Annotated in this window: 47 protein-coding genes and 3 tRNA genes (1 of these 50 only partly in view); 20 read left to right on the top strand and 30 right to left on the bottom strand. The window is 69.0% G+C overall.

Annotated features, from left to right (window positions below):
- From glcE to ABDJ85_RS19010, 3 genes are all read right to left on the bottom strand, one after another.
- Positions 1 to 709, bottom strand: partial view of a glycolate oxidase subunit GlcE gene (gene glcE, locus ABDJ85_RS19020; protein WP_347706385.1) — the 5' portion only. The gene continues 392 nt to the left of window position 1, outside the view; 709 of the gene's 1,101 nt are visible here — the first part of the coding sequence; it begins with the start codon at positions 707 to 709; the stop codon falls past the left edge of the window.
- Complete coding sequence (locus tag ABDJ85_RS19015; RefSeq protein ID WP_347706384.1) at positions 710 to 2,197, bottom strand: FAD-linked oxidase C-terminal domain-containing protein; 1,488 nt, start codon at positions 2,195 to 2,197, stop codon at positions 710 to 712. It abuts the gene before it with no gap.
- Between the two features lie 206 nt (positions 2,198 to 2,403).
- Complete coding sequence (locus tag ABDJ85_RS19010) at positions 2,404 to 2,835, bottom strand: hypothetical protein (protein WP_347706383.1); 432 nt, start codon at positions 2,833 to 2,835, stop codon at positions 2,404 to 2,406.
- Positions 2,836 to 2,925: 90 nt separating this feature from the next.
- Here ABDJ85_RS19010 and ABDJ85_RS19005 point away from each other — a divergent pair, with 90 nt between their 5' ends.
- On the top strand, positions 2,926 to 5,844 hold the full coding sequence (locus tag ABDJ85_RS19005) for an AAA family ATPase (RefSeq protein WP_347706382.1): 2,919 nt from the start codon (positions 2,926 to 2,928) through the stop codon (positions 5,842 to 5,844).
- On the opposite strand, the gene ABDJ85_RS19000 is transcribed toward ABDJ85_RS19005, so the two are convergent.
- The 6 genes from ABDJ85_RS19000 to ABDJ85_RS18975 form a co-directional block, all read right to left on the bottom strand.
- Positions 5,831 to 7,300: a DUF1593 domain-containing protein gene (locus ABDJ85_RS19000; RefSeq protein ID WP_347706381.1), complete on the bottom strand. Its 1,470-nt coding sequence runs from the start codon at positions 7,298 to 7,300 to the stop codon at positions 5,831 to 5,833. The two genes, ABDJ85_RS19005 and ABDJ85_RS19000, sit on opposite strands and share 14 nt — an antisense overlap.
- A 32-nt stretch (positions 7,301 to 7,332) precedes the next feature.
- Positions 7,333 to 8,649, bottom strand: a complete 1,317-nt coding sequence (locus tag ABDJ85_RS18995) for a glycoside hydrolase family 5 protein (RefSeq protein WP_347706380.1) — start codon at positions 8,647 to 8,649, stop codon at positions 7,333 to 7,335.
- Positions 8,650 to 8,749: 100 nt separating this feature from the next.
- A complete protein-coding gene (locus tag ABDJ85_RS18990; RefSeq protein WP_347706379.1) occupies positions 8,750 to 10,540 on the bottom strand; it encodes an IlvD/Edd family dehydratase in 1,791 nt (596 codons plus the stop codon).
- Positions 10,541 to 10,620: 80 nt separating this feature from the next.
- Complete coding sequence (locus ABDJ85_RS18985; RefSeq protein WP_347706378.1) at positions 10,621 to 11,451, bottom strand: PhaM family polyhydroxyalkanoate granule multifunctional regulatory protein; 831 nt, start codon at positions 11,449 to 11,451, stop codon at positions 10,621 to 10,623.
- On the bottom strand, positions 11,448 to 12,428 hold the full coding sequence (locus tag ABDJ85_RS18980; RefSeq protein ID WP_347706377.1) for a TraB/GumN family protein: 981 nt from the start codon (positions 12,426 to 12,428) through the stop codon (positions 11,448 to 11,450). The genes ABDJ85_RS18985 and ABDJ85_RS18980 overlap by 4 nt, the downstream gene beginning before the upstream one ends.
- Positions 12,425 to 12,910 carry a retropepsin-like aspartic protease family protein gene (locus tag ABDJ85_RS18975; protein WP_347706376.1) on the bottom strand — a complete coding sequence of 162 codons (486 nt, stop codon included), beginning with the start codon at positions 12,908 to 12,910 and terminating at the stop codon, positions 12,425 to 12,427. Before ABDJ85_RS18975 ends, ABDJ85_RS18980 begins: the two co-directional genes overlap by 4 nt.
- Positions 12,911 to 13,034: 124 nt before the next feature.
- Between ABDJ85_RS18975 and ABDJ85_RS18970 the strand changes: the two genes are divergently transcribed.
- The 3 genes from ABDJ85_RS18970 to ABDJ85_RS18960 all read left to right on the top strand — a co-directional run bounded on the left by ABDJ85_RS18970 (position 13,035) and on the right by ABDJ85_RS18960 (position 16,810).
- Positions 13,035 to 14,681, top strand: coding sequence for a DUF1800 domain-containing protein (locus ABDJ85_RS18970; RefSeq protein ID WP_347706375.1), 1,647 nt, complete (start codon positions 13,035 to 13,037; stop codon positions 14,679 to 14,681).
- 1 nt (position 14,682) lies between these two features.
- Positions 14,683 to 16,008: a DUF1501 domain-containing protein gene (locus ABDJ85_RS18965; protein WP_347706374.1), complete on the top strand. Its 1,326-nt coding sequence runs from the start codon at positions 14,683 to 14,685 to the stop codon at positions 16,006 to 16,008.
- Between the two features lie 205 nt (positions 16,009 to 16,213).
- Positions 16,214 to 16,810 (top strand): PEP-CTERM sorting domain-containing protein, encoded by a 597-nt coding sequence (locus tag ABDJ85_RS18960; protein WP_347706373.1) that lies wholly within the window; start codon positions 16,214 to 16,216, stop codon positions 16,808 to 16,810.
- Positions 16,811 to 17,044: 234 nt separating this feature from the next.
- Here ABDJ85_RS18960 and ABDJ85_RS18955 read toward each other — a convergent pair whose 3' ends face one another.
- The 4 genes from ABDJ85_RS18955 to ABDJ85_RS18940 form a co-directional block, all read right to left on the bottom strand.
- Positions 17,045 to 18,304, bottom strand: coding sequence for a DUF1501 domain-containing protein (locus ABDJ85_RS18955; protein ID WP_347706372.1), 1,260 nt, complete (start codon positions 18,302 to 18,304; stop codon positions 17,045 to 17,047).
- Entirely contained in the window at positions 18,301 to 19,836 is a 1,536-nt protein-coding gene (locus tag ABDJ85_RS18950; RefSeq protein ID WP_347706371.1) for a DUF1800 domain-containing protein, read from the bottom strand. The genes ABDJ85_RS18955 and ABDJ85_RS18950 overlap by 4 nt, the downstream gene beginning before the upstream one ends.
- A gap of 88 nt (positions 19,837 to 19,924) precedes the next feature.
- On the bottom strand, positions 19,925 to 20,644 hold the full coding sequence (locus tag ABDJ85_RS18945) for a response regulator (RefSeq protein WP_347706370.1): 720 nt from the start codon (positions 20,642 to 20,644) through the stop codon (positions 19,925 to 19,927).
- On the bottom strand, positions 20,641 to 21,327 hold the full coding sequence (locus ABDJ85_RS18940) for a response regulator (protein WP_347706369.1): 687 nt from the start codon (positions 21,325 to 21,327) through the stop codon (positions 20,641 to 20,643). The genes ABDJ85_RS18945 and ABDJ85_RS18940 overlap by 4 nt, the downstream gene beginning before the upstream one ends.
- A gap of 210 nt (positions 21,328 to 21,537) precedes the next feature.
- Here ABDJ85_RS18940 and ABDJ85_RS18935 point away from each other — a divergent pair, with 210 nt between their 5' ends.
- The 6 genes from ABDJ85_RS18935 (at position 21,538) to ABDJ85_RS18910 (ending at position 28,894) form a co-directional block, all read left to right on the top strand.
- Entirely contained in the window at positions 21,538 to 22,383 is an 846-nt protein-coding gene (locus tag ABDJ85_RS18935; protein WP_347706368.1) for an HD-GYP domain-containing protein, read from the top strand.
- A complete protein-coding gene (locus ABDJ85_RS18930; protein ID WP_430765572.1) occupies positions 22,383 to 23,204 on the top strand; it encodes a substrate-binding periplasmic protein in 822 nt (273 codons plus the stop codon). The genes ABDJ85_RS18935 and ABDJ85_RS18930 overlap by 1 nt, the downstream gene beginning before the upstream one ends.
- Positions 23,204 to 25,372, top strand: coding sequence for an ATP-binding protein (locus tag ABDJ85_RS18925; RefSeq protein ID WP_347706367.1), 2,169 nt, complete (start codon positions 23,204 to 23,206; stop codon positions 25,370 to 25,372). The genes ABDJ85_RS18930 and ABDJ85_RS18925 overlap by 1 nt, the downstream gene beginning before the upstream one ends.
- A 116-nt stretch (positions 25,373 to 25,488) precedes the next feature.
- Complete coding sequence (locus ABDJ85_RS18920; RefSeq protein WP_347706366.1) at positions 25,489 to 26,580, top strand: sensor histidine kinase; 1,092 nt, start codon at positions 25,489 to 25,491, stop codon at positions 26,578 to 26,580.
- Between the two features lie 45 nt (positions 26,581 to 26,625).
- Positions 26,626 to 26,997 carry a response regulator transcription factor gene (locus ABDJ85_RS18915; RefSeq protein ID WP_347706365.1) on the top strand — a complete coding sequence of 124 codons (372 nt, stop codon included), beginning with the start codon at positions 26,626 to 26,628 and terminating at the stop codon, positions 26,995 to 26,997.
- 10 nt (positions 26,998 to 27,007) lie between these two features.
- On the top strand, positions 27,008 to 28,894 hold the full coding sequence (locus ABDJ85_RS18910; RefSeq protein WP_347706364.1) for a PAS domain-containing sensor histidine kinase: 1,887 nt from the start codon (positions 27,008 to 27,010) through the stop codon (positions 28,892 to 28,894).
- An 18-nt stretch (positions 28,895 to 28,912) separates the two neighbouring features.
- Here ABDJ85_RS18910 and ABDJ85_RS18905 read toward each other — a convergent pair whose 3' ends face one another.
- From ABDJ85_RS18905 to ABDJ85_RS18895, 3 genes are all read right to left on the bottom strand, one after another.
- Entirely contained in the window at positions 28,913 to 29,260 is a 348-nt protein-coding gene (locus ABDJ85_RS18905; RefSeq protein ID WP_347706363.1) for a PilZ domain-containing protein, read from the bottom strand.
- 186 nt (positions 29,261 to 29,446) lie between these two features.
- Positions 29,447 to 29,794 (bottom strand): PilZ domain-containing protein, encoded by a 348-nt coding sequence (locus ABDJ85_RS18900; protein WP_347706362.1) that lies wholly within the window; start codon positions 29,792 to 29,794, stop codon positions 29,447 to 29,449.
- A 257-nt stretch (positions 29,795 to 30,051) separates the two neighbouring features.
- The gene (locus ABDJ85_RS18895; protein ID WP_347706361.1) at positions 30,052 to 32,013 is read right to left on the bottom strand and encodes a TonB-dependent receptor plug domain-containing protein; all 1,962 of its coding nucleotides are present in this window, start codon (positions 32,011 to 32,013) and stop codon (positions 30,052 to 30,054) included.
- Between the two features lie 175 nt (positions 32,014 to 32,188).
- On the opposite strand from ABDJ85_RS18895, the gene ABDJ85_RS18890 reads away from it, so the two are divergent.
- On the top strand, positions 32,189 to 33,898 hold the full coding sequence (locus ABDJ85_RS18890; RefSeq protein WP_347706360.1) for a cytochrome D1 domain-containing protein: 1,710 nt from the start codon (positions 32,189 to 32,191) through the stop codon (positions 33,896 to 33,898).
- A gap of 9 nt (positions 33,899 to 33,907) precedes the next feature.
- Positions 33,908 to 34,216, top strand: a complete 309-nt coding sequence (locus ABDJ85_RS18885) for a c-type cytochrome (protein ID WP_347706359.1) — start codon at positions 33,908 to 33,910, stop codon at positions 34,214 to 34,216.
- A gap of 92 nt (positions 34,217 to 34,308) precedes the next feature.
- Here the strand turns inward: ABDJ85_RS18885 and ABDJ85_RS18880 are convergent, their stop codons facing one another.
- Both ABDJ85_RS18880 and ABDJ85_RS18875 read right to left on the bottom strand, forming a co-directional pair.
- Positions 34,309 to 35,001 carry a Crp/Fnr family transcriptional regulator gene (locus ABDJ85_RS18880; RefSeq protein WP_347706358.1) on the bottom strand — a complete coding sequence of 231 codons (693 nt, stop codon included), beginning with the start codon at positions 34,999 to 35,001 and terminating at the stop codon, positions 34,309 to 34,311.
- Between the two features lie 97 nt (positions 35,002 to 35,098).
- The gene (locus ABDJ85_RS18875) at positions 35,099 to 35,776 is read right to left on the bottom strand and encodes an alpha/beta hydrolase family protein (RefSeq protein WP_347706357.1); all 678 of its coding nucleotides are present in this window, start codon (positions 35,774 to 35,776) and stop codon (positions 35,099 to 35,101) included.
- Positions 35,777 to 35,856: 80 nt separating this feature from the next.
- On the opposite strand from ABDJ85_RS18875, the gene ABDJ85_RS18870 reads away from it, so the two are divergent.
- Together ABDJ85_RS18870 and ABDJ85_RS18865 are read left to right on the top strand one after the other, a co-directional pair.
- Entirely contained in the window at positions 35,857 to 36,333 is a 477-nt protein-coding gene (locus tag ABDJ85_RS18870; RefSeq protein WP_347706356.1) for a (2Fe-2S)-binding protein, read from the top strand.
- Positions 36,330 to 38,654, top strand: coding sequence for a xanthine dehydrogenase family protein molybdopterin-binding subunit (locus tag ABDJ85_RS18865; RefSeq protein WP_347706355.1), 2,325 nt, complete (start codon positions 36,330 to 36,332; stop codon positions 38,652 to 38,654). The genes ABDJ85_RS18870 and ABDJ85_RS18865 overlap by 4 nt, the downstream gene beginning before the upstream one ends.
- Here ABDJ85_RS18865 and ABDJ85_RS18860 read toward each other — a convergent pair.
- The 10 genes from ABDJ85_RS18860 to ABDJ85_RS18815 form a co-directional block, all read right to left on the bottom strand.
- On the bottom strand, positions 38,651 to 38,953 hold the full coding sequence (locus ABDJ85_RS18860; RefSeq protein ID WP_347706354.1) for a type II toxin-antitoxin system RelE/ParE family toxin: 303 nt from the start codon (positions 38,951 to 38,953) through the stop codon (positions 38,651 to 38,653). The two genes, ABDJ85_RS18865 and ABDJ85_RS18860, sit on opposite strands and share 4 nt — an antisense overlap.
- Positions 38,950 to 39,180 (bottom strand): addiction module protein, encoded by a 231-nt coding sequence (locus ABDJ85_RS18855; RefSeq protein ID WP_347706353.1) that lies wholly within the window; start codon positions 39,178 to 39,180, stop codon positions 38,950 to 38,952. The genes ABDJ85_RS18860 and ABDJ85_RS18855 overlap by 4 nt, the downstream gene beginning before the upstream one ends.
- 107 nt (positions 39,181 to 39,287) lie before the next feature.
- Positions 39,288 to 39,581: a hypothetical protein gene (locus tag ABDJ85_RS18850; protein WP_347706352.1), complete on the bottom strand. Its 294-nt coding sequence runs from the start codon at positions 39,579 to 39,581 to the stop codon at positions 39,288 to 39,290.
- Between the two features lie 143 nt (positions 39,582 to 39,724).
- Entirely contained in the window at positions 39,725 to 40,336 is a 612-nt protein-coding gene (locus ABDJ85_RS18845) for a hypothetical protein (RefSeq protein WP_347706351.1), read from the bottom strand.
- Between the two features lie 208 nt (positions 40,337 to 40,544).
- Positions 40,545 to 41,261 carry a queuosine precursor transporter gene (locus tag ABDJ85_RS18840; protein WP_347706350.1) on the bottom strand — a complete coding sequence of 239 codons (717 nt, stop codon included), beginning with the start codon at positions 41,259 to 41,261 and terminating at the stop codon, positions 40,545 to 40,547.
- Positions 41,258 to 44,551 carry a PAS domain-containing hybrid sensor histidine kinase/response regulator gene (locus ABDJ85_RS18835; protein ID WP_347706349.1) on the bottom strand — a complete coding sequence of 1,098 codons (3,294 nt, stop codon included), beginning with the start codon at positions 44,549 to 44,551 and terminating at the stop codon, positions 41,258 to 41,260. Before ABDJ85_RS18835 ends, ABDJ85_RS18840 begins: the two co-directional genes overlap by 4 nt.
- A 12-nt stretch (positions 44,552 to 44,563) precedes the next feature.
- On the bottom strand, positions 44,564 to 45,376 hold the full coding sequence (pyrF, locus tag ABDJ85_RS18830; protein ID WP_347706348.1) for an orotidine-5'-phosphate decarboxylase: 813 nt from the start codon (positions 45,374 to 45,376) through the stop codon (positions 44,564 to 44,566).
- 418 nt (positions 45,377 to 45,794) lie between these two features.
- Positions 45,795 to 47,171, bottom strand: a complete 1,377-nt coding sequence (gene purB, locus ABDJ85_RS18825) for an adenylosuccinate lyase (RefSeq protein ID WP_347706347.1) — start codon at positions 47,169 to 47,171, stop codon at positions 45,795 to 45,797.
- Positions 47,172 to 47,206: 35 nt separating this feature from the next.
- Positions 47,207 to 48,244 carry a M48 family metallopeptidase gene (locus tag ABDJ85_RS18820; protein ID WP_347706346.1) on the bottom strand — a complete coding sequence of 346 codons (1,038 nt, stop codon included), beginning with the start codon at positions 48,242 to 48,244 and terminating at the stop codon, positions 47,207 to 47,209.
- A gap of 1 nt (position 48,245) precedes the next feature.
- Positions 48,246 to 49,454, bottom strand: coding sequence for a YjgN family protein (locus tag ABDJ85_RS18815; protein WP_347706345.1), 1,209 nt, complete (start codon positions 49,452 to 49,454; stop codon positions 48,246 to 48,248).
- Between the two features lie 158 nt (positions 49,455 to 49,612).
- Here ABDJ85_RS18815 and ABDJ85_RS18810 point away from each other — a divergent pair, with 158 nt between their 5' ends.
- A complete protein-coding gene (locus ABDJ85_RS18810) occupies positions 49,613 to 50,239 on the top strand; it encodes a glutathione S-transferase family protein (protein WP_347706344.1) in 627 nt (208 codons plus the stop codon).
- Between the two features lie 15 nt (positions 50,240 to 50,254).
- Here ABDJ85_RS18810 and ABDJ85_RS18805 read toward each other — a convergent pair whose 3' ends face one another.
- Entirely contained in the window at positions 50,255 to 50,893 is a 639-nt protein-coding gene (locus ABDJ85_RS18805; protein ID WP_347706343.1) for a response regulator, read from the bottom strand.
- A 106-nt stretch (positions 50,894 to 50,999) separates the two neighbouring features.
- Positions 51,000 to 52,646 (bottom strand): FMN-binding glutamate synthase family protein, encoded by a 1,647-nt coding sequence (locus ABDJ85_RS18800; RefSeq protein ID WP_347706342.1) that lies wholly within the window; start codon positions 52,644 to 52,646, stop codon positions 51,000 to 51,002.
- Positions 52,647 to 52,758: 112 nt separating this feature from the next.
- Here ABDJ85_RS18800 and sppA point away from each other — a divergent pair, with 112 nt between their 5' ends.
- The 5 genes from sppA to ABDJ85_RS18775 form a co-directional block, all read left to right on the top strand.
- Positions 52,759 to 54,612: a signal peptide peptidase SppA gene (gene sppA / locus ABDJ85_RS18795; RefSeq protein WP_347706341.1), complete on the top strand. Its 1,854-nt coding sequence runs from the start codon at positions 52,759 to 52,761 to the stop codon at positions 54,610 to 54,612.
- 79 nt (positions 54,613 to 54,691) lie between these two features.
- A tRNA-Tyr gene (locus ABDJ85_RS18790) sits at positions 54,692 to 54,776 on the top strand.
- A 30-nt stretch (positions 54,777 to 54,806) separates the two neighbouring features.
- Positions 54,807 to 54,880, top strand: a tRNA-Gly gene (locus tag ABDJ85_RS18785).
- 65 nt (positions 54,881 to 54,945) lie between these two features.
- Positions 54,946 to 55,020: transfer RNA gene (locus ABDJ85_RS18780), tRNA-Thr, on the top strand.
- A 54-nt stretch (positions 55,021 to 55,074) separates the two neighbouring features.
- Positions 55,075 to 55,668: GTP-binding protein (locus tag ABDJ85_RS18775; protein WP_347706340.1), on the top strand; the 594-nt coding region annotated here is incomplete at its 3' end.

Genomic DNA, 55,668 nt, shown 5'->3' with positions numbered 1-55,668 from the left:
GCTCTGGGATCTCTTCGCCGCCGAGTTGGGCGGCCGTCATCTTGACGGCATTGCTGGCCCCCGCCAGGCGCAGCAGCAGGGCGCCGTCCCACCAGGCGCTGGCCTCGATGGGCAGGGGCTGGCCGCCCCAGGTGTTCATGAGGCGCAGGGCCTCGGTCTGGTCGGCATCGAAGCGCAGGGTCAGCGTGGCGGCGGGCAGGGGCACGACCTTGAGCGTGGCCTCGACGATCAGGCCCAGCACGCCCATCGAGCCCGCCAGCACGCGGCTGACGTCGTAGCCGGCCACGTTCTTCATCACCGTGCCGCCAAAGGACAGCAGCTCGCCGTTGCCGTTCAAGAGCGTGGCACCCAGCAGGTGGTCACGCACGCTCCCCAAGGCCGCGCGGCCGGGGCCCGAGAGGCCGGCCGCCACCATGCCGCCCACGGTGCCCATGCCACCAAAGCGGGGCGGCTCGAAGGCGAGGCGCTGGCGCTGCTGGGCCAGCAGCGCCTCCAGCCCGGCGATGGGCGTGCCGGCCAGCACGCTGACGAAAAGCTCGCTGGGCTCGTAGGCGGTGACGCCGTTGAGGGCTTGGGTGGACAGCAGCTCGCCTTGGGGCTCACCGCCATAAAAGTCTTTGCTGCCGTGGCCGGTGATGCGCAGCGGCGTACCGGCGCTACTCGCCGCCGCGATGGCGTCCTTCAGGGGCTGCAGGGCTTCAGCCAACATTCAAAACCGCTCCAGCTCCGGGAAGGCCAGCAAGCCGCGCTTCACATGCATGCGCCCGTACTCGGCGCAGCGGTGCAGGGTTGGGATGACCTTGCCGGGGTTGAGCAAGCCGGCCGGGTCGAAGGCGCGTTTGACGGCCTCCATCTGCGTGCGCTCCTGCGGGCTGAACTGCACGCACATGGAGCTGAGCTTTTCAATGCCCACGCCGTGCTCGCCCGTGACGGTGCCTCCCAGCTCGACGCTGCGCTCCAGGATGGCGGCGCCGAAGGCCTCGCAGCGGCGCAGCTGGTCGGGGTCGTTGGCGTCGAAGAGGATCAGCGGGTGCAGGTTGCCGTCACCGGCATGGAAGACGTTGGCGCAGCGCAGGCCGAACTCGCCTTCCATGCGCTGGATGTCGAGCAGGATGGTGGCCAGGTGCTTGCGCGGGAGGGTCGAGTCCATGCACATGTAGTCGGGGCTGATGCGGCCCGACGCCGGGAAGGCGTTTTTGCGCCCGCTCCAGAACTTGAGGCGCTGGGCCTCGGACGTGCTCACCTCGATGGCCGTGGCGCCACTCGCGCGCAGCACGGCCTGCATCTTCTCGATCTCCTCGGCCACCTCCTCGGGCGTGCCGTCGCTCTCGCAGAGCAGGATGGCTTCGGCCGTCAGGTCGTAGCCGGCGTGGACGAAGTCCTCGACCGCGGCGGTCATGGGCTTGTCCATCATCTCCAGGCCGGCCGGGATCAGGCCCGCCGCGATCACGGCGGCCACGGCGTCGCCGGCTTTGCGCACGTCATCAAAGCTGGCCATGATGCAGCGCGCGAGTTTGGGCTTGGGGACGAGCTTGACCGTGACTTCGGTGATCACGGCCAGCATGCCCTCGCTGCCCACCACCAGGGCCAGCAGGTCGAGGCCGGCGGCGTCCAGCGCCTCGGAGCCGAACTCAACGGCCTCGCCCTCGGCGGTGAAGCCCTTCACCCGCAGCACGTTGTGCAGCGTGAGGCCGTACTTGAGGCAATGCACGCCGCCCGAGTTCTCGGCCACGTTGCCGCCGATGGTGCAGGCGATCTGGCTGCTGGGGTCGGGCGCGTAATAGAGGCCATGCGGCGCGGCGGCCTCGGAGATGGCGAGGTTGCGCACGCCGCATTGCACGCGAGCGGTTCGTGCCAAGGGGTCCACCGCCAGGATGCGGTTGAACTTGCCCAGCGCCAGGGTCACGCCCTCGGCATGCGGCATCGCGCCGCCCGACAGCCCCGTACCCGCCCCGCGCGCCACCACGGGCACGCCCAACCGATGGCAGGCGCGCAGCACGGCGGCCACTTGTTCGTCGTTCTCGGGCAAGGCCACGGCCAGCGGCCGCTCGCGGTAGGCGGTCAGGCCGTCGCACTCATAGGGCGTGACGGCCTCGGGTGTCCAAAGCAGATGGCCGGCCCCCAGCAGCGGCGAGAGCGCCGCCACCACCTCGCGCTGGCGCGCGGCGCGGTCTGAAGTGGGCGGGGTGGCGGGCATGGCGGGCTGACTTTAGCGCTGGGCCCTGAGAGCTTGCGAACAAATCCTGCGCACCCGCTCGTCCGCCCCGAAACGCCGCCACTCGGCGTTGCAAATGCGCGCCGTAGCCCGAGCTACGGCTGTGCTTTGCGCCTTGATTGGCGCCATTTGGGCCGCCCGCTCGAGCGCGCCGGATTCATTCACAAGCTCTGAGCGTGAGCTGAAAGCTATTGGCCCAGCGTTGCCAGCTTCTGGCGGTCCAGATACTTGTCGAGCCGGCCCATCGAGGCCGCGACGTCCTTGTCGGTCATCAGCTCCTGCATGGCCAATTGACCGAGGGTTTGGAAACCGACTTGAATGGCCATGGGGCCACCGGCCTTGAGGGCGGCCTTGGCCTCGGTGGCGCAAGCATCGCTGAGCAGGCGGGTAAAGAGCTCGCCGGCCGTCTTGCTCGATGCCTCGGCGACGGGGTCAGAGACCGTGGACAGCGGCTTCATGTCGGGGTGCGCGGCCATGGCGGTGAACAGCCACTTGGCCAGGTCTTTGCGATCCTGCCCGGTGCTCTTGGCGCCGACACAGGCAGAGAGGGCTTGCGCCTCCGCTTGCGCGAACGCGGGCAGGGCGGTGGCGAGCAGGGCGGCGAGGAGGACAGATTTCATGGTGGGCGCTGGTTGATTGAGGCGCAGATGGTAGATGCACCATCGGCGATGAGACGCAGCAGAGACGCCCCTCAGCGACACTCGCCCGCGATGCTCAGATTGCTTGTTCAACCTGGCTGGCATGTGGCCAATGAGCCTGCCCAGTCGCTGCCCCTCACCGTGCCCGCCGCCCTGCTGGTGGTGCTGGCCACCGAGGGCGGCTGGCGCACGCGCGAGCAGTTGGCGGCGGTGTTCTGGCCCGAGGCCACGCCGGAGGATGCCCGGCACCACTTGCGCATCAACCTGCACCGTGCACGCAGCATGCTAGCGGCCTGGGGTGCGCCCGAGGGCCTGGAGGCCGAGCGCCACCGCGTGCGGCTGACGGCGCCTTGCGACCTGGTGCCGCTGGACGACACCACCACCGCGCCCCAGCACCCAGGCCCCTGGCTGCAGGGCTGGCATCTGGGCGGCTACGAGGGCTTCCAGGAGTGGCGTATGGCGGCGCAGCGGCGCTTGCTCGACCGCTGGCAACACGCGGCGGTGCAAGCGCCCAGCGCCGCCTCCAGTGCCGCGTTCGGCCCGGCTCGCGCGGCAGCACCAGCCGCAGCAACGTCCGCCCTGCCGGGGCGCGACGCCGAGCTGGCCGCCCTGCAGCGCGCCGCCCACCCGGCCGTGGTGGTGCTGGGCGAGCCGGGTGCGGGCAAGAGCACGCTGCTGGCGGCGGCCTTCCCGGGCAGCCCGGTGCTGCGCGGCCTGCGCGGGCTGGACCGTCTGCCCTACCGCCCCGTGCTCGACGCGCTGCGCCAGCACACCGCCCAGCTGGAGCGCGCGCTCGCCGACCCCTTCAGCCGACTGCGGCCCTACCGGCTGGACCTGGCGCGCCTGATGCCCGAGCTGGCGCCCGACGAGGCCCTGCCGCCGCTGGACGCACTCACTGCCCGCACCCGGCTGACCGAAGCCCTGGTGCGCGCTTTTGAGCAACTCGCGCCCCTGCTGATCGTGGACGACCTGCAGTGGTGTGACGGCGCCACGCTGGAATGGCTGGCCCTGCTGGCGCATGACGGCCGCTTGCGCTGGCGGGCCGCAGCCCGCAGCACCGAGCTGACCGGCGCGCCGCAGGAGCTGGTGTCCGACCTGGAGCTGGCCGGCCGCTTGCAGACCGTGCGCCTGGGGCCCCTGCCGCGCCAGGCCTTGAGCGCGGTCTGCCTCTGGCAGGGTAGCGAATCTGACTGGCCCGACGAGGCCCTGGACCGCCTGCACGTGCTGGGCGGCGGCAACCCCTTTTTGATTGGCGAGCTGGTGCGCCTGCACCGTGAAGCGCTGCTGGAGCCCGGCGGCGACGCCGGGGTGCAAGCTGGCGTGCAGGTCGAGGTGGCGCAGCTGGTGCAGCGCCGCCTGCAAAGCCTGCCCCAGGCGGCGGCCGAGGCGGTGCGCATGGCCGCGATCTTTCAGCAGGACGCGCCGGCCGTGGGCCTGGTGGACGCCGCGCCCGACGCCGCGCGGCAGGCCTGTGAGGCGGCGGCGCAGGCGGGCCTCCTGCGCCCGCTTGGAAGCGGCTATGTGTGCGCGCATGACTTGATCCGCGACGCCGTGCTGGCCGCGCTGGCGGAGCCCGGCGTGCAGGCCCTGCACCGCCGCGCCGCGCTGTGGCTGGCGGCGCAGGAGCACCCGGCGCCGGATGCCCTCGTCATCGCCCACCACTGGGAGCAGGCCGGCGAGGCGCAGACCTGCTTGGCCTGGCTGCATCGCGGTGCCTTGCAGCTCAAGGCGCGCGGCCGCTTTGACGAGGCGCGCGAGCGCTGGCACCGCGTGGCCCAGGCCTCGCTCGACGCCGCTCAAGGCTTGCGCGCGCGACTGGAGCTGGCGGCCTGCGATTTGTTTGACGACCTGGCCCGTGGCGAGGCCGCGCTGCGCGGTGTGCAGGCCCAGCTGCATGCGGTGGCCGACCTGAGCGCGCGCCGCCTGCTGGAAGGCCAGCTCTGCACAGCCCTGGTGGACAACCGCGTATTTGCCGGCGACATCGCCAGCGCCCGCCAGCACGCGGCGCGGCTGCGCGAGCTGCTGCCCGACCTGGGGCCGGCGGCGCAGGTGGAGGCGCACGAGGTGCTGATCGAGCTGGCCATGCGTGAGCCCGACATCCCCGCCGCTTGGGCCAGCCTCGGTGAGGTGCGGCGCCTGGCGCCCCGGCGCCCGTCGCTGCTGAGCTGGGAGGGGCAGATCCATTGGTTTGGCGGTGAGGTGCAGCCGGCGCACGATGCGCTGAGCCGCCTGCTGGCTCTGCACCCCGAGTACTGCAGCGGCATGACGATTGAGAACGACCTGGCCGTGATGCTGCACGCGCTGGGCCGTGTGGACGAAGCGCTGACCATGATCCGCCGCGCGCTGGTGAGCTGGGCCGGCGTGCCGCATGCCGAGGCGCTGTCCCTGCTGGTGCTGGGCGTGATCCTGATCAGCGCTGGAAGGCATGAGGAGTCGGACGAAGCGCTGCAGCGCTCGCTGGCCCTGGCGCGGGCGCAGAACAGCCCGGGCTTCGAGACCGAGGGCCTTGTGCGCCTCGCGCGGCTGCGCCTGGCCCAAGGCCGGCCCGAGGACGCGCGCCAGCTGCTGCGTGAGGCCGCTGCTTTTGTGGCCGAGAGCCCCGAGCCGCTGCGTGTCAGCCACTGGATCTGGGCCGAGACCCTGTGTGCCGAGCGCCTGGGCGAGGCGCTGTCGCCCGCCAGCCGCAGCCGCTTGCAAGCCATGACCGGGCTTAGCCAGCACCCGCTGGTCCACCTGCGCTGGGCACGTGTGCGCTGGGCCTGGGCGCATGCCGCGCAAGACGCTGTTGCCGCCACGGCTGCTGCCGAAGACATGGCCCGCCTGGCCGAGCGCGGCCCGCTGCCCGAGTCTCAGGCCGAGGCCTGGCGCCTGCTCGCCCTCACGGCGGCGGGTGCGGGTGCGGCCACGTCGTTCGAGGCCCGCGCGCAGGCCTTGGCGCTGAAGTGCGGCTTCGCACTCCCGCGCGTACCCGCCGCCTTCAACGCGGCGTGATGGTCAGCACCACGCGCTGGTAGCGCGTGAGCGCGGGGCTGCCCTTGTCGCTAACCTGCAGGATCACATGCGCCGTGGCCGTGGCGCTGACCTCGGGCACCTGGAAGCGGATGCGCGCGAGGTTCTCGGTGCCGAGGTTGAGGGGCTGCTTGAGGCTGCCGGCCTCGGGGTAGACGAACCACAGGAAGCTGAGGCTGTCGCCGTCGGGGTCGGTGCTGGCACTGGCGTCGAGCGTGACCCAGTCGCCACCGCGCACGCTCAGCTCGTTCGGCTGCGCCAGGCGCACCACGGGCGGGTGGTTGGTCTCGGCGGGGCTGTGGGTGGTCCAGCGGATGCGGGCGGCAAAGTCGTTCTGGATGGCCTCGCGCCAGCGCCAGACGGTGACGGAAAAACCGCTGAACTCGCGCTCGCCGGGCTTGACGGCGCGGCCGTGCGTGGCGGGCACGAAGGGGCGGTAGCGGTCGACGGCATTGCTCCAGATGGGGCGCGTCTCGGGCTCGATGGGCACGCCGCCGGTGAAGCCGTTGGGGTCAGTGTCCTCACGGCGCGGGATATAGCGCTCGTAGCGGCCACCCCAGCCGCCCCAGTCCGGGTGTTCGGGGGCGTTCAGCCCGTTGGGGATGAGGCCGAGGAAGGACGGCGTGTCGCCCTCCATGCCATAGGCCACGTCGGGGTAGCGCGCGCCCAGCGGGCCGTGGCCTTGCTGGATGTGGCGGGCCAGCCAGGCGTTGCTCACCACCTCGTTGTCAATGCCTTCGACGGCCTGGTTGATGCCGCCCCAAGTGGCATTGGCATAGCCGCCAGGACTAACGATGTAGAACAGCTCGGGGAACTCGCGGCGCAGCCAGGCGCCGGTGTCGTCCTGGTCGGAGATGGTGTAGACGCGCAGCCGCTTCACGGCCTGGGCCACGGCCTCGGGGGCTTGAGTGCGGCGCAGCGTGTGCAGGGCCTGCGCCAGGGTGTTGGCGCCGCCCCAGACGGGCACCCACAACGGGCGCGGGTCGGGCCGCAGCAGCTCGCGCAGCAGCAGGGCCGAGCCGGCGCTGTCGCGGCCCTCGCCAATGGCTTGCAGGCCGTAGCCGGGCTGGCCGGCAGCCACAAGGCTTTGCAGCTGTTGGGCGTCGGGGTAGGCGCGGTCGTGCTGGCGCAGCCGGGGCAGCACCTGGCCATAGGCCTCGATCACGCGGCGGATGGACTCGGGGTGCACGCCCGTCTTCATGTGCACCGAGGTGGTGGCAACGAGGCCGCGCAGGTCGAGCTCGTTGGCGTAGAGCATCAGTCGGACGAGGGACTGCGTGTCGTCGGGCTCGTTTTCGACGTCGGTGAGGATGAAGACGCGCGGCTTGATGGCGGGCGCGGTGGGCGCGGCGTGAGCGGCCAGGGCGCTGAGGCCCAGGGTGAGCAGCAAGGCTAGCCGCACGCCAACCGTGCGCAGGGAGAAGGGGCGTGATGGCATGGCGTGGGCGAGGTGATGGGGTGGCTGGTGGGCTACTTGGCGCCGGTGAGCAGCGCGTCGAGGCTCTTGGCGTCCAGCACGGTGTTGTTGGCGCGGTCGAGCAGGCCGCCAGTGTCCCAGTAGAAGGGGTTGAGCCCCAGCGCGCGGGCCTTGGTCGTCACGTATTGCAGGTAGTAGGCGCGGCTCTCCAGGTGGAGCTTGAGGGCGTCGCCTGTGAGATTGCTGCGCGTCTGGGCGCCGTACTCGCCCACGATCAGCGGGATGCCCTTGTCCACGAACTGGGCCTTCATCAGCGCGAGGAACTGGTCCACGGTGTCTTCCTCGCCCCAGGTGGGGTTGTGGGCCGTGTCGGTCGCGGAGCGGTAGTTCTTGCCCCAGTAGTAGAACTGGTTGCCCCAGCTCTCGTCCTTGGTCATGCCGGTGAAGTTCCAGGGCGTGTAGTAGTGGATCTCGGCCATCAGCTTGTTCGGCACCGTGTCGGTGGGCAGGGCCGTCATCAGCTTGTTGGTCAGCTCGACGTCGGTGCTCGGGCCTTGCACCACCAGCACGCGGTGGGCGTTGCGGCCGCCGGTGGCGCGCACGGCGTCCACAAAGGTCTGGTGGTAGCTGGCCAGCACGGCCATCTCTTCCGCCGTCTTGACGTTGGGCTCGTTGGCGCTGGCGAACATCAGGCGGCTGTCGAAGTCTCGCAGCGCGGTGGCAATCTGCTGCCAGAAGGCCTTTTGCTTGGCGTTGTTGGCCGCTTGCTTGGCGGGGGTGACGTTGTTCTCCAGCCAGCCGCCGTCCCAGTGGATGTTGAGCACGATGTAGAGGTCGGCATCGATGCAGTACTGCACCACCTCCTTCACGCGCGCCAGCCAGGCGGCGTCGATCTTGGCGGTGGTGGCGTCGGCGTATTGGTCCCACGAGGCGGGCAGGCGCACGGCGTTGAAGCCCGAGTCCTTCACGAACTTCACGAAGCTGCGCGTGATCTTGGGGTTGCCCCAGGCGGTCTCGCTCTTGCCCGGCGTGGCTTCGAGCGTGTTGCCGATGTTGAGGCCGATGCGGATCTTGGCGGCGATCTGCGTGGCCGTCTCGCCCATGCCATTGGGGTCGGCCACCAGGGCCTGGGTGTTGTAGTCGGGGTAGGGGCTGGCCGGAGCGGGGGCCGGCGCAGGCGCTGGAGCGGGGGCCGGCGCAGGCGCTGGAGCGGGGGCCGGTGCGGGCGCGGGCGCGGGCGCGGGTGCGGGGGCCGGGGCCGGGGCGGGCGCAGGTGCGGCACTGGCGCCTCCGCCTCCGCCACCACCGCCGCAGCCCACATTCAGGGCGAGCAAGGACAGCAGGGCGGAGCGACGGGCGATGCGTTTCATGGACGGCAGGGACGGCAATACAGCGGGGCCGCCATGCTGCCGAAACGGGCCCGGTCGCTGAAGCGAAGCTTCCCTGACTTACGGCGCCGTCGCCGTCACATCAATGGTTGTGGCGCGGTGTGGTCTTGCCGATTTGCCGGTACTTCAAGGCTTCTTCAATCACGGCGCCGCGATTGAGCTGGCCCACGGTCTTGCGGTACAGCTCCTGCCAGGGGCTTTGCGAGGCGGGCACGGGGAAGGGTGGTAGCGCGGCCTTGCGGCGGGCGATCTCGGCCTCGTCAACCAGCGCATCGCAGCGGCCGGTGTTGAGGTCGATGCGGACGCGGTCGCCGGTCTGCAGCCAGGCCAGGCCACCGCCCGCAGCAGCCTCGGGGGCGGCGTTGAGGATGGAGGGGCTGTCGGAGGTGCCGGACTGGCGGCCATCACCCAGCGTGGGCAGGCTCATCACGCCGCGTTGCAGGAGCGCATCGGGCGGCTGCATGTTGACGACCTCAGCCGAGCCGGGCCAGCCCAGCGGGCCGGCGCCGCGCATCACGAGCAGGCAGTCCTCGTCGATGGCGAGCTGCGGGTCGTTGCGGCGGGCGTGGTAGTCGTCGGGGCTCTCGAAGACGATGGCGCGCGACTCGAACACGCCTTCGCGGCCCGGCTGTTCCAGATAGCGGTGGCGGAAGTCGTCGCCGATCACGCTGGTCTTCATGATGGCGAAGTCGAACAGATTGCCCGTCAGCACCATGAAGCCGGCATTGCTGCGCAGCGGCTCGGCCACGGTGGTGATGACCTCGCGGTCCACGCTCACCCGGCCGGCAATCGACTCGGCCACGCTGCGGCCGGTGACGGTCTTGGCACTGCCGTCCAGCATGCTGGCGGCCAGCAGCTCGGCCTGCACGGCCGGCACGCCGCCAGCGCGGTGGAAGCGCTCACCCAGGTATTTGCCGGCGGGCTGGCAGTTGACGATCAAGGGCGTGGGGTAGACGGCGCGCCAGTCGTCGGCCGTGATGTCGAGCCCCGCATGCCGGGCCATGGCCACGAGGTGGGGCTGGGCATTGGTGCTGCCGCCAATCGCGGCGACCACGGCCATCGCATTGCGGAAGGACGCGGGGCTGAGGATGTCGGAGGGCTTCAAGTCCTCATAGGCCATCTCGACGATGCGGCGGCCGGTCTCGTAGGCCATCTGGGCGCGCTCGCGGTAAGGAGCCGGGATGGCCGCACAGCCGGGCAGCGACAGGCCCAGGGCCTCGGCCACGGCGTTCATGGTAGAGGCCGTGCCCATGGTGTTGCAGTGGCCGGCTGAAGGCGCTGACGCGCAGGCCATGTCGTAGAACTGCTCTTCGTTGATCTCGCCGGCCGCGAGCTTGCGGCGGGCCTGCCAGATGATGGTGCCGGAGCCGACGAGCTGGCCTTCATGCCAGCCGTCGAGCATGGGGCCGCCCGAGAGCACGATGGCCGGGATGTCCACGGTGCTGGCGGCCATGATGCCGCTGGGGGTGGTCTTGTCGCAGCCGGTGGTCAGCACCACGGCGTCAATGGGGTAGCCGTGCAGGATCTCGACCAGGCCCAGGTAGGCCAGGTTGCGGTCGATGGCGGCGGTGGGGCGCCGGCAGTTCTCAAAGATCGGGTGCGTGGGGAACTCGATGCAGATGCCGCCCGCGTCGCGGATGCCTTCGCGCGTGCGCTTGGCCAGCTCCAGGTGGATGCGGTTGCAGGGGTTGAGGTCGGAGCCCGACTGGGCGAAACCGATGATGGGCCGCCCGGAGCGCAGCTCCTGGGGCGTGAGCCCATAGTTCATGAACCGTTCGAGGTAAAGCGCGGCGAGGTCGATGTGCTCAGGCGCATCGAACCACTCCTGTGAACGGAAGCGGCCGCGGGCCGGCTTGCGTTGGGAATCAGACACCTAGGTCTCCGGGAGCGAGGGGGCGTGAGTGGGGCTTAAGTGCGCGATTGTGGCGCCACTCGACACATTCTCTGATAGCGCTATCCCGATAACTTCTTTGCCGCAGCCCGTGCCGGCTTCTTGGCGGCGGCCGGGCGGCTGCCTGCGGCCAGGCCTTTGTTCAGGTTGCCCACGACATTGCCCACCACAGCGCCGGGCACGGCGGCAGCCTTGCGCAAGGTGTCGCCCGCCGCGTCCATGCCCTGCTTGACGAGGTTGCCGGCCAGGCTCTTGGCGGCATCGGCGGCACTGTCCTTCATGGCGGAGGCGGCCAGTTGCGCAAACTGCTGGGAGAGCGCCGTCCACCACAGCGTGGGGTCCACGGCAGGGTTGGGGGCGGCTGGGCTGGCGGCGGGCGGCACCACGGCCTTGGCGGCTTTTGGCTTGGGAATCGCCTTGCGCGCCACCTTGGCGGCAGCCTGCTTGGCCACCTTGGCGGCCGCGCCGGTGGCCGCGCTGGCTGCGGCCTTGCCCACCGGCATGGCGGCGGCGGCCATCTGGCTGGCGGCCTGCGTCGCGGCCTGCGTGGCGGCGTTCAGCATCTCGGCCGGCAGGCCTGGCCAGTTGGGCGTCTCGGGCAGCTTGAGCGTGTTCTGCAGCTCGGCCAGCGGCACGTTCATGGTCTTGAGGGTGGACAGCGTCATGCGCTGCACCTCAAGGGCCTGGATGGTGGTGGCCAGCAGGCGGGCGTTTTGCTCCAGCCAGTACTGCACGGTGCGCAGCTCGCTGATGCGCTTTTCAAGCTCTTCGGGGTTGAGTGTGGGTGCGACCCACTGGCCGATGCCGGGCAGGGCCTGCCCCGCGTTCTTGACCAGGCCCTGCAGGAAGTCGAAGCCCGGGACGAACTTGGCGAAGTTGGGCAGTTCGGTCATGGCGCTTTCCTCGGGGCGGATGGAGCTTCAATCCTAGCGGGGACCACTTGTTCGATGTGGAAGCCTTGGGCCCTGAGTAGCCGGGGCAGGGCCTGGGCGCCGGTCATATGCAGGGCGCCCACGGCGATCAGCAGGCGCTGGCCGCTGCCGTGCAGCTTGCTGATGCGCTCGGCCAGGGCGGGGTTGCGCTCGTCGTTGATGCGGCGCAGCCAGGCGCGCTCCTGCGGGGTGTCGGCGCAGCGGCACCAGCGCGGGTAGTCGGCCAGCAGGGCGAGGTCGCTGCGCGCCCAGGCGGCGGCCAGGCGCTGCAGGGGTTCGCGTTGGCGGCCGGACTCCAGATCGCGCAGGCCATCGGCCAGCACGGCGCGGGCCTGGGCGGGGTCGTCGGGTTCGATGGCGTCGAGCTGCTCGCTGACGGTCTCGAGCGCGTGCACGGGGCGGCCCTCCTGGCGTGCGCGGGCCAGCAGCAGCACGTCCTGGCCGTAGCCGGTGTCGAGCCCGACGCGGCGGGCATCCAGCAGGGTCAGCGTGGCCAACTGCATCACGGGCGGCAGGCTTTGCAGCACGCCCTCGGGCAGGCACTGGCGCTGCGCCTGTGCGGCCAGGCGGCGGCTGAGGGCGGGGTCGGGGGCGGACGGTGCGGGCTTGGCGGTCTCGGCCAGCGCGGGCATCACGTCCTGTGGGTCCAGCTCCACAGCGAGGGCCTCGGTCTCGGCCCAGGCGGCTTGCAGGCGTGGCCCGGGCGCGCTCCACTCGGGGCGGCCCACGTGCAGGCTGCCATAGAGGTAGGAGCTGCGGCCGTCGCGCGTCAGGCGCCACAGGGGGCCGCGGTCGGTGGCGTTGCTGGCCCAGGCCTGCTGCTGTTCAGCCGTGGGGACGACGCTCGCGGGTGGGCAGTCGGGCGGTGCGGCGGCCGCCACCAGCGGGGCGGCCAGCATCAGCCAACTGGTGAGCGTGCAAAGCAGGAGTCGGGTCATCGAGGGTCGAGGCGCAGTTCGCCGTCGCGTTGGCTGAAGTTGAGGCGGCCCAGCACGTCCATGCCCAGCAGCGGGGCGCCAAGCTGGGGCAACAGCATCACCGGCCAGCGCTCCACGTGGGGGCCGCCGTCGAGGCGGATGTCGGCCACCGCCGCCTGGCCGGCGGCCACACCGCCGGCGGTGTGGGTGCGCAGCTCGCCGCGCGCTTGCACTCCGGCGCGTTCGGCCAGCGCCGTGGGCAGCGCGGTGTTGCTGGCGCCGGTGTCGACAAGGAAGTCCACCGCCACGCCGTTGACGCGACCAGGCCAGTGGAAGTGGCCGTCAGGCGCGCGCTTGAGCACCACGCTGCGGCCCTCAAAGCGGAATCGGCTGGCGCTCTGGGCCTGCTCCCAGGCCTGGAAGGCGAGGAAGACGGCGCCGCCGATCAGCAACCAAATGGTGAGCAGCTTGAGCGAGCGCGGCAGTTCGGACGGGGCAGCCATGGGCTGACGATAACCGCCCGCCATCGTCACCATTCCTTACCAAGCAGCACGGCCCGGTCACCCCTGAGAAATGTTCCGCAGCGAACAATGAACACCCCGCCCGCTGCCCTCGCCGGAGCCTGTCATGTTGACTCGCCGATTGAGCTTTCTTCCCTTGCTGCTGGCCCTGGCCGGCGGCGCCCAGGCCCAGGCCGTCGCTCAGGCCCAGGGCCTGACCGATGGTGATGCGCGCCGCTTCCTGGCCCAGGCCAGCTTCGGGCCGACGGCTGCCGATGTCACGGCCCTGACCCAGATGGGCCGCCAGGGCTGGGTGCAAAAGCAGTTCACGCTCAGTGGCTCCGACTACGTGGCGCCCTATGTGGACCCGGACTCCAGCAAGGGCTGCCCGACCGGATCGCCCGAGACCTGCAAGCGCGACAACTACTCGCTCTTCCCCGTCCAGCTGCAGTTCTTCCAGAACGCACTTTCCCAGCCCGACCAGCTGCGCCAACGCACGGCCCTGGCGCTGAGCCAGATCCTGGTCGTCTCGGGCAACACCATCAAGCTGCCCAATGCGATGGCCAACTACCAGCGCATCTTCTTGCGCAACGCCTTCGGCAACTACCGCGACATCCTCAAGGAGGTGACGCTCAGCCCGGCGATGGGCCGCTACCTCAACATGGCCAACAACGCCAAGGCCAACCCGGCCAAGGGCATCGAGCCCAACGAGAACTACGCCCGCGAGGTGCTGCAGCTGTTCTCCATCGGCCTGTGGGAGCTGAGCCTCGATGGCACGACAAAGACATCCACAAGGATGACCACCACGGGGCTTATCACGGGCCCCATCCCGGCCTACGACCAGGACACCGTCGAAGGCTTTGCTCACGCCTTCACCGGCTGGACCTACGCGCCCCGCCCGGGCGCCACCAAGAGCCGCTTCGGCAACCCGTCCTACTACGACGCGCCAATGATCGCCTTCGAGGAGCAGCACGACACGGGCACCAAGAAGCTGCTCTCCGGCGTGGTCCTGCCGGGCGGGCAGCGGGCGGCGGCCGACCTGGATGCCGCCATCACCAACATCTTCAACCACCCCAATGTCGGCCCTTTCATCGGCCGCCAGCTGATCCAGCAGCTTGTCACCGCCAACCCCAGCCCGGCCTATGTGGCGCGCGTGGCCTCTGCCTTCAATGCCAGCCCGCGCGGCGACATGAAGCGCGTGCTGATGGCCATCCTCACCGACCCGGAGGCCAGCACCCCCACCGACCCGAGCCGCTTTGGCAAGCTGCGCGAGCCCATCGTCCAGATGACCCACCTGCTGCGCAGCATGGGCGCCAAGAGCGACGGCCTGTGGCCGATGAAGCAGATGAGCAGCCTCTCGCAGCCCGTCTTCAGCCCGCCGAGCGTGTTCAGCTTCTTCCCGCCCGACTACGACCTGCCGGTGGACCCGAGCCTCGATGGCCCGGCCTTCGGCGTGTTCAACGCCAGCAGCGCCTTCAAGCTCAGCAGCGTGTTCTCGACCGCGCTCAGCGGCAAGCCCATCGCGCCCGACACCAGCATCCCCAACGCCATTGGCACCAGCATCGACCTCACCCCCTGGGTCACGCTTGCGGTCCAGCCGGCCAGCCTGGTGGCCGAGATCAAGCGGGTGATGTTTGGTGGCCGCATGAGCGTCGCGCTCGAGTCCGCGCTGCTGCGCGCCGCGCAGATCTCGCCGGTCAGCAAACCCCTGGAGCGCGCCAAGGCGGCGCTCTTCCTGGCCGCGATGTCGCCCGAATACCTGGTGGAGAACTGAAATGCTGAATCGACGTCATCTGCTTGCACATGCCGCCGGTCTGGCTGGCACCGGGCTGCTGCCTGCACACGCCCTGGCGGCGCCGCTCTCGGGCAGCGACTACCGGGCCCTGGTCTGCGTTTTCTTCTACGGTGGCAACGACGGCAACAACATGGTCGTGCCCATGGACGCAGCCGGCTATGCCGCCTATGCCAAGGCACGTGGCACCGCCGGCACTGGCGGCCTCACGCTGGACCAAGGCACGCTGGCTCCGCTGGGCAGCAGCCAGCTCGGGCTGCATGCGGCGCTGGCCCCGCTGGCCGACGTGTTCAACCAAGGCCACCTCGCCGTGCAGCTGAACGTGGGCACCTTGGTCAAGCCCATCACCAAGGCGGCGATGCAGACCACGCCCAGCAACCTCTTCTCACACAGCGACCAGCAGGAGCAATGGCAGCGCGGCCAGTCCTTCCCCGGCAACAGCATGCCCTCGGTCACCGGCTGGGGCGGGCGCGTGGCCGACCTGCAGCCCGGCGGCGTCGTGCCCATGGCGCTCTCGGTTGCGGGCAACAACGTCTTCATGTCCGGTGTGGCCTCGCAGGGCCTGTCGGTCGGCACCGGCAACAGCTTTGCCATCAAGGGCTTTGGCAACACCTCCACCAGTCCGCTGTACTCGCTCTACCAAAGCCTGCTCACGCAGCCCTATGCCAACGCCGAGGAGCGCGCAGCCGCCAGCGTGATGAACCAGGCCATCAAGGCCAGCACCGCGCTCAACACCGCGCTGTCGATGAACAGCAGCCTCTCGGGGCTGTTCAGCGGCTTGAACGGCAGCCTCGCGCAGCAGCTCTTCACCGTGGCCAAGCTGATCGAGGGGCGCGGCAACATCGGCGTGCAGCGCCAGCTCTTCTTCGTCAGCATGGGCGGCTTTGACACCCACAACGACCAGCTCAACCAGCAGAACCAGCTCTTCGGCGAGATCGGCCCAGCCTTCAAGGCCTTCCACGATGCGATGCAGCAGCTCGGTGTTGGCAATGCGGTCACCACCTTCACCGCCAGCGACTTTGCTCGCACGCTGCAGCCCGCATCCGGTGGCGGCACCGACCACGCCTGGGGCAACCATCAGTTCGTGATGGGCGGTGCGGTCAAGGGCGGCGTCTATGGCCGCATGCCGCAGCTGGTGCTGGGGGGGCCTGACGATGCCTCGTCCGAAGGCCGCTGGATCCCGACCACCTCGGTCGACCAGATGAGCGCCACCTTGGCCAGTTGGTTTGGGGTGGGCGCAGGGGATCTGGGCGCGATGTTCCCGAACCTGGCGAACTTCAGCGTGAAGAACGTGGGTTACTTTGGCTAGACCGAACGCTTGGAGTCGGTGACCGTGGCCGCGAACCGGTCACGGCGACCCGGTGGCGGACACCTGTTCGCGGGAGTCGGAAAACCTGCCACACCCCCAAGGACTGCTGAGCGCGTTGCGGTGTCGGTCCTTTTAAATCAACGACTTAAGTTGTTGGCCCGATCTTTGCTGAGAGTGCGCCGTCATTCTTACGGAGATAGCTCCAATGTCGATCTCAAAAAAACTAGTCACGCTGTGCGCATCGCTGGTTGTTGCAGCCGCAGCGCAAGCCGCCCCGGTCATTGATCAGAACGCGTCTACGCACAACACCTACATGGCGGGCTTTGCCCAGACAGATCTGGCTCAATCGTTCAAGCAGACGGCCTCCGACATTTCCGGTGCCGGCATCCTGCTGCAGGCTGGGATTGGCTCCTCGGACAACGTCACGATCAGCCTTTACGACAAGCTGCCGACTGATGGCGGCCAACTCCTTGCCTCGGGCAGCGCCGCCGGCACCGCCGGTAGCTGGGTCGATGTTTTCTGGGCGGACGTGGCCATCTCCGCCAACACCACCTACTACTTGGTGTTCTCTGGAAATCGCACTCTCGGTATTGCAGGCGATACCAACAATCCGTACAGCCAAGGGCAGGTGTATGCCAACCAGGGCTACCAGTCGTTCCCGGGTTTTGACTACACCTTCCGCACCTACTCGGATGACGGTGCTGACAACGGGCATGTGCCGGAGCCGGCAAGCCTGGCCCTTGTCAGCGGTGCCTTGATGGGTGCCGGCTTCGCCGCTCGCAAGCGCAAGCAAGCCAAGTAAGCTCACCTGAACGCTTCGATCCCTGGCGGATCGTTCGAAACCGGCCCTGGAGGCCGGTTTCGTTCTTTTGGGGCAGCCGCTGAGGAAAGCCGCAGGTCTCGCCACCCAAGCATTTCTTCAAATCAACTGCCTCGTGCTGCTAAAGCAGCACCAGCAACACAAACCCCAGCACCCCGCCCACAGCAGCCACCAAGGCCGGCAAGTCAGCACGCGCGAGATGGGGCATGGCGAGCCTCATGCCTTCAGCAACTGCTGCCCCAGCCCGCCGCCTGACGGCAGGCCAGGGAAGACGGCCGCCAACCCCGCGTCGCTCAGCCCCAGATGGCGCTGCAGCACGGGAGCCAGCACATGGCGGAAGTCGGTCACCACGGCCAGGTCGCGGCCATCGGCGAGCGCAGCGGGGTCGAGCCCCGGCCATTCGCCGTAGACCTTTCGGCCGGCCACCGGGCCGCCCAGCAGCCACATCACGTTGCCGCGGCCATGGTCGGTGCCGCCGGTGCCGTTCTGGCGCACGGTGCGGCCAAACTCGCTGGCCACGACGATGACCGTGTCGCGCAGGCTATCGCCCAGGCCATCGGCCAGTGCGGCCAGGCCTTGGCCCAACGCGCCGAGCTTGTTGGCCAACTGGCCCTGCGCGGCGCCTTGGTTGACGTGGGTGTCCCAGCCGCCCACGGCGGTGAAGGCGAGCTGGGTGTGCGGGTCGTGCTGGATCAGCTGGCCCAGGCGCCGGGCGTCGGCAGCAAAGCTGCGCGCCGAAGGCGCACCGGCGTCGGCCGTGGGGTCGCCCATACCGCGCGCCATGGCGCTTTGGTGCTCGGCACTGGCCATGCTGCGTGACATCTCGCGGCGGCCTTCGACGGTCTCGCGGTAGGTGCCCGCCAGCTGCGCGTCGCCTTCGTAGAGCTTGGCCAGCGCGCCTTGCACGCGCGGCTCGTCGATGGCGCGGCGCTGCGCGGCCTGGGGCCCGAGGCCGAGCGACGCGACGCTGGCGGGGCCGGCAAAGATGCGGGGCGGCGTGTTGCCTTGGCTGATGGCGCGGGTGGGGCTGGGCTCGCCGGGCAGTGCGGTCAGCAGGCGGTTCATCCAGCCATCGGGCGTGGACTTGCGGCCCGGCGTGCCGGACTCGAAGTAATCCTGCGCGTCAAAGTGCGAGCGCGTTGGGTCGGGCGAGCCGCTGGCGTGCACGAAGGCGAGTTGCCCGCCTTCGTAGTGCCGGTGCAGGGGCGCGAGCGCCGGGTGCAGGCCAAAGAGGCTGTCGAGCTGGAGCAGGGCGTCGTCCGCCGTGCCCGGCGCCTTGAGCGCCAGCTGCGGGCGGCTGGCGGCGTAGCGCGCGTCGCCATAGGGTGCGACGACGGAGAGGCCGTCCACCGCGCCGCGCAGCATCACGACGACGAGCTTGCGCGCAGGCTGCTCGGGGGCGGCGCGCAGCGACAAGGGCAGGCCCGCCAGTGTGGTGGCCCCGAAGTGCAGGATGTGGCGGCGTAGCAGGCTCATCGCTTCATGAAGTCAGGGCTGGCCAGCAGCAGCGCGGCTTGGGCTGCGGGGGCCTCGGTGCGCACGGCATCGCGCGTGCGTTCGCTGATCAAGGGGCCGAGCGTGGCCAGCAGGGCATCGCTTGATCGGCCTTGTGCCAGGCGGGTGGCCCACTGCACGCGCTGGGTCAGGGCCTCGGGGTTGCGCCAGGCGGCGGCGGTGTTCTTGTAGCCGTCGGGTGTGACGGCACCGTAGAGCGGTTGGCCAGCCTGTTGCAGCAGATTGAGGGCTTGCTGCGTCGGGAGCATCGGGGCGCCAACGGCACGCAGGCTGGAGAGCAGGTGCTGGTAGGGCGTCTTGAACTTGGCCTGGAAGGCCTCGGGGCTCCAGAACTCGGGGCTTTGGATCAAGCTGCGGGTCACGGCGCGCAGGTCGCCGTCGGTGGCGAGGAAGCGTTCGGCCAGGCGTTGCACGAGGGCGGGGGGCGGTTCGTCGGCCACAAAGGCCTGGGCCAGCTTGAAGCTGACGAAGCGTGCGGTGGACGGGTGGCGCGCGAGCACGTCGAGCGCGTGTTCGCCTTCTTGCTGGCCCCGGCCGCGCAATGTTTCGCCCAGCCAGGTCTTGGGGCCGTGGTCGTGGCGGCGCGAGTCGAAATCAAAGAGTTCGTCGCCGTGGCTGCGTGGCTTGAGGCCCCAGCCGGTCAGGATGCGGGCCAGCTCGGTCACGTCGCGCTGGGTGTAGCCGCCTTCGACGCCGAGCGTGTGCAGCTCCATCAGCTCGCGGGCGTAGTTTTCATTGAGGCCGCGCGGGGCGCCGTCCCCGCCACGCGGCTTGAAACCCGGCGCCACGCTCTGCGCGTTGTCCAGGTAGAGCAGCATGGCCGGGTGTTTGGCCGTGGCGCCCAGCAGGTCGCGGAAGCGCCCAAGCACGTGCGGGCGGATGGCGCGGGCTTCGTAGTCGGCCACCAGCACGCCCACCGGCCCTTTGCCGGCGAAGACATTGAAGTGGTTGAACCAGAACTCCACCAGCACCTCTTCGAGCTGGTTGGGCGAGCCGTGGGCGCGCAGCAAGCGTGCGGTGGCGGCTTGCAGCTCCAGGGGGCGAATCTGTTCGCGCACCGGGTTCATGGCAGGCCGGGCGGCGGAGCTGCTCGCTGGGTTTTGTGCCATCTCGCGCTGGGTCTCGCGGCGCTGGCGCGTGGCCTCGCGGTAGCGGGTCAGCAGTTCGCCCTGGCTGAGTCTCAGCACCTCCAGGTCCGACAGTTGTTGGCTGAAGGTGGCGGGCAGCGGGGCAGGCTCGGGCTGAAGCTGGGCCTTGAGCCAGCGGGCCAACCAGGCGTCGGGGCCCAGCTCGTGGAGGGCGGCGGCGTCCTGCGGCGTGGGGCCATAGGCCAGGCGTTGCAGCGCGTGGTGGGCGCGCTGGTCGGCAGTAAGTTCGGCAGTAAGTTCGGCGTTGAGGGGAGCGGGCGAGGCGGCGCGCGCAGACCGCAGCCCCTTGGCTGCACAGGCAGCCATCACCGTGGCGGTCAGCAGGTGGCGTCGGTCGAGGGGCATGGGTGGCGCGTCAGGACGAGCCACCAGCATGCCAAGCGCGCCGTCGCGTGATGTGGCGGCGGTGCAAAGTTTTGTAGGTTGGGGGGCGTCAGCGGCCTTCCCGGCGCAGGGCATCCAGCCCTTGGGCGAGCGGCGGCCAGTGGTGCGCGGCTTCGGCCGGCTGGCTGGCGGCGCAGGCGTCTTCCAGGGCGCGGGCGTGCTGGGCCAGCGCGGGCTCGCCGATCAGGCTGAGCACGGCCTTGAGCCCGTGGCTGACGTGGCGCAGCGTCGCCAGGTCCTGGCTGGCCAGGGCGGCGTGGCCGCGCTGCAGGTCGTCGGCGAAGCGCGCGAGGCAGCCGGCGAGGAAGGCATCGAACATGGCCGCATCGCCGCCGAAGTGCTCGTCCACGGCGGCAGCGCGGCGGGCCGGGGGCGGTACTTCGGACGCGGGTGCGGCGCTGGTGGGCTCGCTCGCCTGCAGGGCGCTGCTGACGGCGTCCAGCAAGGCGGCCAGCGAGACCGGTTTGCGCAGCGTCTGCTGCACGCCCAGCTCGTGCAGCGACGCGAGGCGCTCCGGCGTGAGGCCGGCGCTGAAGGCGATCCAGGGTGTGCCCTGTCGTGCATGGCCGGCTTCCATCAGTTCGATGGAGGAGCCGTCGGGCAGCATCAGGTCGGTGATGACGGCGTCAAAGCGCTGCTGGGCCAGTTGCTGCCGGGCCTCGGCCAAGGTGCCGGCGGTGCTCAGATCGACTGTCAGCTCCTCCAGCGCCAGGGCCACGAAGCGCGCGATGGACGCGTCGTCTTCGATCAGCAGCACGCGGGCGCTCATTGGGGTGGCTTGAACGGGGCCAGCAGCGGCGGCAGTTCGCGCACCAACTGCGGCTTGTGCACGACGGGCACGCCATCGAGTGCAAAGGCATAAGGCGCGCGCTGGGACTCGTCGAGCGAGGTGACCACGATCAGCCGGCTGCGCGCGAACTGTGGATCGGAGCGCAGGCCGGTGATCAAGGTGGCGCCATCGATGCCGGGCAGCAGGATGTCCACCAGCAGCAAGTCGGGGTCGAGGCGGCCAGCCAGCCCCAAGCCCCCGATGCCGTCGGAGGCAACGTGCAGCTCGGCATCAGGCAGCTCGCGCTTGACGATCAGGCTGACCAGGTTCTGGAAGTGGGCGGAGTCCTCGATCAGCAGGATGCGCAGTGGCGCCGGGCGGCTGGCCGGGGCGGCGCCCAGATCGGCCGGGCGCGTGGCGCCAAAGCTGCGCGTGGCGGCGGGGCCCAAGGCACCGGGCTGGGTGGCAGGCCCGCCCGCGCCACGCTGCGCCAGCCAGGCACGGATGGAAGCGCGCGAGATGCGTCGGTGGCCGCCGGGCGTCTTCCAGGCCTGCAGGTCGCCGCGGTCCACCATCAGCTGCACCGAGCGCACGGCCATGCCCAGCCACTGGGCGGCTTCGGTGGTGGAGCAGGTGTCGTCTCCCACGGCGGGGGCGAGCGCTTCAGGAGAGGGCGTTGGCATGGCAGCGGCCTTGACAAGGGACGCGAGACATTTTGCCGAATTTATCGATGCTGCGGTCAAGATTGGAGATGATGCAAACTGCCAAATTGATATATTTGATCCAGGCGACGGCAATACGTCGCAACTCAGTCTCAGGAGTCGAGGATGAAATCCCTGCCGCCCCCGCCCCTTCCCAGCCTTGTGGTGTCGGAGCGTTTCCCAGAACCGCCCATGGTGGAAGCACCGGCGGCGTCCGATGCGGCCTTTGCCTTTGCTGCCAGCGCCACGGCGCAGATGGAGCGTCTGCTGGCCGACCTGGGGCGTGTCTACCGTGAGCGCAACACCGCGCTGCATGACCTGGAGCAGTCCCACCTGGAGACCCTGATGCGCCTGGCCGTGGCCGCCGAGCTGCGCGACGGCGACACCGGCGTGCACATCCTGCGCCTGGGCTATCTGGCCGAGGCCCTGGCGCGCGACCTGGGGGTGCCGGCCCCGGTGGCCCGCCACCTGCGCCTGGCCGCGCCCATGCACGACATCGGCAAGATCGGCATCGCCGACGACGTGCTCAAGAAGCCGGGGCAGCTCACCCCCGAGGAGCGCCAGTTGATGTGCGCCCACCCGCAGATGGGCGCCGACATCCTGGGCCACTCCAACATCCCGCTCTTCGAGCTGGCCGCCGAGGTGGCCCTGCACCACCACGAGCGCTGGGATGGCGGCGGCTACCCGGCCGGGCTCAAGGGCGCCGAGATCCCGCTGTCGGGCCGCATCGTGGCCGTCGTGGACTTCTTCGACGCGCTGACCATGGACCGCTGCTACCGCCCGGCCTATGACGACGAGGTGGCTCTGGAGATGCTCGCGGCCGAGGCTGGCCGGCTCTTCGACCCCGAGATCGTGGCCACCTTCCTGGCCAATGCCCCGGGGCTGATCGCGCTGCGCGACTGGGTCAACCTGACCCAGCCCAGCTTTGCCCAGATGGCCGACCGCGAGACCGTGCCGCCAACACCCGCCGCTGAACGCTGCAAACCGACGCGCGACCTGCTGCGCGAGCCCGATTACTTCCGCCAAGGAGACCTGTGATGAGCACGCTGATGTCGCCGTTTCGTTCCCTTTTCGCGATGGCCGCTCTCGGCCTGGGCTTGGCCAGCCAAACCGCCACCTCCAGCGCCATCGCCGGCCCGGTGGCCGACCGCGTGCAGCGTGCGCAGGAGATGCGCTTTTGCATCTGGACCGACTACTACGGCATCAGCGCTCGCAATGCGCGCACCGGCCAGCTCTCGGGCATCGACATCGACCTCTCGGCCGCACTGGCTTCCGACCTCAAGGTGGGGCTGAAGTACGTCGAATCCTCGTTCGCCAGCTTGATCGACGACCTGCGCAACGACAAGTGCGATGTGGCCATGTTCGCCGTGGGCATGACACCGCAGCGCGTGGCGGTGCTGCGCTTCTCGCGGCCTTATCTGGCCAGCGACATCTATGCCGTGACGACCAAGAGCAGCCGTGCCATCACCCGCTGGGAGGACATCGACCGCCCCGGCGTGCGCGTGGCCGTGCAGGCCGGAACCTTCATGGAGCCCGTGATGGCCGCTGCGCTCAAGCAGGCCACGATGGTCGTGATCCGCCCGCCCGACACGCGGGAGCGCGAGCTGGAGGCCGGGCGGGTCGATGTGTTCATGACCGACTATCCCTACAGCCGCCGCCTGCTCGACAACGCCGACTGGGCCCGCCTCGTGGCGCCGCCCACGCCCTTCCATGTGCTGCCCTATGCCTATGCCGTGAAGCCGGGTGACGATGCCTGGGCGCAGCAGGTGGACGACTTCGTCGCGCGCATTCAGCAAGACGGGCGCTTGCAGTGGGCCGCCAAGCGGCACGGCCTGTCTGAGATCGTGCGGGCTCGCTGATGGACACCGCAGTGGGCGCCCCCGCCGCCGAGCCACTGGCCCCACTGTGGCGGCTGCCCGCCAGCCGCGCGCTGGGCTTGCTGAGCTGGCTGGTGCCGGCCCTGGTGTTGCTGGCCGGCGGCCTGCTGCTGGCGCGTGAGTACCGCGTGATGCGAGGCCAGCAGGCCGAGCGCCAAGCCCTGCTGGCCCGCGTGCTGGAGGACCACGCCACGCGCAGCCTTGATTCGGTGGCACTTGCCCTTAGTGGCTTGGCCGACGCTGCGGCGCGCGGCGTGCCGCCCGAGGGCTTGCGTCCGCTGATGCAGCAAAGCTTGACCGCCTTGACGACGCTGCGCGGTGTGGCCCTGCTGGATGGGCGAGGCCATGTGCTGGCCGCCTCGGATGCTGCCGATGTCGGTGTCTTCGTGGACCTCGTGCGCCTGGGTATCAGCGGCGCCGCAGCGGCCGAAGGGCGTGGCGAGGTGGTGGGGCGCTTCGTGGCAGCGCGGCAGCTCTCAAGCCTGGACCAGCAGGTGCCCCAGGGCGTGGGCTTCGTGCCCTTTGCGCGGCCGGTGCGCCTGCCCGGCGGCGAGCCGGGCTGGGCGCTGGCCTTGCTCAACCCCGATGCCTTTGCCAACTTCCAGCAGGTCGCGCTGGCCGACTCAGCCAGCGCCGGCGCGCTGATGCGCCTGGATGGCGAGTTTGTGGCGGCGACGCTGGAGAGCGGCGTCGAGGTCGGCATGCGCCAGCCCCAGCTGCCAGCGCTGGCGCGCGTGAACGCCGGGGAGGAATTTGGCGCCTGGGAGGGTGAGGGCCTGAGCCCCGGCACCCACCTGGCGGCCTTCCGGGCCTTGCGCCTGCGGCCACTGCTGGTCGTGGTCGAGACCGAGGTCGACGAGATCCACGACCGCTGGTGGGCACGGGCGCGCAGCCCCCTGCTGCTGACGCTGACCACCGCGCTGGCGCTGGGCCTGCTGGCACGCGCCGCAGCGGCCAGCCTGCGCTCGCGCGAGCGGGCCCGTGAGGCGCTCGACGTGGCCCGCCAACGCGTGGAGGCCAGCGAGCAGGAGCTGCGCGCTCAGCTCGGCTTTGCGCGCAGCCTGCTGGCCAGCAACCCCCTGCCCATGGCCGTGCTGGACGGCGAGCGCCGCTACCTGGACGTCAACCCCGCGTGGGAGCAGTTCACCGGCCAGCGGCGTGAGGCAGTCCTGGGCCAGCCCGCGCGCAACGAGTGCTCGGCCGAAGCCTCGGCCCTGCATGCGCAGATGGACGCCCAGCTGATGGCCGAGGGCGGCGAGCGCCACTACGAGGCGGTCTGGTGCAACGCCAACGGCCGCCAGCGCGACCTCTTCATCAGCAAGGCCAGCTTTCCCGGCACCGATGGCCGGCCCGGCGGCATCGTCGTCGCCTTCATGGACATCTCGGAGTTCCGTGAGGCCGAGCGCACCACGCGTGCGGCGCGCGACGCGGCACTGGAGACCTCCCGCGCCAAGTCCGAGTTCATCGCCAACGTCAGCCACGAGCTGCGCACCCCGCTGCAGTCCATCCTCGGCTTCTCGGAGCTGGGCCAGGTGCGGGCGCGCGCGCATCCCCGGCTGGCCGACATGTTTGCCGACGTGCACAACGCCGGCCGCCGCATGCTGGCCCTGGTGAACGACTTGCTCGACCTCTCCAAGATCGAGCAGGCGCAGGAGCAGCTCCACCCCGAGCGGCAAGACCTGCGGCCGCTGCTGCGCGAGCTGGCCGCCGAGCTGCAGCCGCTGCTGGCCGACAAGCAGCTCGGCCTCAGCGTGCGCGGCGGCGACCAGGAGCTCGTGGCCCTGGTGGATGCCCCGCGCCTGCAGCAGGTGCTGCGCAACCTGCTGGCCAATGCCATCAAGTTCTCGCCTTCAGGCGCTGCAGTCGAGCTGCTGGCAGGCGTGGACGGCCAGCGCCTGCGCATCGACGTGCTGGACCGCGGCCCCGGCATCCCACCGGCTGAGTTGGAGCAGATCTTCGAGGCCTTCGTGCAATCCACCGCCACCAAGGACGGCTCGGGCGGCACGGGCTTAGGGCTGGCCATCGCCCGGCGCCTCGTCGTGGCCCACGGCGGCGAGCTGCGTGCCGCCAACCGCGCGGGCGGCGGGGCGGTCTTCAGCGTGTGGCTACCCGCCACGCGCTTTGGCGACACCACGCCGGCCGCGCTGTGAGCGAGGCCGACAGGATTCTGCCAATTCGTTCACAGACAGTAGATTCGATTGTAAATATCATTTGTATCAAATGAATTGAATCGAGCCCGATTCGCAGCCTGACCGAGGAGGTCACCATGCACGCCACGCTTGCCGAAATCCTGGAGAACCAGAAATCCGGTCTCCTTTGGGTGACGCACGACGGCATCGTGCGCTACGCCAACGGCGACGCCTGCTCCCGCACCGGCCTGGCCGGTGGCAGCAAGCTCTACGACCCGGACCTCGTTCAAGCCGTGGAGCGCTCGGCGCTGCAGCGCGTCAGCGCGTTGCTCACGGTCCCTGGTCGCCCCACGGCGCTGGGCGAGGTCATCCCCGAGCTGCGCTGCCGCGTGGTGCCTGGGCTGGCCAAGGACGATGCCTTCGTCTTCCTGCGGGACGAGAGCTCGTCCGACCCTGGCATCGCCTACGAGAACCTGATGGAGATCATCCGCACCGACCTGCGCGAGCCGCTGAAGGAAGCGCATGGGGCCCTGACGATGCTGCACCCCGACGTGGCGCACCTGGCCGACCACGCGGTGTCCCAGATCCAGGAGGTCTTGCAGGCCCTGGACAAGCTGCTCGACCTGGCCGGCCTGTGGCACAGCGGCGCATTGCTGGCCACCGACCGCATCGAGCTGTGGCCGCTGCTGCAATCGGTCTGGGGGGAGTTGCAGCCCCAGGCCATCCAGCGCGGCGTCAAGGTGCGCTTCCAGTCGCAGGACGAGACGGCCAACCTCGCCACGCTCTACGGCAGCGAGACCTGGCTGCGCCGCGTCTTCCTGGAATGCCTGGAGGTGGCGCTGCGCACTGCGCCGCGTGGCAGCAACCTGGTGATCGAACACCGCCAGCTCGGGCCGCGCGCGCTGATCGTGTTCCGCGACAGCGGCGTGTTCTCGGCCCACATCGGGGGCATCGAAATCGAGGCCAAGCCCAGCGCCGAGGGCAACAAGCCCAATGTGAAGGCAGCCCGCGAGCGCCTGGGCTTCCAGCTCTGCCGCCACGTGCTCTCGCTGCACGGTGGCCAGCTGCGCGAGGAGGTCGAGGACGGCAGCCGCCACTTCCTGATCGACCTGCCCACCGGCGCCCCGGCCCGCAGCACCGACCCGCAGATCGACATTGCCCAAGCCCAGCGTTACGCGAGTGACCTGGCTGCACTGATGGCGCGGGCTCGCCGCAAGACCACCGCCTGACCCCCGTCGCCCACCCGCTCTACTGTTTGCACCTGGAGGCCCACCATGAAGCGCGTACTCATCGTTGAAGACCAGCCCGACATCCGCAAGCTCATCCACATGACGCTGGAGTTCGAGGCCTACGAGATCCACGAGGCCGCTGACGGCGTGTCCGGCCTGCGCATGGCCCAGGCCCTGCAGCCCGACCTGATGCTGCTCGACGTGATGATGCCTGGCGAGCTGGATGGCCTGCAGGTCTGTCAGCGCGTCAAGCACGACCCGGCGCTCGCGCACGTCAAGGTGGTGCTGCTGACGGCACGCGGCCAGGCGCGGGACCGCGAGGCCGGCGGCAAGGCCGGGGCCGACGAATACCTCGTCAAGCCCTTCAGCCCGCTGCAGCTGATCGACACCATCGAGAAGCTCACTGCCGAAGCATGAGGAGCCCGCCATGCACACCGTGTCCGCTGCAGAGCGCACGGCGCAGGGCCTGATCAATGCCGTCCCGGACGCCATCCTGGGCGTCGATGGCCAGGGCCTGATCCGCAGCGCCTCCCATGCCGTGGCCAGCATCTTTGGCCGTGAGCCCGCTGACCTGTGCGGCCAGCCGCTGACCGCCTTGCTACCCGGCCTCACCGCCGAGGACGCCGAGCGCCGCACCTTGGCCGGCCTCTTCATGCGGGCCAGCCAGACGCATGTGGCCCGCTTCGAGGGCACCGCGCTGCGCCACGGGGGCACCAGCTTCCCGGCTGAAGTCTCCCTGGCGCGCCTCGACCCCGGCGCCGACGAGGCGGACGCAGAGGCCGTGCGCTACGCCTGCGTCGTGCGCGACGTGACCGACCAGAAGCTGCTCGACGAGATGCTGCTGCTCTACACCAGCGCGCTGGCCTGCTGCAGCAATGGCGTGGTGATCTGGGACATGAGCCTGCGCGGCCGCCCCATCATCTACGTCAATGCCGCCTACAGCCGCATCACCGGCTATGAAGCCCATCAGGCCATCGGCCGCAATGGTGACTTCCTGCTGGGCAGCGACACGGCCCAGCCCGAGCTCGACACCCTGCGCCGCGCCGTGCTGACCGGCGAGAGCTGTACCGCCGTGCTGCGCAACTACCGCGCCGACGGCAGCCTCTTCTTCAACGAGCTGTCCATCGCCCCCGTCAAGCTGGGCGACGGCCCGCCGCGCCACTACGTGGGCATCCTCAACGACGTGACCGAGCGCGAGCGGGCGCGCCTGGCCATTGCCGAGCGCAACGCCCGGCTGTCCACGGTGTTCGACCTCAGCCCGGACGGATTCCTCGTCTTTGACCGCGAGGGCCAGCTGGTCTACGTCAACAACGCCTTCCTGCAGATGATGGAGTGGGAGCCCGGCATCATCGAAAGCGGCCTGCACTTGCTGGAGCTGGACCGCCGCATCCGCGCCATGGCCGACCCGGCGTACAGCTTCCCGCCGCTCAGCATGCAGGCCGATGCCGATGGCGGTTTCGACACCATGGACCTGCTGCACCTCTCGCAGCCGCGCACCCGGGTGCTGACGCGCCTGGCGCGCCACAACGCGGGGGGGCAGGGTGAGTCCATCCTCTACTTCCGCGACGTGACGCACGAGAGCGAGGTGGACCGCATGAAGAGCGAGTTCCTGACCACCGCCGCGCACGAGCTGCGCACGCCCATGGTCAGCGTGTTCGGCTTCACCGAGCTGCTGCTGCGCCGCCCAGTGCCCGAGCCGCGCAAGCGCGACGTGCTGGAGACCATCCACCGCCAAGCTTCGCTTCTCATCACCATGATCAACGACCTGCTGGACCTGGCGCGCATCGAGTCCCGCCAGGGCAGTGACCTGAAGTTCAGCCATGTCCGTGTTGGCGAGCTGGTGCAGGACACCGTGGACCGCATGGCCGGCGCCTTGGCCGGGCACGAGCTGCGCGTTGAGCTGCCTGCTGCGCATGGCGCCCTGCACCTGTGGGCCGACGGCGCCAAGGCCTCGCAGGCGCTGACGAACGTGATCTCCAACGCCATCAAGTACTCCAAGCCCGGTACTCGGGTGACCGTGGCTTGCCGGCTGGACGACGCCAACCGGCGCCTGGGCCTGGTGGTGCAGGACCAGGGCATTGGCATGTCGCAGGCCCAGCTCGACCGCGTGTTCGAGCGCTTCTACCGCGCCGACCCCAGCGGCAACATCCCGGGCACCGGCCTGGGCATGAGCCTCGTCAAGGAGCTGCTTGAGCAGCAGGGCGGGGACGTGCAGCTCAGCAGTGAGCCGGGGGTGGGCACGGAGGTGATGCTCTGGCTGCCGCTGGCGACTCATGAGCAGGCTTCGCCCGGCTCCGCCGCAGTGGCGCAGTAGTGCCGCCGCAGTGCTGTCTCAGCGCTGCAGGAACTGATCAATCGCCGACAACGTGCCGGCGTCCGCATTGAGGAACTGCAGGCCAAGCCGGAAGCCGCCGACCGAGCCCGCCAGCGTCACATTGACCACCCGCGCCCGCACCACCATTTGGCAGGCGCCCGTGCGGGTCGGCAGGCCGAGACGCACCACCAGGTCGGTGCCGAAGGAGAGGTTCCAGTCGCAGACCACCCCCATGCCCCCCTTGCCGATATCGAGGGTGCGGCCCTCTATCCGTTGGTTGTCGCCCACCACAAGCAGCACTTTCGTACGCAAGGGAAAGCGATCCGTGGCGCGTCGGTTCTCGACGCTGGCTCCAGGCAGGCTCATGGTGTTCTCCCCGTGTTGGACTTGCTGGAAGCCAGCGAGCCGCACAGCCGAACGTGCCGCTGCCGCGTGACGCATCGGGCCATGGCGCGACCATAGCGCGTCTGGCCTGACTTGTCAGTCGAGCGAACAGTCGGGCAAAGTTTGCGAGGCCTGCCCTCAGGCTAGGGTGTCGAAGCCGCTTGAGCGTCAGCGCTGAACGAACTGCTCAAGGGCCTGCGTCGCCTGCGGGCTCACGCCGCGGAACTGCAAACCCACCCGGAAGCCTCCGAGGGAGCCCGCCAGGGCGCCGTTGACGACGACCGCGTTCAGGATCAAGGGCACGGACGTGTGCTTGACGGGCAGGTTGAACTTGACCACGACCTGGGTGCCCACGGGCAGGTTCCAGTCGGACACGATGCCCATGCCACCCTTGCCCACGTCGAGCGAGCGCACGTCCAGGCGATGCTGATCCCCAATGACCACCAACACCTTGGTGCGCAAGGGGTAGCGCTCGACGGCGCGTCGATTGTCGGCAGCAACGGCGGGCAAAGACATCACGAGGCTCCCTCTGTGGCGGCGACTTTGGCCGCAAACCACTGCGACCACGCCGACACCTGCCCCACCCTCGGCCCTGCAGCAGGCGGCAGTGCGGGGAGGTCTGCGCAAGATAGACGGGAACGCCCCTCTGTGCCGCCACGCGAGCACGTCAAGCGTGCAGAGTCTGACACTTTGAGCGCCTGCTGCGCCCGGGGGTCTGAATGTGACGTTGCAGAGGTGTCACGTCATGCGCAGATCACATCAGCCACTCTCACTTATTGCCGGGCCTCCAGGCTCACGCGCAGGGTGCGCGGCTGCTCTTCGTAGCTGAACAGCGGGGACTTGCTGGCCAGGCGCAGGTTGGTGGCGTTGTCCAGCCCCACGCGAAGCGTGAAGCCGTCGGCAAGCTGTCGCTTCAGGTGCAGGTTGAGCTGGGTCACCGTGGGCACGGTCTGCGGCGGCTGGCCGGCGGTGGCGGAGGCCAGGTGCAGGCCCGATTGCACATCCAGCGTGCCGCCGGCGGCCCAGGGGCCGTCGCGCCAGTCGCCGCGCAGAGCCCAGGTGCGGGTGGCGCGCTTTTCAAGGGGCAGGCCCTGGCCGTCGTGGGCGCTCAGCCAGGTGCCCGAGACCCGCCATTGCCAGGCGCCGGCGCGCCAGCCTGCGCTGGCCTCGGCGCCGCGCAGCACGGCTCGGTCCACGTTGCGGAACTGGTAGGTGCCGCTGGCCGGCGTGCCGCTGAGCAGCACCGGCGTGATCAGGTCGTGGATGCGGTTCTGGAACAGCATCAGGCTGGCCCCGGTGTTGGCACGGTCCCAGGCCAGGCCGGCTTCCAGGCTGCGGTTCAGCTCGGGCCGCAGGCCGGCCTGGCCGAGGTAGGTGCTGGGGCCCTCGTCCTCACGGTAGGCGGGGTTGACCTGCTTGAGATTGGGCGCCTTGAAGCCGCTGCCCGCGCCGCCCTTCAACACCAAATCCGGCACCCATTCGGGCGCCAGGTTCCACACGGCATAGACGCGTGGGCTCCACTGCGAGGCATAGCCCTGGGTGTTGTCGTGGCGCAGGCCGCCGGTGAGCAGCAGGCTGCGCCCGAAGCGCGCTTCGTCCTGCACGTACAGGCCGGTGTGCCGGGCCTGGGCGTGGCCGCCGGGCAGGGCGGCGTTGTCCAGCCACTCGGTGCGGTGCTCGAAGCCGGCGGTCAGCTGCTGGCCGCCGGGCAAGGGCTGGGCAAACTGACCTTCCAACACTTGGTCGCCGAGGATGTTGGGGCGCAGCGGCGCGACGCCGTTGCTGCGGTAGTTGCGGGTGTCTAGCCGGTTTTCGTAGACGCGCAGCAGGCTCTCGCGGCCACCGCCCCAGTCGGCCTCCCAGGCCAGCAGGTGGTGATCGCGCACCAGCGGGGTTTCGCTTTGGTAGAGCCGCTTTTTGCCGCTGCGCTCGCGGGCGTCAAACCAGCGCAGCTCGTCGGCGTGGCGGGCGTCGAGCTTGACGATGTGGCCCTCCACCGGCAGCCAGGCCAGGTGCACGGCGGCCTCACGGGGGCGCCGGCCCTCCACGGCGGTCAGCGTCGCGTCTGTGGCCTGCGGCGTGGACTGGCGGCGCCCATCCGCCAGGCTGATGCCGAAGCGCAGCTGCGGGCTGAAGCTGCCGCGCAGCGCGGCCTGCAGGCGGTGGCCGTCGCCGCCATCCTGGCCGAAGCGGGCCTCGGCAAAGGCGCGCGCCTCCAGCTCGCCGCTCAGCGGCTGGGTGATGACGTTGATGACGCCGCCGAGGGCCTCGGCGCCATAGAGCACCGACATCGGGCCGCGCACCACCTCGACCCGCGCGATGTCCATCGCGCCGGTCCAATCGAGCTGGTAGTCGGACGAGCCCACCAGGCCATCGCTGGCGCTGATGCGGGCGCCGTCCACCAGCACCAGCACGTGGCGCGGGTCCATGCCGCGCAGCGACAGCGCCTTGCGCCCGCCCGTGGGTCGGCCAAAGGTGCTGACGCTGGGCTCGGTGCGCAGGGCCTGCAGCAGGTTCTCGGTGCCGCGCTCGGCCAGCTCTTCCTGGCTGACGACGGTGAGGGCCGCCGGCGCGTCCTGCAGCGGCAGCGCATGGCGCGTGGCCGTGACCACCACCTGGGGCAGGCTGTTCGCCTGGGCCAGGGCGGCGTTGGTTGACAGGGCCAGCAGTGCCGCAAGACCGAGACGGCTCAGGGTGTGGCTGGGACGGAGAGCAGGAGTGTTTGTGTTTTTCATGCGCCAAAGCTTCGGCCCGATGGGGCGGGCTTGTCAGCCGCGATCTGCACACGGCTTGACGCATCACAAGCGGGAATCGCCGACTGTTGCAGCGCACAAATTTCTTAAGACGGTTCAAGGACGCGCGGCGCCGTGCTTCCGACGATGCCCAGGCACTCAACGAAAAGGACCCACCATGAAGCTCTTCAAAGTCGCTCCGGTGCTGACCCTGATGGCAGCCGCACTGTGCGTGCAGGCCCAGAACAAGGAGCACTCCGACACCCAGATCAAGTACCACGCCGGCCCTTCGCCGCTGGCTGACGTGCCCATGTACCAGGCCACCAACCCCAAGGCCCCGCCGATGACGCAGGCCGAGTTCGACAAGGCCCGCCAGATCTACTTCGAGCGCTGCGCCGGCTGCCACGGCGTGCTGCGCAAGGGCGCCACCGGCAAGCCCCTGACGCCCGACATCACCCTGGCCAAGGGCACCGACTACCTCAAGGTCTTCATCGCCTACGGCAGCCCGGCCGGCATGCCCAACTGGCAGACCAGCGGCGAGATGAGCGAGCAGGACGTGGACATCATGGCCCGCTACGTCCAGCACGACCCACCCACCCCGCCCGAGTTCGGCATGGCCGACATGAAGGCCACCTGGAAGGTGATCGTGCCGCCCGAAAAGCGGCCCACCAAGAAGCTCAACAACTACAACATCACCAACATCTTCTCGACGACGCTGCGTGACACCGGCGAGGTGGCCCTGATCGACGGCGACACCAAGCAGATCATCAACATCGTCAAGACCGGCTACGCGGTGCACATCTCGCGGCTGTCGGCCTCGGGGCGCTATCTGTTCGTGATCGGGCGTGACGCCAAGATCAACATGATCGACCTCTGGATGGAGAAGCCCGACAACGTGGCCGAGGTGCGCGTGGGCCTGGAAGCCCGCTCGGTGGACACCAGCAAGTTCAAGGGCTTTGAAGACAAGGTGGCCATTGCCGGCAGCTACTGGCCGCCGCAGTACACCCTGATGAAGGGCGACACCCTGGAGCCGCTCAAGATCGTCTCCACCCGCGGCAACACCGTGGACAAGCAGGAGTACCACCCCGAGCCGCGCGTGGCCTCCATCGTGGCCAGCCACTTCAAGCCCGAGTTCGTCGTCAACGTGAAGGAAACCGGCAAGACCCTGCTGGTGGACTACAGCAATGTCGACGCGCTCAAGATCACCGAGATCGGCACCGCCCGCTTCCTGCATGACGGTGGCCTGGACTCGACGCACCGCTACTTCCTGGTGGCCGCCAACCAAAGCAACAAGATTGCTGCGGTGGACCTGAAGGAAGGCAAGCTGGTCAAGCTGATCGACGTGGGCAAGATCCCCCACCCGGGCCGTGGCGCCAACTTCATCCACCCCACCTATGGGCCCGTCTGGAGCACTGGCCACCTGGGCGACGAGAGCATCAGCCTGATCGGGACCGACCCGGTCAAGCACCCGCAGTACGCCTTCAAGAAGGTGGCCGAGCTCAAGGGCCAAGGCGGCGGGGCGCTCTTCATCAAGAGCCACCCCAAGAGCAACCACCTCTACAGCGACACGCCGCTCAACCCCGACTCGGCCATCTCGCAGTCCGTCGCGGTCTACGACATCAACCACCTCGACAAGGGCTTCACCGTGCTGCCGATCGCGCAGTGGGCTGACCTCAAGGACGACGGTGCCAAGCGCGTGGTTCAGCCTGAGTACAACAAGGCGGGCGACGAGGTGTGGTTCTCGGTCTGGAGCGCCAAGAACAAGCAGTCGGCCCTGGTCGTCGTTGACGACAAGACCCTGAAGCTCAAGGCCGTCATCAAGGACCCGCGCCTGATCACCCCAACGGGCCACTTCAACGTGCACAACACGCAGCACGACATCTACTAGGAGATCACCATGAAAGCCCTCGCAATCATGCTGGCCGCTGCCCTGGTGGGCGGCCCCGCCCTGGCCAACCCCGAGGAAGCCATCACCAAGGCTGGCTGCATGGCCTGCCATGCCAAGGACAAGAAGATCCTCGGCCCCGCGTTCAAGGACGTGGCCGCCAAGTACAAGGGCAACAAGGACGCCGCCGCGCTACTGGCCGACAAGGTGCGCAAGGGCGGCAAGGGCGTGTGGGGGCCCATCCCCATGTCGCCCAACGGCCCCGACAAGATCAGCGATGCCGACTTGAAGGCCGCGATCGACTGGATCCTGGCGCAGTAAAGCGCAGTCAAAGAGCAGGAGCTCGGTGGTCAATGACGATCACCGATTTGGCCCGGGGGCCTATGGCCCCTCGGGCCGTTTTTGCTTTGGCTTCAGTTTGCCAAGTGGCGGGACAAGCCTTCGGCGTCGAGGATGTGGATGTCGCGCCGGTCGATCTCGATCAGGCCGGTGCTCTCCAGCTCGTGCAGCACGCGCGAGAAGTACTCGGGCGTGAGGCTCAGGCGCGAGGCCACGGTGGCCTTGCTGACCGGCAGCGACACGGTGACCGGGCGCCCGTCGTCGCGGCCATCGGCGATGTCGCGCAGCAGATAGCCCACCACGCGCTGCACACCCGACTGCAGCGCATAGGCCTGCACGTCATGCACGAGGCCGTGCAGGCGGCGTGACAGGCCGGCCAGCATCTTCAGCGCCAGGCGCCCGTCGGATGCCAGCTCGGTCATCAGCGCCGCGCGCGGCACCTCCACCAGCAGGCAGTCGGCCAGGGCCTGCGCGTTCACGAGGCAGGGCTTGCCCAGGAACATCAGCGCCTCGGCAAAGCTCTGGCCCGGGCCGCACAGCTCGATGACCTTCTCATTGCCATTGGGCGCGATCACGAACAGCCGCACCTGCCCGCCCGCCACCACGAAGAAGGACTCGCAGGGGTCGCCCATGCGGAACACCATCTCGCCACGCTCAAAGCGCCGCAGCTTGCAGGCCGGGCCCAGGCGGCGCAGCGCGTCGTCATCGATGTCGGTGAACAGCGGCAGGCGCCGCAGGAAGGCGCAGGTGTCAAAAGGGGCAAGCATGGGCGGCATGCTCGCCGCTGCCCAGCCCAAAGGGCTTGACGTTGATCAATCCGCGAGCAACGCCGGATCAGCGTTGCCCCTAGTGCCCCTACTGCGCCTATTGCCGCGCAGCCCGCTCTTCTTCCTGCGCCGCCAGCACCGCCTCGCGCCACAGCTTGGCCGGGATGAAGTTGCGCAGCTGGCCCATGGCCTTCTCGATCAAGGCCGGGTGCAGGCCGTGGTCCAGGTGGGGCAGCAGGTCGGCCGTCACATCGGCCCCCAGGCTGACCAGCGCCTGCGCCGCGTCCACCACCCGGCGGTAGGGGAAGCGCGCGTCCGCCAGGCCATGCATCAGGTGGATGCACACGTCCTGCGGCGCATGCGTGGGCCGGGCCAGGTAACCGCCAGCAAAGCCCATCACGCGGCCGGCCAGCGCGGGCTCGGCTTGCACCGCCTCCAGCGCCATCAGCGCGCCATCGCCCAGGCCCGCCAGCGCCACACGCTGCCAGGGCAGGTCCAGCAGCGCCGCCTCGGCACGCACCCGCTGGATCAAGCCAGGCAGCGCGGCCTCCAGGCCTTCAGGGCTGGGCTCTGGGCTCGGCCACCAGACGCAGCGGCCGGTGGCGTCGCGCAGCGGGGCGTGCAGCGCCATCTGGGCGGCATTGGGGTAGTGGTGGCGCAGCGCGTCGGACAGCGGGGCCAGCAGGTCCGGCCCATCGGGCGCCAGGCCGCCGTCGTGCACCAGCACAAAAAGCAGATCGGGGGGCGTGGTGCCGGTAGAGGAAGACATCGACATGCCCCGATTGTTGCGCGGCGCCCCGGCGCTATGCTGGCCCGAACCGCTTTAGGCGCGCCTTCGCGCCGCCGTCGTCGCCCATGGAACTCGAAGTCAACGGCCAGTTGCACACCCTGCCCGAGGTCGCCCGCGACCCCGAGATGCCGCTGCTGTGGGTGCTGCGTGATGGCCTCAACCTCACAGGCACCAAGTACGGCTGTGGCGTGGCCGCCTGCGGGGCCTGCACCGTGCATGTGGACGGCGAGCCGCGCCGCAGCTGCGTGACGCCGCTGGGCGTGGTGCTCGGCCATGCCGTGCGCACCATCGAGGGCCTGGGCCAGGCCGAGCCCCACCCGCTGCAGCTGGCCTGGCTGGCCGACCAGGTGCCCCAGTGCGGCTACTGCCAGAGCGGCATGCTGATGGCCGCCGCTGCGCTGCTGGCGCACAACGCCGCACCCACCGATGACGACATCGACGCTGCGATGACCAACCTGTGCCGCTGTGGCACCTATCCCCGCGTGCGCTCGGCCATCAAGCAGGCAGCGCGGTTGTGGCCGCGGACATTGCCCAAAAAGTGAAGCGGCGAACGCTGATCGTCTCGGGCCTGGGTGCCGCCGGTGCGCTCGTGGTCGGCATGTGCGCCGCGCCGCCGCGCAGCCGGCTCGGGCGGCCGAACACACTGCCAACCTTGGACGGCCAGGTCGGCCTCAATGCCTGGCTCAAGATCGCCGCCGATGGCCATGTGCTGCTGGCCTCGCCGCGCAGCGAGATGGGGCAGGGCGCGCACACGGGCCTGGCGCAGCTGGTGGCCGAGGAGCTGGATGTACCGCTCGCGCGCATCGAGCTGACCGAGGCCGGGCACGACACCATTTACGGCAATGTGGCCGCCAGCATCGGCAACCTGCCCTTTGGCCCGCGCGACGAAGGCCGGCTCAACGTGCGCCTGGCCACCTGGTTTGGCGCCAAGCTCGGGCGCGAGCTGGGGCTCAATGTCACCGGCGGCTCCACCAGCCTGCCCGATGCCTGGGAGCCCCTGCGCCTGGCCGCCGCCACCGCGCGCGCCCAGCTGCTGGCGGCTGCGGCCGAGCAGCAGGGCGTCAAGGTGGAGCAGCTCAGCATCCAGGCCGGCCACATCCGCCACGGCACGCAGGACCTCGGCCACTTCGGCAGCTTCGCCGCCAGCGCCGCCGGCCGACGCGTGGGAAGTGTCAGCCTCAAACCTCGCAGCGAATGGCGCGTCATCGGCCAAGCCACGCCGCGCGTGGACCTCGCCGGCAAGGTCAATGGCCAGGCCCGCTTTGGCATGGACGTGCGCGAGCCCGGCCAGCTCTATGCCGCCGTGCAGCACTGCCCCTGGCTGGGCGGTGCCATGGGCCCGGCGCAGGTGGACGCGGTGCGCGCCTTGCCCGGCGTGGTGCGCGTGGTCGCGGTGCCGCCGATGGCGGGCTCGCAGCCGGCCTATGCCGTGGTGGCCCGCACGACCTGGCATGCGCTGCGCGCCGCACGCGCGCTGCAGGTGGCCTGGCAGCCACCGGCCAATGGTGGCGTTGACTCGGCCGCCATCACCCGCGAGCTGGCCCGGCAGGCACAAGAGGCACACGCGAGCCAAGGCGGCTTTGCCTTTGCTGAGGCGGGCGATGCCAAGGCGGCGCTGGCCACCAGCGGCAAGCGCATCCAGGCCGTCTACACCGCGCCCTACCTCGCCCATGCCACGCTCGAACCCCAGACCTGCACGGCCCAGGTGCGCGACGGTCAGGTCACCGTCTGGGCGCCCACCCAGCTGCCCAGTCACGCCCGCGCGGCGGCGGCCCGCGCGGCGGGTGTCAAACCCGAGGCGGTGACGGTGCATGTGACGTATCTGGGCGGCGGCTTTGGGCGGCGGCTCGATGTGGACTTCGTCGCCCAGGCCACGCGCGTGGCCGCGGAGTGCGGTGGCGCGCCCGTGCAGCTGGTGTGGTCCCGCGAGGAGGACACGACACACGACTTCTATCGCCCGGCCTCCGCCGCCGTGATGGAAGCGGGCCTCGATGCCAACGGCCGCCCCACGGCCCTGGCCATCACCCACGCCGAGGACGCGCTCTACGCCCGTTGGCTGGAGCGCATCGAACCCGAGCGCGCGGGCGCCCTGGAGCTGATCAATCGCACGGCCTTTCTCGACAGCCGCCTGCTGGCTGCCCTGCGCCACCCGCAGGACGCGCCCGACAAGGCCGCCTCCGAGGGCCTCTTCACCCACCCCTACGCCTTCGCGGCCCAGCGTTTGGCGCATGTGGCCACGCGCTCGGGCGTGCCCATCGGGCCGTGGCGTGCGGTCGGGCATTCGCAGCATGCCTTCTTCATCGAGAGCTTCATCGACGAACTCGCCCACGCCGCCCAGGCCGACCCGGTCGCCTTCCGCTTGAGCCTGCTGGGTGGACTGCCCCGCCACGCCGCCGTGCTGCGCCGCGCCGCCGAGGCCGCCGGCTGGGGCCAGCCCCTGCCCGCCGGCCGCGCACGCGGCGTGGCCCTGCACGAAAGCGTCGGCAGCATCGTGGCCCAGGTGGCCGAGGTCGAGAAAGGCGAGACCGGCCCGCGCGTGCGCCGCGTCGTCTGCGCCATCGACTGTGGCACCGTCATCAACCCCGGCCAGGTGGCGCGCCAGATGGAGAGCGCCGTCATCTTTGGCCTCACCGCCGCGCTCTACGGCCGCATCGACATCCGCGCCGGCCGCGTCCAGCAGCAGAACTTCCCCGACTACCCACTGCTCACCCTGGCCGACACGCCGGTGATCGACACCTACTTCATCGACAGCGAAGCACCCCCCGGCGGCGTGGGCGAGGCCGGCCTGCCGCCGATCGCGCCGGCGGTGGGTAATGCGTGGTTTGCGTTGACGGGGGAGCGGAAGCGGGAGCTGCCGCTCTAGGGTTCGTCGCTGCGCGGCTGCGCGTCGGGGTCGCGATGCTGATGGAAGCAGGACAGCACGCTGATGACCTCGCCATCCACCACGTAGAACAGCGAGTAGGGAAAGAGGCGAAGGTTGGCCCGGTGGATGGCCGGATCCACCTCGGGGTAGAGCAGTGGGTTGAGCCGGATGAAGCGCTCGACGCGTTCCAGTTCAGCGAAGAAGGCTTCACCCTGACGGATGGTCGGCTGGTCGTACCAGGCGAAGGCCTCGGCAAGCTCTGCCGCCGCCCGAGGCTTGAACACCAAGCGGAAACTCATGCGCGCGCGCCGAGCAACCTGATCTTCAGTTCTTGCAGGCTGACTCCAGGCTCGCTGGGGTCTGCACGGTGGTGAGCGAGCCGCGCGCGCAGCTCGGTGCGCTGTGTGTCCGAGAGCTGGCGCGGGCCATCGGCTTCGGCCTCGGCGCTGGCGATCAGCGCTTCACCCAGCTCGCGCTTTTCAGCAGGGCTCAGGTGGATCAGCTCGTCGGCCAGTTGTGCACGCATGAGCGAATGGTAGCGCCGCAGGCCTTGTTCAGAGGCACGGCTCGATGGATGGCAGCAGCACGCTCAACCGCCGCCCAGCCTCTCGCTCAACGTCTACTCAACAGGTCTTATGCGCCGTACGACTTGCGCCAGGCTTCTGCATCCAGTCGCTCGATCGCCGCATTGACGTGAGCCTGCAGGCTCCCGACGTCGGTGTCCTGCGGTTGGCGTAGCGCCATGAACATGAACTCAGCCACGACCGAACCAATCGCGTGAATGGCGTCGTGCCGCGACAGGCCTTGGCCCTGAAGGCGCGCCATGGCACGGACCGTTGGGCCAAAGACCGAAGCGATCTGGTTCTCGACGATCACATGCATCGCCGCGTGAGCCTTGGCATTGCCCGACTTCAGTCGATGGACCATGTGAAACGTTGAGACCACCCGACTCCGCTCCTGCTCTCGCTCCGCGAGCCAAGCGGCTGGGTCTGGAGGGCATTCGGGGTTGTAGGAAGTTTGGCGACGCATTGATCAGATGCCCTTTGCGTGCGAACGCGCGCTAGCGCTGCTCAACGTTTGAGTTGTGCCGCGCTGTGCGCAGATTCATACACACTCTTTGCAAGCGCCGAGATCGCTTGCGTGATTCTGGTTCTGGGCGTGTACCGCTGGTGCTTGCGAGTCGCGAAGACACTCAGGACTTGATCGGACCAGGTAGCAAGTTCGGTTCGGATTCCTGGGAAAGGCTCGTGAGCAAGCTTGTTGCGCAGCCAATTCAGCTGCTCCAAGAACTTCAATGCTTTGGCCAGAGCTTGGTCTGTCTCAGTCAAGGGGGCAAGTGCTTTGAGTTTCTCGCGGAAGGAAAGTTTCCTGATCTGTGTCTCGGTGCGCGACAGACGTGCACGCAGGCTCTCTGAAAGCATGACTTCGAGTAGCAGGTGACCCTTCAGCAGAATCAACTCGGTATCTCGATAGCGATCAAGATTTGCCCAAACGGCCCAGTCGATGAGTGGGGGCGGAATCAAGCGCAGCTGCTGTGTGTTTGTGAGGCCGAACGTATTGCCGGGCGATGTTAACGATCCGCACAGCATCTGCGCATACCGGCCCCTCGCTTCCTTCGTCACATTGGCTGCGCTGATACCCACCGAGTGCAGCGGCGCTTTGCCTCTGCTAGCAAACCCCATAGGCGTGAGGCGACCGCAGAGCCGCGAGCCCAACCGCGCGACCAGCGACAGGCGTGTGAGTAGCGCTTTTCCTGCGGCGGTGTGAGGTGCCTACCGAGACGGTGAACCCTGGATGTGCGCATGTCTGACGAGCGATGCCGAAGGAAATGAGCCCGATACCGGGGCGCTGCCATTGGCGGTGACGGGCCCCCGGGGCTCGGGATCTAGCTCACACCCTCACCTTGAACGGATTGAAGTCCGTCCCCCGGTCGTAGTAGTCCTCGTTCTCGATGCGCTTCAGGAAGCCGACGACCTTGGCGGTGACGGGGTACATCACGGCTTCCCACAGCGTCTTGAACAGGTACTGGGCGACGAGCACGGCCATGAGTTGCTCGTGCGGCCAGATGCCCCAGAAGGCGATGGTGAGGAAGAGGCTGGTGTCCACGGCCTGGCCGATGATGGTGGAGCCAATGACGCGGGCCCAGAGGTGGCGGCCTTGCATGGCGACCTTCATCTTGGCCAGCACGAAGCTGTTGGCAAAGCTGCCGGCGGCGAAGGCGATCATGCTGCCGGCCACGATGCGCCAGGTGTTGCCGAAGACGGCTTCGACGTGCTGCTGGTACTCGGCCATGAAGGCGTTGTCGGCCGGCGGCAGGTGCACGACGACGAAGGCCATGAAGGCGGCGAAGGCGAGTGCCCCGAAGCCGGCCCAGACCACGCGGCGGTCACGCCCGTAGCCGTAGACCTCGGTGAGGATGTCGCCAAAGATGTAGCTGATGGGGAAGAAGAACAGGTCGGCCCCGAAGGTGACGGTGCCGAGCACCGGCAGGTTGAGCTGCGCGGCCTTGGCCGGGCCGATGAGGTTGGAGCACAGCAGCACGCAGACGAAGGCCGCCATGATCAGGTCGTAGTAGCGGTAGGTCTTTTGCGCGGGGGTGGTACTCATGGCGTGGGTGCTTCCGTGGGGCTGAGCAGGCGCAGCAGGGATTGGCGCAGCTTGGGCGGGTCGAGCGGCTTGGTGAGGAAGTCGTTCATGCCGGCGGCGAGGGCATCGTCGCGCTCGGAGACGAGGGCGGCGGCGGTGAGGGCAATGATGGGCAGTTGCGCGGCGGGGAAGTCGCGCCGCAGCTCGCGCGTGGCCTCATGGCCACCCATGACGGGCATGTGCACGTCCATCAGGATGATGTCGAAGGGGCGGCCGGTGCTGGCGGCGGCGCGCACGGCCTCGATGGCCTGGGCGCCGTCGCTGGCCTGGGCCACTTCCAGCCCCCATTGCTCCAGCTGCGCGGCGGCGATCAGCATGTTGACGGCGTGGTCCTCGACCATGAGCACGCGGCGGCCCTTGAGGATGTCGTCGTCGGCGCGGTCTCGCGGGGGGGCGAGTGAGGGGCTGGGCGCGGTGGGGAAGGGCAGGTCGGCCCAGAAGGTGGCGCCTTCACCGGCGTTGCTGCTGAGGCCGACGTCGCCGCCCATCAGCTGGGCCAGCTCGCGGCAGATGGACAAGCCCAGCCCGGTGCCACCGTAGCGGCGGGTGATGGACTCGTCGAGCTGGGTGAAGGGCTGGAAGAGCCGGGCATGCTGCTCGGCGGGGATGCCTGGGCCGGTGTCCTGCACGCTGATGCGCAGGTATTCGGTTTCGCCACGCTGCGGCAGGCGTTCGGCGCGGAGGCGGATGCAGCCCTCGTGCGTGAACTTGAGGGCGTTGCTGAGGAAGTTGGCCAGGATCTGGCGGGTGCGCAGTGGGTCGCCAAAGACCCAGGCGGGCACGTCCTCGTCGACCCGCAGCTCCAGCAGCAGGCTGCGGTTTTGCGCCAGCGGGAGGTAGGCCGTCTGCATGGCGGCGAGCAGCTCGCGCAGCGAGAAGGGCTGGGACTCCAGCGTGAGGCGGCCGGCCTCGATCTTGGACAGGTCGAGGATGTCGGAGATGAGGCCCGAGAGGCTCTCGGCGCTGGCGACCATCTGGTCGAGGTACTCGCGGCGCTGGGGCTCGGCGATGTCGGCGCGCTGGGCCAGGCGCCCCAGACCGAGCAGGCCGTTGAGCGGGGTGCGGATCTCGTGGCTGGTGTTGGCCAGGAAGGCGCTCTTGGCGCGGCTGGCGGCCTGGGCGTCGTCTTTGGCCTGAGCGAGGGCTTGCTCGGTGCGGCGGCGCTCGGTGATGTCCTCCATGATCCAGATGGTGCCGCCACGGCTGGCGTGGTTGGGGTCCAGCGCGCGGGCCATCAGCCGGGCCAGGAAGGTGGAGCCGTCACGGCGGCGCATCTCGAACTCGGCGTCCACCAGCTCGCCGGCCTTGAGCTGGGGGCCGATGACGGTGGTGGAGGCCTTCCAGGCATCGAGGCTGGGCCAGACGACGCTGGAGTGCTGGCCGATGAGCGTGCCGGCCGGCCAGCCGAACATGCGCTCGGCGTGCGGGTTGGCGAGGCGGAACTGATGCTCGCGTGTGAGGCTGATGGCGACGGAGGCGTTCTCCAGCACGGCGGCGTGGACGAGGCGGTCCAGCTCGTTCTGCGTGACGTCGCGCGCGAACAGCACCAGGTAATGCGTGCCGTCCATGGTGAAGGGGGCGAGCGAGATCTGCATGGTCATCAGCTCGCCGGACTTGCGCTTGAAGATGACGGCCCGGCTGCGCACATGGCCGGCAGCGCGCAGCTCGGCCATCAGGGCGTCACGCTCGGCAGGGTTGTGCCAGATGCCGATGTCGAGCGCGGTGCGCCCGACGATCTCGCTGGCCGTGTAGCCGCTGAAGTCCTCGAAGGCCTTGTTGACGAGGGTGTAGCGGCCGCTGTCCAGCTCGGTCAGGGTGATGGGGTCGGGGCTGGTCTCGAAGAGGTGAGACAGCAGGCCCTCGGAGCGGCGCAGCGCCTCTTGGGCGCGCGCGGCCTCGGTCTGGTCGGTGAAGAAGGTGAGCGTGGCCGGCCCGGATGCGACCTCGACGCGCACGCTGGTGGCCTGCACCAGCCGGCGCCGGCGCGACAGCGTGAGCAGGCGGAACTCCTGCATGGGCTGCATGGCGCCGGGGGGCTGGCTCTCCAGGCGATCGGCCTGGCGGCGGGCGGTTTCGTCGTCGCCGGGCTCGTAGTGGCTGAAGAGGTCCTGCCCCTCCATGCCCGAGCGCTGGGTGTAGCCAAACATGGCCATGGCGGCGGGGTTGGCATCGAGCACGCGGCCCCAGCGGTGCACGACCAGGGGCGAGGGGCTGCGGCGGAACAGCTCGCGGTAGCGCGCCTCGGTGGCTTGCACCGACTGCTCGGCCGCCACCTCGCGGGTTACGTCGCGCCCGGTGCCCCAGTAGCCGCGGAAGTTGCCCTGCGCATCAAAGCGCGGCTCGCCGCTGATCGAGACCCAGCGCGGCTGGCCGGCTTCGTCGCTGCGGCGCGCCAGCAGGCCGCGGAAAGGACGGTGCGACTCCAGGTCGGCGCGGTGGGCGTCGAGGTCTTCATCGGAAAGGCCGATGTCGATCTGCCAGGGTGTGCGGCCGATGCGCTCGCTGCCCCCCAGGCCGCTGATGCCGGCCGTCATCTCGACGATGTGGGTGAAGCGGAAGTGCTGGTCCATCTCCCAGTACCAGTCCACCGCCATCTGCAAGAGGCCCTGGAACTGGGCCATGCGCTCATGCCCGTCGGCCAGGGCCTTGCGCAGGATGCGGTGCAGCCCCAGCCCAACGATCAGGCCCAGGCCCAGCATGCACAGGTGAATGACGAGGCGCACACCGAGGCTCTCGCCGGTGCCGGTGGAGGGCGTCCAGCCCGAAAGGCGCTCGACGACCGACAGCCCCAGCAGCGCCAGCGTGCCGCCGAGCGCAAACACCAGCCCGGTACGCCGCCCCAGCATGCCGGTGGTGAAGGCCACCACCAGGCTCATCAGTGCCAGGTGGCTGCCGCGCAGGCCGAGGTGGCGCGAGCCGCTGACGACGACGGGCAGCATCATCATCAGCACCAGCAGCGCGACGGTGAGCCACGGGGCCCGGCTCCGCAGCACACGGCTGGGCTGGGCCAGCGCCAGCAGGGCACCCAGTGCGATCAGGCCGGCCAGCAGTGGCGGTAGCCAGCCGCCCCAGGGCTCACCCGGCTGGCGGTCCAGCGCCAGCAGGCCGGTCAGCAGCGCGAAGACACCGACACAGCCCGCCAGGAACACGGCCAGCGCGCGGCCCTGAGTGATGCGGGCCAGCGGGTCGGCCTCCGGCGCTGGCGAGCCCTGGCCGATCAGGGTGGAGATGGGGTCGGCCAGGGTGGTCATGGTGGGTAGGCGTCAGCCCCGCAGGGCGTCGCGCGTGGCTTGCGCCACCCGCCTCGCGGCGGCGGCGAAGCCGGGGCCGTTGTCGGCGTAGAGGATGGCGCGCGAGGAATTGACCATCAGCGGCGCGGCCGTGCCCGCCGCCTTGACGGTGGCCGCCGCGTCGCCACCCTGGGCGCCAACACCAGGCACCAGCAGGGGCAGGTCGGGCGCAAGCGCGCGCACGCGGGCCAGCTCCTCGGGGTAGGTGGCGCCGACGACGAGGCCGAGCTGGCCGTTCTTGTTCCACTGCGTCTGCGCCAGGTGGGCCAGGTGCTCAAAGAGGCGCGGCTGGCCGGGCACGTCCGCCAGGCGCTGCATCTGCCAGTCGTCGCCGCCCTTGTTGGAGGTGCGGCACAGCAGGATGGCACCCTTGCCCTCGTGCTTGAGATAGGGCTCGACGCTGTCAAAACCCATGAAGGGCGAGAGCGTGACCGCATCGGCCTGGTAGCGCTCGAAGGCCTCGACCGCGTACTGCTCGGCGGTGGCGCCGATGTCGCCGCGCTTGGCGTCGAGGATCACAGGCACCTGGGGCGCGACGCGCTTGATGTGCTGGATCAGGCGCTCAAGCTGGTCCTCGGCGCGCTGCGCGGCGAAGTAGGCGATCTGCGGCTTGAAGGCGATGGCCAGGTCATGCGTGGCGTCGACGATGGCGGCGCAGAAGTCGAAGATCTTGCTGGCGTCACCCTTCCAGGCGCCGGGAAACTTGGCGGGATCGGGGTCCAGGCCGACGCAGAGGTGCGAGTCGTTCAGCGCGCGGGCGGCGCGCAGTTGTTCGATGAAAGTCATGGCCCCGATTGTCGGGGCTGGGGGGCGGGTGGGTATCGGCGTAGTCCCGGGCGTCGGGTGGTTGTCGGCGGCGGTGTCGGTGGCGGAGGGCTGGTGCGACAACGGGTTGCCGGGGTTGCGCCCGGCGCGCGACAGAAGCGGCCTGCGGCTGCTCTGCGGTGCTCTGGCATTTGGCCCGCCGCATAACTCGCTTCGTTCGCGTTGCTCACTGCGCTCAAACAAGATGCGGCAAGTCAGAGCTTGAGGCGTGCGGGTACGCACGCGGGCCAAACGCCCTCCGCTCCTCGACGCTTCTTCCACGCTTGCCGGGCGCAGCCCCGACACCCCGTTGCGAGCGGGCTATTGGCGCGGCTGAGGAATCCCGCTCAGGCCCCGGCCGACGCCTTGCTTCAACCCACCCGCGCCACCAGCGGAAAACTCAAACCCGCTTCGCCAACTCCGCCGCCTTGCCCGTGTAGCCGCCGGGCGTCAGCTTCAACAGCCGCGCCTTCTCAGCCTTGGGCAGGTCCAGCCCCTCGATGAAGCCGCGCAGCGACTCCTGGGTGATGGCCTTGCCACGGGTCAGCTCCTTGAGCTGCTCGTAGGGGTTGGGCAGGCCGTAGCGGCGCATCACGGTCTGGATGGGTTCGGCCAGCACTTCCCAGGCGGCATCGAGGTCAGCTGCCAGCGCTGCCTCGTTCACTTCCAGCTTGCCCAGGCCCTTGGCCAGGGAGTCGTAGCCGAGCAAGCTGTAGCCCAGGGCCACGCCCATGTTGCGCAGCACCGTGGAGTCGGTCAGGTCGCGCTGCCAGCGGCTGATGGGCAGCTTCTGGGCCAGGTGGGTCAGCACGGCACTGGCGAGCCCGAAGTTGCCCTCGGCGTTCTCGAAGTCGATGGGGTTGACCTTGTGCGGCATGGTCGAGCTGCCGATCTCGCCCGCCTTGGTGCGCTGCTTGAAGTAGCCCAGCGAGATGTAGCCCCACACGTCGCGCGACCAGTCCACCAGGATGGTGTTGGCGCGGGTGAAGGCGTCGAACAGCTCGGCCATGTAGTCGTGCGGCTCGATCTGGATGGTGTAGGGGTTGAAGCTCAGCTTGAGCTGCTTCTCGATCACGCGCTTGGAGAAGGCCTCCCAGTCGTGCTTGGGCCAGGCCGACAGGTGAGCGTTGTAGTTGCCCACGGCGCCGTTCATCTTGGCCAGCAGCTTCACGCCGGCAATGCGCTCGCGCGCACCCAGCAGGCGGGCCACGACGTTGGCGATCTCCTTGCCCACGGTGGTGGGGCTGGCCGTCTGGCCGTGGGTGCGGCTGAGCATCGGCAGGCCGGCCAGCTGGTGGGCCATGCCGCGCAGCTTCTCGATGATGGCGTCCAGCGCCGGCAGCATCACCTCGTCACGCGCGGCCTTCAGCATCAGCGCGTGGCTGGTGTTGTTGATGTCCTCGCTGGTGCACGCAAAGTGCACGAACTCGCTCGCGGCCTCCAGCTCAGGAACGCCGGTAAAGCTCTGCTTGATCCAGTACTCCACGGCCTTGACGTCGTGGTTGGTGGTGCGCTCGATGGCCTTGATGGCCTCGGCGTCCGCCGGACTGAACTTCTTCACCAGCTTGCGCAAGCGCGTGCGCGCGGCGGAGGACAGCGGCTTGAACTCCTTGAAGCCCGCGTCCGACAGCGCGATGAACCACTCCACCTCGACCTGCACGCGGCGGTGCATCAGGCCGTACTCCGACAACAGCGGCCGCAGCGCAGCCACCTTGGCGGCATAGCGGCCGTCCAGCGGCGAGAGGGCGGTGACAGGCGAGAAGTCAGGAGCGGACATGAGGCAGGCCGACGGATCGTGGAAAACCCGGAATTCTAGTTTTTAGGCGTCGGCGCGGCTTCGGCCTTGAAGAAGGCAATGCGTTCGGTGTCGGCAGGGTGGGTGCTGAAGGAAATAGCCAGCTTGTTGCCGGAGCTGTCGCCGTACTGTTCACGCAGGCGTTTGAAGAAGACGGCGATACGGGCGGGGTCGGCGCCGCCGGCGCGGGCGAGGTCGCGGGCGTAGCGATCGGCCTCGGATTCGAAGCCGCGTGAATAGCCCCGGGTGGCAAGCAGGATGGGCAGGCCGTTCAGCAGGCTTGAGTAGTCGCCTAGCCAGAGGGCTGCCATGGCTGTCACCGCCATGGCTCGGAGGCCGCCGCGCAGGCCATGGTGGTGGCGCACGTGGCCGGCCTCGTGCGCAAGGATGGTGAGCACAGCGTCGGGCTCGTCCTTGACCAGGGTAAGCAGTTCGTCAGTGACGCAGATCTGCCCGCCAGGCAGGGCGAAGGCATTGGGGCCGATATCGCCCCCGGCACGGAAGTTCAACTTCAACAGCGGGGGCAGGTCTGGCCGCCCGGCGGTGCGGGCCGTGGCCAGCAGCCGGTCGAAGCGTTGCTGCCACCCAGTCTGCTCGCTCGGTGGCAGTGCGGAGGGCTTCACCCAGCGCTTGTCGACATAGGCCATGAAGTCTTCGCCGAGCTTCTGCTCCGTGGCTTGGGGTACGCGTTCAGCTAACCGGTCGCTGGCCCAGGGCAGGCCCCAGAGATACGTGGCGACGAAGGCCGCGCTGATCAAGGCCAGGGACATCAGGGCCAGCCGCCAACTGAGCTGCAGCCGCTCTATCAAACCAGGCAGTCGGCCACTCGCATCGGCCCAGGCGTCGAAGGCGCTGGCATCGGGGAAGCTCAACACCCCTGCTCCTTGCAGCAGGATCTTGCGTTGACCGTGGCGCCAGCGCTCGGGCCAAAGAACCTGCTGCAACGGCAGCTGTTGCGCACCAAAGTGCAGGCACTCGTCCTGCAGCCAGACCTCAACTGCCTGGCCGGCACCCGTGCGTCCGTCGTACCACTGGGCTTGCAAAGTGTTGGTCATGTCAGAGCCCCACGTCGACGCCAAAGAAGTCACCCGCCACTTCGCCGCTGGCGTCCTGCATGGCGGTGGTGGGTTGGGCCTGCCAGGATTCAGGGTCCGTTCGGGTCTCGATACGCACCGAGTGCAGTCGCAACCGCACGGTGGCCACTACGGCGAAGGGGCGGTACAGCCCCAAGGTCAAGACGATGAGCACCCAGTTCTTAAGGGTGAGCCAGGGCAGGCCGGTGAGCGTGCTCTCGAAGCTCAGCGAAGCGCTCTTCGTGTTGGTCCAGACAAGGTTCTGTACCCGAGATGCGTGATAGGCCAGCACCACGCTGCCGCCAAGCAGGTAAGTCAGGCCCAACCAAATCAGCCCATAGAGCTGACCATTCCCCGGCGCGTCAATCTTTCCGCTTGTCGCTAAGGCCAAGAGGCCGCCGAGGACGAAGGTCAGCATGAGCGTCACGATGAAAAGCCCCACGGTCAGCCACAGGGTCTTCCACCCGATGAAGTAAATCGCGCGGGTGTTCAGCGATAGACCGGAGCGCTCGCCCGCCAGGCTGAAGTTCTGATGCTGATACCGGCGCATCAGGGCCGTGGCCCACGGCAGCATGAGGATGCTGGCGGCCATGGCTAGGTAGTACAGGCCGGTCTGCCAGGAGAGGGGTGCCTTCGGGTCGTCGGGTGTCAGCGCCGTCACCAGCAGAGCTGGAACGTAAATGGGCAGGAAGGCACGGTAGGCCCCCGCCAACGAGCCATGAAACCCGAAACGCAAGCCGCGCCAGCTGGTGTTGCCGAGCCGGAACTGCATGGCGGCTCGCCACATTGCAGGCCAGACGGCGCAGAGCAGCAGGAAGGCCGGAATGGCGACGGCTGGCGAGAAGTTGCTCGTGAGAGAGTAGACGGCCATGAGCGCGACCACGATCACGAAGCCGCGAAACATCCGCCATGAGTCGCCATGAAAGGCCAGCGCCTCTCCCTCGATCAGCGTATTGGCATAGAAGTAGCGAATGCGCCGCTGCTTGGCGAAGGGTAAGTAGAGCCCGCCACTCATCAAGATGAGTAGCAGGTTGACTGCCCAGATGCGGAAGTACTCGCTGCCGGAGGCAGTGAAGACGATCGGCAGCTCACGAAGGCGTGGGGCAGGTGAAGCGGAGAGCGCCATCTCAGCGGCTGCTGCGGCGCTCTCCGTGGTGCTCTCGATGGAGCTGCGTGCAGCACTTTTTTCCATTCGTTCTCCCAAGGGTGCTGACTGGACTCGGGGCGCGACTGTGTCGTAGCACTCGGGAGGTGGCAAGGTGGAATCTGCCAGTTCGGGGCGGTGAATCTTGCCCTGGCCCGCTGGCTAGAATCAATTCGACCCTGTAGCCCGCCGTATCCATGACCGCGATGAAGTTGATCGGATCCCTCACCAGCCCCTTCGTCCGGAAGGTGCGGATCGTGATGGCCGAGAAGAAACTGGAGTGCCAGTTGGTGCTGGAAGACGTCTGGGCCAATGACGAGGTGCAGAAGTTCAACCCGCTGGGGCAGGTGCCCTGCCTGGTGATGGAGGGGCAGGACTCGATCTCGGGTGCGGTGTTCGATTCGCGCACCATCGTCGAGTACCTGGACACGCTGTCGCCCGTGGGCAAGCTGATCCCGGGCTCAGGCCGCGAGCGTTGCGAGGTGCGCACCTGGGAGGCGTTGGCCGATGGCGTGCTGGACGCCGCCGTGCTGGTGCGCATGGAACGCGTCTGGGTGCACCGCAAGGACGGTGAGCGCAGCCAGGCCTGGATCGACCGCCAGATGGGCAAGGTGCACGCGGGCCTGCAGGCAATGGAGCAGGGCTTGGGCGACAAGCCCTGGTGCTCGGGCAGCCACTTCTCGCTGGCGGACATCGCCGTGGGCTGCTGCCTGGGGTGGCTGAGCTTCCGCTTCCCGGAGCTGGACTGGCGCACGCCGTGCCCGCAACTGGCGCGGCACTTTGAGAAGCTCAGCGGCCGGCCGAGTTTTCAGGACACGGTGCCGCAGGGCTGAACGCCCCGAGCCGACTCAGACGATCTGCAGCTCGCGGCTGCGCACATGCAGCAGGCGCACGATGCGCCAGATGCGCTGCTCGACTTCCATTTGCGTGATCTGCCAGGCCTGGGCCACTTCGCTGGTCAGCAGGCCGTGGGCCAGCAGGCTGAGCAAGTGGCGGGCGGCCTGGTCGATCTGGCGGCCAGCGGCGCTTTGGTCCTTGGCGGCGGCCATCTGGCTGGCCAGTGCCAGGGGGCTGCGTTCCACGCCAAAGGCGGCCAGGGCCTGGCGGGCCATCAGGGGGCTCAAGTTGGCGCGGCGCTGGTGCAGGGCGGTCAGGGCGTCGGTCAGGCCCGTGCCCACGTCGACGTGATAAGCGTTGGCGCCCGCGCACAGAGCGGCAAAGAGCTGCAGGTCATCGACATTGGGGGAGAGCAGCAGCAACTGCGGCCGCACCGGCAACTGGCCCAGCTCGTGCGCAACGAGCATGGCGTGGCCGTCGTTCAGGCGCAGGTCGCAGGCAACGATGTCGGGCATGCGCACCGCGATCTCGGCCAGGGCGTCTTGCAAGGACTCGCTGCAGCCGCCCAGTTGCCAGTCCGCCTCCTCCAGCGTGGTGCGGGTCTTTTCGATGGAAGCGGTGTTGCGGCGGAGGAGATAGACGACGGGCATGGCGGGGACAACTTCTGACCCGCGAATTGTGCGCTATTGAATAGTCAATCCCAAGTTTGTCGGGATGCGGTTGCCTAGGGGTTGGCCCCTGGGCGCCCCCCGCGCCTCAGGGGGTGGTCGTGCGGCGTAGGTTGGGGCTGAAGCTGTCGGCCGAGGCGGCCGGCCAGTAGGTTTTGAAGACGCTGTGCACCTCCAGGTCATCGCGCAGCAGCGCGCCGCGCGGCACGAAGGGCAGCAGGTTGCTGAGCAGGCGCACTTCGTGGTCGCGGGTGCGCCGCACGATGTGGCTGGCGGTGATCTCGCCCGGGTGCTGCAGCCCGGCGGCCTGCACCAACTCCTTGAGCGCGTGCAGGGTGTTTTGGTGGAAGTGATAAACGCGCTCGGCCTTGTCGGGCACGACGAGGGCTTCCTGCCGAACCGGGTCCTGCGTGGCGACGCCGGTGGGACAGTTGCCGGTGTGGCAGGTCTGGGCCTGGATGCAGCCCAGCGCGAACATGAAACCGCGCGCGGAGTTGCACCAGTCGGCGCCCATGGCCATCGCGCGTGCGATGTCGAAGGCGCTGATGATCTTGCCGGCGCAACCGATGCGGATCTGGTCGCGCAGGTCCAGCCCAACCAGGGTGTTGTGGACGAGCAGCAGCCCCTCTTGCAGCGGGGCGCCGACGTGGTCGGTGAACTCCAGCGGCGCGGCGCCGGTGCCGCCTTCGCCGCCGTCCACCACGATGAAGTCGGGCGTGATGCCGGTTTCCACCATGGCCTTGCAGATGGCGAACCACTCCCAGGGGTGGCCGATGCAGAGCTTGAAGCCGGTGGGCTTGCCGCCCGAGAGGTTGCGCAGCCGGTCAACAAACTGCATCAGCTCGATGGGCGTGGAAAACGCGCTGTGCGCCGCCGGCGAGACGCAGTCCACGCCCTCGGCAACGCCGCGTGCCTGGGCGATCTCGATGGTGACCTTGGGGCCGGGCAGCACGCCGCCGTGGCCGGGTTTAGCGCCCTGGCTGAGCTTGATCTCGATGAGCTTGACTTGCGGGTCGCTTGCTGCCGCCTGGAACTTGTCGGGGCTGAAGCGCCCGGCCTCGTCGCGGCAGCCAAAGTAGCCGGAGCCTATCTCCCAGATCAGATCGCCGCCGTGCACGCGGTGGTGGACGCTGATCGAGCCTTCGCCGGTGTCGTGCGCAAAGCCGCCACGCCGGGCGCCGGCATTCAGGGCCAGTATGGCGTTGGCGGACAGCGCCCCGAAGCTCATGGCCGAGATGTTGAAGACGCTGGCTGAATAGGGCTTGGCGCGGTTGCCGCCGATGGTGACGCGGAAGTCCTTGGACTCGATGTGGCTGGGCGCCAGCGAGTGATTGATCCACTCGTAGCCCGGGGCCAGCACATCCTTCTGGGTGCCGAAGGGGCGCTTGTCGGGATCGCCCTTGGCGCGCTGGTAGACCAGTGAGCGCTGCTGGCGCGAGAAGGGCGCGGCGTCGCTGTCGCTCTCTAAAAAGTACTGCCGGATCTCGGGGCGGATGTACTCCAGCAGGTAGCGCAGATGCCCGATGACCGGGTAGTTGCGCAGCACCGAGCGCTTGGCCTGGAAGCGGTCGCGAAACCCCAGCCCTGTCAGCGCCACGGCCGCCAGCGCCGGCCACGGGGGCGCGCCGTGAGCCAGCCACTGACCGCCAAAGTAGGCCGCGAGCACGCCGCAGACCAGCCAACTCACATAGCGAACCGGGAAGACGTCGTTCAGGCGTCGGAGCCACTCTTGCATGCCATCTCTCCGCAATCTGGGGCTGGTGGGTGGGCGGATGCTAGCCAGGATTGGCGCAGCGCCCCGCGAGAAAGCGCACAGAATCAGCCGTCCCGGTCCTGCCCTGCTGCCCATGAAGCCTTTGCTGCGAGTCTTTGGCGCCTTGTTCGTCGGCCTATGGCGCGTGCTGGACGGCCTGCGCCGCACACTGCTCAATCTGCTGTTGTTGCTGGTGCTGACCGCGCTCGCCCTGCTGTGGTGGACGCGTGGCCAGGCGCCGCTGGCCGACCGCACGGCGCTGGTGCTGCGCCTGGATGGCGCGCTGGTCGAGCAGTACGCGGGCAGTGCCCGGCAGCGGGCGCTGAGCCAGCTTCAGGGCCGTTCGGTCCCGCACCAGGCCCGGCTGCGCGACGTGTTGCGGGCGCTGGAGCTGGCCGAGACCGACCCCAAGATCTCGGTGCTGCTGCTGGACGTCGATGACCTCGCGAGCGCCGGCCTGGCGAGCCTGCATGAGGTGCGCGACGCCTTGCTCCGTTTCAAGCGCAGCGGCAAGCCCGTGCTGGCCTACGCCGAGCACCTGGGCCAGAAGGGCTACTACTTGGCGGCGCATGCTGACCAGCTCCACCTGCACCCCTTTGGCCTCGTCATGCTCGATGGCTTCGGTGGCTACCGCACCTACTTCAAGGACGCGCTGGACCGCCTGGGTGTGCAGGCCCACGTGATGCGCGTCGGCAGCTTCAAGAACGCAGCCGAGCCCTACACCGCCAACGCCCCCAGCGCCGCCACGCGCGAGGCCGACACGGCGCTGTACGGCGAGCTGTGGTCGCGGTTCGTCGGCGAGCTGGCGTCCGCGCGTCAGCTGACGGCGGACGACATCACCGGCCTGATCGACGCGCTGCCCGAGCGTCTGGCCAAGGCCGGTGGCCAACCCGCTGCCCTTGCGCTGGAAGCCAAATGGGTGGACGGCCTCAAGACCCGCGATGAGTTCCGCGCCTTGGTGCTCCAGCATGCTGGGCGGGACGAGGCGGCCAAGTCCTTTCGTCAGATTGGCTTCGAGGCCTACCTGGCCCGACAGGCAACGCCGGTGGCCAAGCCCAATGTCGCCATCGTCGTCGCCGAGGGTGAGATCGTCGACGGCGAGACCGGTCCCGGCCGCGTGGGCGGCGACTCCACGGCCCGCCTTGTCCGGCGGGCGCGCGAGGATGAGGGCATCCAAGCCCTGGTCCTGCGCGTCAGCTCGCCAGGCGGCAGTGTCTTCGCGTCCGAGCTGATCCGGCGCGAGGTCGAGCTCACACGCCAGGCGGGCAAGCCCGTCGTCGTCTCGATGGGCGACGTGGCGGCCTCGGGCGGCTACTGGATCTCGATGGGCGCCAACCGCGTGCTGGCCGACCCCAGCACCGTGACGGGCTCCATCGGCGTTTTCTCCTTGCTGCCCACTGCCGAGGGCTTGCTGGGCAAGCTCTCGCTGCGAACGGGCGGTACCACGACCACCTGGCTCAAGGGTGCCTACGACCTGCGTCGTCCGCTCGATCCGCGCATGGAGAGCCTGCTGCAGACAGGCGTTGACCACATCTACGACACCTTCATCCGGCAAGCCGCCGCCGCGCGTGGCAAGACGCCCGCCGAGATCGACGCCAGCGCCCAGGGGCGCGTCTGGACCGGCGCCCAGGCCCTGGAGCGCTCGCTGATCGACGGCTTGGGCAGCCTGCAAGCGGCCGTGCAATCCGCCGCCGAACTGGCCAAGCTCACAGCGCCAGCCACTTTCACCTACCTGGAGCGCGAGCCCGGCCGCACCGAGCGCTGGCTCGCGCGTCTGGTGGACGGCGCTGTACCGCTGCTAGTCGAGCCTGCGGCACCGGGGCTGCAGGACCTGCTTCCCGCCGGCTGGCAGGAGGAAGCGGCGCTGCTGCAGGCGGCAGCGCGCCTGGGGCAGGATGGCGCCTGGGCCGGCACCGTCTGGGCGCACTGCCTGTGCAGACGCCCCTGAAGCCTTTCGGGCTTGCCGCGCCCCACCAGGGCGCGTTTGCCTTGACACGGGCCTGTGCTATAGTGGCGGGCTCGCTCCAGGAGGGGTGGCCGAGTGGTTAAAGGCAGCAGACTGTAAATCTGCCCGCATTGCGTACGCTGGTTCGAATCCAGCCTCCTCCACCAAGCTTGTTCCAGGCTCAGCCTTGGAAGTGTGCGGGAGTAGTTCAATGGTAGAACCTTAGCCTTCCAAGCTAATGACGCGGGTTCGATTCCCGTCTCCCGCTCCAGGCTTGTGGTTCTTTCGTCAGCGTCGATACCGGTTTGCTGGTCGTGCCGTCAAACCCGTGTCGATGCCCATGTGGCTCAGTGGTAGAGCACTCCCTTGGTAAGGGAGAGGTCACGCGTTCGATCCGCGTCATGGGCACCACCTTTCCCCTTCCTTTGTTTCTCTGTCTGAACAAGTTCGCCGCAGGAGCGCAAGATGGCAAAAGGCAAGTTTGAACGCACCAAGCCGCACGTCAACGTGGGCACGATTGGTCACGTCGACCACGGCAAGACCACGCTGACGGCAGCGATCGCGACCGTGCTGTCCAAGAAGTTCGGCGGCGAGGCCAAGGCCTACGACCAGATCGACGCAGCGCCCGAAGAAAAGGCCCGCGGCATCACCATCAACACCGCGCACGTCGAGTACGAGACCGCCAACCGCCACTACGCGCACGTTGACTGCCCCGGGCACGCCGACTACGTCAAGAACATGATCACCGGTGCCGCCCAGATGGACGGCGCCATCCTCGTGTGCTCCGCTGCTGACGGCCCCATGCCCCAGACCCGCGAGCACATCCTGCTGGCCCGTCAGGTCGGCGTGAAGTTCATCATCGTCTTCCTGAACAAGTGCGACATGGTCGACGACGCCGAGCTGCTTGAGCTCGTCGAAATGGAAGTGCGTGAGCTCCTCTCCAAGTACGACTTCCCCGGCGACGACACCCCCATCATCAAGGGTTCCGCCAAGCTCGCCCTCGAAGGCGACACCGGCGACCTCGGCGAGCAGGCCATCATGCGCCTGGCCGATGCCCTC

This window comes from Roseateles paludis, from assembly GCF_039872745.1.
GTDB classification, from domain to species: domain Bacteria; phylum Pseudomonadota; class Gammaproteobacteria; order Burkholderiales; family Burkholderiaceae_C; genus Pelomonas; species Pelomonas paludis.
This window is presented reverse-complemented; position numbering and strand designations above follow the sequence as displayed.

Bases quoted from the DNA above. Each gene is read 5' to 3' on its own strand.
- ABDJ85_RS18920 (WP_347706366.1), top strand. From the start codon at position 25,489: ATGCACGCCACGCTTGCCGAAATCCTGGAGAACCAGAAATCCGGTCTC.
- ABDJ85_RS18890 (WP_347706360.1), top strand. From the start codon at position 32,189: ATGAAGCTCTTCAAAGTCGCTCCGGTGCTGACCCTGATGGCAGCCGCA.
- ABDJ85_RS18905 (WP_347706363.1), bottom strand. From the start codon at position 29,260: ATGAGCCTGCCTGGAGCCAGCGTCGAGAACCGACGCGCCACGGATCGC.
- ABDJ85_RS18940 (WP_347706369.1), bottom strand. From the start codon at position 21,327: ATGCCAACGCCCTCTCCTGAAGCGCTCGCCCCCGCCGTGGGAGACGAC.
- ABDJ85_RS18945 (WP_347706370.1), bottom strand. From the start codon at position 20,644: ATGAGCGCCCGCGTGCTGCTGATCGAAGACGACGCGTCCATCGCGCGC.
- ABDJ85_RS18805 (WP_347706343.1), bottom strand. From the start codon at position 50,893: ATGCCCGTCGTCTATCTCCTCCGCCGCAACACCGCTTCCATCGAAAAG.
- ABDJ85_RS18880 (WP_347706358.1), bottom strand. From the start codon at position 35,001: ATGCTTGCCCCTTTTGACACCTGCGCCTTCCTGCGGCGCCTGCCGCTG.
- ABDJ85_RS19000 (WP_347706381.1), bottom strand. From the start codon at position 7,300: ATGCCATCACGCCCCTTCTCCCTGCGCACGGTTGGCGTGCGGCTAGCC.
- ABDJ85_RS18900 (WP_347706362.1), bottom strand. From the start codon at position 29,794: ATGTCTTTGCCCGCCGTTGCTGCCGACAATCGACGCGCCGTCGAGCGC.
- ABDJ85_RS18935 (WP_347706368.1), top strand. From the start codon at position 21,538: ATGGTGGAAGCACCGGCGGCGTCCGATGCGGCCTTTGCCTTTGCTGCC.
- ABDJ85_RS18835 (WP_347706349.1), bottom strand. From the start codon at position 44,551: ATGACCACCCTGGCCGACCCCATCTCCACCCTGATCGGCCAGGGCTCG.
- ABDJ85_RS18985 (WP_347706378.1), bottom strand. From the start codon at position 11,451: ATGACCGAACTGCCCAACTTCGCCAAGTTCGTCCCGGGCTTCGACTTC.
- ABDJ85_RS18810 (WP_347706344.1), top strand. From the start codon at position 49,613: ATGAAGTTGATCGGATCCCTCACCAGCCCCTTCGTCCGGAAGGTGCGG.
- ABDJ85_RS18800 (WP_347706342.1), bottom strand. From the start codon at position 52,646: ATGCAAGAGTGGCTCCGACGCCTGAACGACGTCTTCCCGGTTCGCTAT.
- ABDJ85_RS18895 (WP_347706361.1), bottom strand. From the start codon at position 32,013: ATGAAAAACACAAACACTCCTGCTCTCCGTCCCAGCCACACCCTGAGC.
- ABDJ85_RS18970 (WP_347706375.1), top strand. From the start codon at position 13,035: ATGTTGACTCGCCGATTGAGCTTTCTTCCCTTGCTGCTGGCCCTGGCC.
- ABDJ85_RS18815 (WP_347706345.1), bottom strand. From the start codon at position 49,454: ATGGAAAAAAGTGCTGCACGCAGCTCCATCGAGAGCACCACGGAGAGC.
- ABDJ85_RS18840 (WP_347706350.1), bottom strand. From the start codon at position 41,261: ATGAGTACCACCCCCGCGCAAAAGACCTACCGCTACTACGACCTGATC.
- ABDJ85_RS19010 (WP_347706383.1), bottom strand. From the start codon at position 2,835: ATGAAATCTGTCCTCCTCGCCGCCCTGCTCGCCACCGCCCTGCCCGCG.
- ABDJ85_RS18910 (WP_347706364.1), top strand. From the start codon at position 27,008: ATGCACACCGTGTCCGCTGCAGAGCGCACGGCGCAGGGCCTGATCAAT.
- ABDJ85_RS18975 (WP_347706376.1), bottom strand. From the start codon at position 12,910: ATGGCTGCCCCGTCCGAACTGCCGCGCTCGCTCAAGCTGCTCACCATT.
- purB (WP_347706347.1), bottom strand. From the start codon at position 47,171: ATGTCCGCTCCTGACTTCTCGCCTGTCACCGCCCTCTCGCCGCTGGAC.
- ABDJ85_RS18930 (WP_430765572.1), top strand. From the start codon at position 22,383: ATGAGCACGCTGATGTCGCCGTTTCGTTCCCTTTTCGCGATGGCCGCT.
- ABDJ85_RS19005 (WP_347706382.1), top strand. From the start codon at position 2,926: ATGCTCAGATTGCTTGTTCAACCTGGCTGGCATGTGGCCAATGAGCCT.
- sppA (WP_347706341.1), top strand. From the start codon at position 52,759: ATGAAGCCTTTGCTGCGAGTCTTTGGCGCCTTGTTCGTCGGCCTATGG.
- ABDJ85_RS18955 (WP_347706372.1), bottom strand. From the start codon at position 18,304: ATGAGCCTGCTACGCCGCCACATCCTGCACTTCGGGGCCACCACACTG.
- ABDJ85_RS18915 (WP_347706365.1), top strand. From the start codon at position 26,626: ATGAAGCGCGTACTCATCGTTGAAGACCAGCCCGACATCCGCAAGCTC.
- ABDJ85_RS18980 (WP_347706377.1), bottom strand. From the start codon at position 12,428: ATGACCCGACTCCTGCTTTGCACGCTCACCAGTTGGCTGATGCTGGCC.
- ABDJ85_RS18950 (WP_347706371.1), bottom strand. From the start codon at position 19,836: ATGCCCCTCGACCGACGCCACCTGCTGACCGCCACGGTGATGGCTGCC.
- ABDJ85_RS18850 (WP_347706352.1), bottom strand. From the start codon at position 39,581: ATGGTCCATCGACTGAAGTCGGGCAATGCCAAGGCTCACGCGGCGATG.
- ABDJ85_RS18875 (WP_347706357.1), bottom strand. From the start codon at position 35,776: ATGTCGATGTCTTCCTCTACCGGCACCACGCCCCCCGATCTGCTTTTT.
- ABDJ85_RS18960 (WP_347706373.1), top strand. From the start codon at position 16,214: ATGTCGATCTCAAAAAAACTAGTCACGCTGTGCGCATCGCTGGTTGTT.
- ABDJ85_RS18925 (WP_347706367.1), top strand. From the start codon at position 23,204: ATGGACACCGCAGTGGGCGCCCCCGCCGCCGAGCCACTGGCCCCACTG.
- ABDJ85_RS18845 (WP_347706351.1), bottom strand. From the start codon at position 40,336: ATGGGGTTTGCTAGCAGAGGCAAAGCGCCGCTGCACTCGGTGGGTATC.
- ABDJ85_RS18870 (WP_347706356.1), top strand. From the start codon at position 35,857: ATGGAACTCGAAGTCAACGGCCAGTTGCACACCCTGCCCGAGGTCGCC.
- pyrF (WP_347706348.1), bottom strand. From the start codon at position 45,376: ATGACTTTCATCGAACAACTGCGCGCCGCCCGCGCGCTGAACGACTCG.
- ABDJ85_RS19015 (WP_347706384.1), bottom strand. From the start codon at position 2,197: ATGCCCGCCACCCCGCCCACTTCAGACCGCGCCGCGCGCCAGCGCGAG.
- ABDJ85_RS18860 (WP_347706354.1), bottom strand. From the start codon at position 38,953: ATGAGTTTCCGCTTGGTGTTCAAGCCTCGGGCGGCGGCAGAGCTTGCC.
- ABDJ85_RS18885 (WP_347706359.1), top strand. From the start codon at position 33,908: ATGAAAGCCCTCGCAATCATGCTGGCCGCTGCCCTGGTGGGCGGCCCC.
- ABDJ85_RS18995 (WP_347706380.1), bottom strand. From the start codon at position 8,649: ATGAAACGCATCGCCCGTCGCTCCGCCCTGCTGTCCTTGCTCGCCCTG.
- ABDJ85_RS18855 (WP_347706353.1), bottom strand. From the start codon at position 39,180: ATGCGTGCACAACTGGCCGACGAGCTGATCCACCTGAGCCCTGCTGAA.
- ABDJ85_RS18820 (WP_347706346.1), bottom strand. From the start codon at position 48,244: ATGACCAACACTTTGCAAGCCCAGTGGTACGACGGACGCACGGGTGCC.
- ABDJ85_RS18965 (WP_347706374.1), top strand. From the start codon at position 14,683: ATGCTGAATCGACGTCATCTGCTTGCACATGCCGCCGGTCTGGCTGGC.